This window comes from Aeromicrobium flavum (assembly GCF_007992115.1).
In the GTDB taxonomy this organism is placed as follows: domain Bacteria; phylum Actinomycetota; class Actinomycetes; order Propionibacteriales; family Nocardioidaceae; genus Aeromicrobium; species Aeromicrobium flavum.
Window position 1 is genome coordinate 502074 of record NZ_BJZQ01000001.1, and the last position, 55848, is coordinate 557921.

Consider the following 55848-nt stretch of genomic DNA (forward strand, 5'->3'; position numbering starts at 1 on the left):
GGGCTCCCTCCGCAGAGCATGCTCACGAGACCGCCGTCCTGCGTCGCCGGATCGGTGACCTCGAGAACGAGGTGCTGCGACTCAAGGCCGAGAACGACGGCCTCCTCGCGCGCCTCGCCGAGACCGCTCACGACGGCGACTTCGCCGAGCTCCTCGAGTCCGCATCTCGCTGACCCGCGGCGTTTCCCCTGCGATGGCCGCCATCGCAGGCACTAGGCTGACGTCGTGTATCTGAAGACCCTCACGCTGCGGGGTTTCAAGTCCTTCGCCTCGTCGACGACCCTGGCGCTCGAACCGGGCATCACCGCAGTCGTCGGCCCCAACGGCTCCGGCAAGTCCAATGTCGTCGACGCCTTGTCCTGGGTCATGGGCGAGCAGGGTGCCAAGACCCTGCGCGGCGGCAAGATGGAGGACGTCATCTTCGCCGGCACCGCCGGCCGCGCGCCGCTGGGCCGCGCCGAGGTCGTGCTGACGATCGACAACACCGACGGCGCCCTGCCGATCGAGTACTCCGAGGTCACGATCAGCCGCACGATGTTCCGCAGCGGCGGCTCCGAGTACGCCATCAACGGCAACACCTGCCGGCTGCTCGACGTCCAGGAGCTGCTGAGCGACTCCGGCATCGGCCGCGAGATGCACGTCATCGTCGGCCAGGGCCAGCTCGACTCGGTCCTGCGCGCCACCCCCGAGGAACGGCGCGGCTTCGTCGAGGAGGCGGCCGGCGTCCTCAAGCACCGCAAGCGCAAGGAGAAGGCGCTCCGCAAGCTCGACGCGACGCAGGACAACCTGACCCGCCTCAACGACGTGCTCACCGAGCTGCGCCGCCAGCTCAAGCCGCTGGGCCGCCAGGCCGAGGTCGCCCGCCGCGCCGCCGGCATCCAGTCCACGGTCCGCGACGCCCGCGCCCGGCTGCTGGCCGACGACATCGTCGCCGCCCGCACCACGATCGAGACCGAGCTGGCCGACGAGACCGCGCTGCGCACCCGGCGCGAGGAGGTCGAGAAGGCCCTCGCCGACGCCCGCGAGGTCGAGGCCGAGCTCGAGCAGGCGCTGGCCGCCGACGCCCCGCTGCTCAGCCGCGCCCAGGAGACCGTCTACGCGCTCGGCAGCCTGCGCGAGCGCTTCAACGGCACCGCCAACCTGGCGCGCGACCGCATCCGGCTGGCCGCCGACGCCACCGACGACCGCGTCGACGGGCGCGATCCCGAGGAGCTCGAGGCCGACGCGCGACGTGCGCAGGAGCGGCTCGTCGAGCTCGAGGCCGACGTCACGACGTCCGCCGAGGCCCTGCAGACCACGATCGACGACCGCGCCAAGGCCGAGGCGGCCTACTCGGTCGAGGAACGTCGGATCGCCGGCCTGCTGCGGGCCGCCGCCGACCGCCGCGAGGGGCTCGCGCGCCTGCACGGCCAGGTCAACGGCCTCAAGAGCCGGGCCGCCGCCGCCGGAGAGGAGATCGGCCGGCTGACCGCCGCCCAGGCCGAGGCCCGCCAGCGCGCCGACGAGTCCCAGCACGAGTTCAGTGCCCTCGAGAGCACGATCGCCGGGCTCAGCGCCGGCGAGTCCGGCCTCGACGAGGAGCTGGAGGAGGCCGAGGAGGCGCTCGGCACCGCCGAGGCCGCCGTCGCCGAGCTCGCCACCCGCCGCGACGAGCTGGAGAAGCGCCTCGCCACGGCCACCGCGCGCAAGGAGGCCCTCGAGCTGGGCCTCAACCGCAAGGACGGCTCGGGTGCGCTGCTCGCGGCGTCCGACCGGCTCAACGGGGTGCTCGGCTCGCTCGCCGCGCTGATCACCGTCCGGGGTGGCCACGAGGCCGCCGTCGGCGCCGCCCTCGGCTCGGCCGCCGACGCCGTGGCCGTGGACCGCGTCGACTCCGCCATCGACGCCCTGCACCTGCTGCGTGACGAGGACCTCGGCCGCGCCGGCCTGCTGCTGGGATCCGGCGACGTCTCCACCGACGGATGGCCCGCCCTGCCGGCCGGAGCCGTCTACGCGGAGTCGCTGGTCGAGGCGCCCGCCGAGCTGCGCGGCTCCATGCGCCGCCTGCTGCACAAGGTGGCCGTCGTCGAGAGCCTCGCCGACGCCCGCCGCCTCGTGTCCGACCTGCCCGACGTCACCGCCGTCACGGCCGACGGCGACCGCATCGGCGCGCACTTCGCCGAGGGCGGGTCCACGTCGACCCCCAGCCTGATCGAGGTGACGGCCGCGGTCGACGAGGCCGCCGACACGATCGAGCGCACGGGCCGCGAGCTCGAGTCGCTCCGCTTCGAGGCCGAGAAGGCCAAGGCCGCCACCGAGACCGCCCAGGACCGGGTCGACGCGGCGCTCGCCCGCCTGCACGAGTCCGACGCGTCGATGTCGGCCGTGGCCGAGAAGCTGGCCCAGCTGGGCACCACCAGCCGGTCGGCCGCCGCCGAGGCCGAGCGCCTCCAGGCCGCCATCGTCGCCGCCGAGGAGGCCCGCGACCGCGACGTCGCCGGACTCACCGAGCTCGAGGAGCGTCTCGCCGCCGCCGAGGAGGCGCCCGACGTCGAGCCCGACACCACCGAGATGGAGCAGCTCGCCGAGCAGGCCTCGGCCGCCCGTCGCGCCGAGACCGACGCACGACTGGCGCTGCGCACCGCCGAGGAGCGGGCCAAGGCGCTCACGGCCCAGGTCACCTCGTTGCTGCAGGCCGCCGAGGCCGAGCGCGAGGCCCGCGAACGCGCCCGGATCCGCGCCGAGCGCCGCCGCCGCGAGGCCGAGGTCGCCACCGCAGTCCTGCGCGCCGCCGAGACCGCGATGTCGGCCCTCGAGCAGTCGTACGCCGACGCCACCCGCGCCCGGGTCGAGATCGAGCACTCCCGCGCCGACCGCGAGCAGCGCCTCAAGGAGGCCCGCTCCACCGTCCGCGGCCTGTCGTCCGACCTCGCCGGCTTGACCGACTCGGTCCACAAGGACGAGATGGCCCGCGCCCAGCTGCGGCTGCGCCTCGAGGGCCTGCAGGAGCGCGCGCTCGAGGAGCTCGGCGTCGAGCCCGACACCCTCGTGGCCGAGTACGGTCCCGACCAGCTCGTCCCCGTGATCGAGGGCGAGGGGGAGGGCGAGCCGATCCGGTACGACCGCGCCGAGCAGGCCAAGCGGCTCAAGACGGCCGAGCGCGAGCTGGCCATGCTGGGCAAGGTCAACCCGCTGGCGCTGGAGGAGTTCTCCGCGCTGGAGGAGCGCCACCAGTTCCTGTCCGAGCAGCTCGACGACCTGCGCAAGACCCGCGAGGACCTGCTGGGGATCGTCGCCGACGTCGACGAGCAGGTCGAGCGCGTCTTCACCGAGGCCTGGACCGACGTCGAGCGCGAGTTCAACGACGTCTTCTCGCGGCTGTTCCCCGGTGGCGAGGGTCGCCTGATCCTCACCGACCCGTCCGACATGCTCACCACCGGCATCGACGTCGAGGCGCGGCCCCCGGGCAAGAAGGTCAAGCGGCTGTCGCTGCTGTCCGGCGGCGAGCGCTCGCTGGTCGCGGTCGCGTTCCTCGTGGCGCTGTTCAAGGCCCGTCCCAGCCCGTTCTACATCCTCGACGAGGTCGAGGCGGCACTCGACGACACCAACCTCGGCCGCCTGCTGGAGATCTACGAGGAGCTGCGGGCCAACTCCCAGCTCATCGTCATCACGCACCAGAAGCGCACGATGGAGGTCTGCGACGCGCTCTACGGCGTCACGATGCGCGGCGACGGCGTCTCGGCCGTCATCAGCCAGCGCCTGCGCGAGGAGGCGTCGGCGTGACCTCACCCGATCGCCCCGGGACGTACACGATCTCGACCCGGTGGGAGGACGAGGACGTCTACGGCCACGTCAACAACGTGAAGTACTACTCGTACTAACGGGGCGAAAGTCAACCAGACGTGACGACGGTCGACATGGGCGAATACGGTCTATATTGCAAGGCGAACTGCAGATAGTCAGGGTGAGTCGTATCAGCCGGGAACGACACCAGTAGCGCTTCGTGTGGGCAGTAGGTGGGCAGTGAGGAGCCCCCGTCGCGGATTTCGCGGGCGGGCGCTCTCGTGCGTTTACTTGCCCTGAGCCCTCAGGAGATCTCGGATCTCGGAGAGAACCTGAGATTGGTAGGCGAGGTGTTCGAGCACCTGAGCATCGCGGGCGGCGGCGTCATTCGCCACCTGCTTCTGCTGCTTCGTGTACTTCTTCGATAACTGGTTGCTGCGCGTTGTGGCGAACAGGTTGCCGCTGTCTGCGATTCCCACGATCGTCCTTTGCTCTTCTGGTCGGCTTGCCACTACCGTACGAGCCGATCGTTGCACTGTCAGCGGAACAGGCGGGCCACGTGAGTCCCCTCAGCTCTACTCAGCGACGAGGGAGTCCGAGGTGTGCCAGATGACGAACCGTTCTCGGGGTGCGGAGTCAGGATCGAGACCGTAGAAGACGGTCGCTGCGAGAATCGAGAAGCGCGACCCATCCGGGGTAGGGAACAGGTCGCCCTCTTCCATGAACTCGACCGCCTCCGACCTGTGAAGCAATACCGGGAGCGTCGCGCCCGTTGCCCTGAACGTGTGAGTGTGGTCGTACCGCACGATCGGGAGGTCCTGAGCGACCGCGATATTCGCTTCCTGCCCCGTTACGCCTTGCCCCTGCAGGCCATATTGTCGCGCCCACGTCTCTGGGTCCAGAGATGACACGTAGCCGTATGAGTCGATGCGCATTCGATGGACGTAGACATTCGAGGCGGTGCTTGTCAGGAGTACACCGGTCAGATTTCGACTGGAAGGTGCTTCGCCTTGCTGGTCCTCATCGCTCCTTCGCGGCTGAATGGTGAAGTTCACCTCCAGCGTCGCGAGCGCTACTTGCGCTGACCGGGCCGCGAATTGAGCGGCCGCGACCGACGCCCTTGCCGAGTCACGCGCCGACCTGCCCATCCCAAATGTCACATATACGTAGATGGCGGTAACGCCGACGAGTGCAAGGTTGGCAATTATGGCGACCGTGGCTTGAGACATGGCCGTACGTTCTCACGTCGCGGCCATCTTCGGCATTAGATCTCGGGAAACCCTCTGGCTCTTCGATTCTGGGCACGCCTTCGCATCGTGTGATGCGCCACTTCTGTGAATGCGACCTGTTCAGCGCCGGACGACTCGCGACGTCGTAGCGAAGGTTCTCGCCGTCCCTGTCGAAACGATTCGATACTGGAATCGCTTTCTTGCCTTCAACTTGATGGCGAGCGTCGTGCCCTTTGGAGGGACCACGCGTTTGACGGTTCTCCACGTGCCCCTGCCATTTGCAGTTCGACGCTGGAGGGCGAACTGCTTCTTTAGGCGGTTTGACTTTGAATTGTTAGCCCAATTCGCCGAGGACCAATTCCCGACTTCGCCGTAGGCTCCGATCGACCAGTACTGGGGACGCGCCGAGACCGTGACCGTTTTTCCCTTGCGCTTCGCCTTGACGCCTACAAACCTTGCTGACTGCTTGATCGTGACGTACCCGCGGGAAGTGTCGATGAATTCGCCAAGGTCATTACCGTCGGCGTCGTAGTACAAGACTTCTGATTCGCCTAGGTGATACTTGCCGACCGTCCCGTCGGTGTACCGAGGGCAGTAGTCAAAGGTGCCTGTCAGTCGCCCACGGGACGATTCTTCGAGGAACACTTCCGTTGAGGAGCCGGGATCGGGCCTCAGATCCGTAGAAACCTGGACCGAATGGACCCATGAGGGGGCATTGTGGCGCGCGTACACGCGAATCCTCCGACAAGAATCGGACCGGACTGCGAGATCCTTCGCGGTAAAGCCCCAAACATCAAATGGCCCGTCATCTGCGGCGGTGGCTGTCGCGGGTGAAACGGTAAGAAAGAGTCCAGCAATTAGTGCGACGACAGCGGTCGACCCCGAGAGACGTTTCAGCATGTGCTGAGAGTAGCTTCCGTAGGCCTCGGAATCTGTGAAACGGGAGGCGCTAGCGACATGAATGGGCCCTCAGAAAATCACCACGCTCGACTCGTCGGCTGCCCAGGTCTCGTCGGACAAGATTGTGATCCTGAATGGGTAGTAGGCCTTGCAGTTGGACTTGCGCGTCCTGACGCCGAGTTGGCCGGTCAGCCGCTCCCTTCCGGCCGGATGGGCGAGGAAACCCAGCAACAGATCTCGCAACGCGAGTTGGCGCAGGTACGCGAATTGGGTTGCTTTTGCGCCGACGGGGTCGCCAGCGACGAGATCGAGGGCAGCGGTTAGCACCTCGACCGCGCGGCCGTGCTCATCGCCTCTGGGGAGGCGACCGTGAGTCTGCCGGTGTCGATTTGGGTCCAGCCGCTCAGTTCGGCCAAAGCGCCCGCCTCGTGCATCCTTGCGAATGCGCGGTCGACGGTGTGGGGGCTCATGACATCACCGCATTCGACTCGTCGGGCGCCCAGATCTCATCGGACTGGACGGTGATCCTGAAGGGGTAGAACGCCTTGCCGTTGGACTTGCGCGTCTTGACGCCGAGCTGACCGGCCAACCACCGCACGTCGTTTCGAGAAGTGCCGTAGTTGTAGCCGTTCGAGGCAGCCCACCCGCGGAACTGTGCGAGGGCCGTCCGGTTGAGTGTCATCTCCGAGACCGGTGCTGTCGCAGGGAGGTCAGCGGTGCATTGGTCTCGCCACATCTGGACCGGCGAGGCCTCGCCCAGCCATTCGTCGCGGGCCTCAACCATCGAGGGCACGACCGGAAGCGCGTAGGCGTCTCGGGCCACCAGGCCATCCTCGACATCAGGTCCCGCCAGCTCGCGATAGGTGCGGGCGAGCAGGGCGAGGATGCCCGGCGCCTCGGCCGACAGTTTGCGCGTCAGCGCAGGGTCACGGTGGCGCGCGGGGACCGCCCACTCGATCAAGTGCAGCCGGTCCCTGGTCGCCTGGTCGACCTTGACGCCAATGCCGTGGATCGAGTTCGTCGTCATATGCATCTTGGGCTGGAACTGGTAGTCGATGGGCTCGCCGCCGAGGGGACGGCCGGACAGCCATTCCTCGGAAGTGAGGGCTTTGATCTTCGTCTCGTCGAGCGCGGAGCCGTCAGGCGCTTCCGTGAGCGCAAGAAAGTGGCGACTCGCGTTGCTGATCTCGACCGAGGCGTGTTCGTTGGCCTCGCGGCGGTACCGGCTGCGCAGGATGAAGTCGGCCTTGACCGTCCGGCCATAACCGAGTGCGTCAGCTCCCATGACGTGATGCATGGTGTTCAGAGCCACCGATTTACCTGACCCAGTCTCGTGCCCGTGGTGGATGTAGAGCGCGCGCTGCGGGTTGCCCTGCACGAGCGACGCAGCGAACGCGAACAGGACGAAGCGGCGCTGTGCCGGATCGGGCTGGGCGTAGCGCAGGAACTTCTCGAACTGAGGCGCGGTCGCGTCAGGATTCCAGACTTGCGGGATGCGACGAGTGATCCGGTCGTTGGCTTGCGTCGGCCGGGTCTGGCCCGTGAGCAGATTGACCAACAGGGCGTGGCCATCGGCATCGAGCATCGTCACCGTGTGCTCGGGAAGGACGTCGAAGTCCTGGCCGGTGAACAGCAGGCCGTAGTCGGAGGCGCGACGGCGGAGCATCTTCGCTACGGACCCATGCATGCTCGCACCGCCCGATCGCATCTCCTTGACGAACTTGTCGTGCTGCGACGATGCGGGCTTGGGGTTGCCCTTGTTGTCGAGTGCCGGTTCGTCGCTGTAGTGGCCGATCTCGAATTCGCATGCGGCGTCCATCGCGCGCGAAACCCACGCGGCGGCGGCGTCGTCGGAGCCGGATTTCCCCGCTGACCACAGGCCGCTGTGCTCATCGAAGGCGAACCAGATGCTGCGCGCTGCGTCGAACAGCAGCCGCCCGTCGAGGTGGTCGAGAGTGCGCTCAACGTTGCCGGACGCCGTCCAGTCCCTCTTCGGCCACAACGTGCTCAGATCGCTCGGCGTCGGCTCGGGGGTTGCCATGCCGCCGAGTGCGTCGATCAGGATTGCGGCACCGATGTCCCGGGGCAATGGGGCGACCTCGCCCTTGTCGACGGCACGGTCGAACATGCTCAAGCCGGTCGCTTGGGTGAACCCGCCGCCGTTCGGAAGGTGCTGAGCCAGAGCGCGTTCAACCTCGGAGACTGAGAGCGGGGACCAGTTCGCCAGTGCCAGAGCGGAGAGCCGCTGAGTGATCGCGAGACAGGAGTCCTGCCAGCCGCCGCGCGGCCCCGCGGCGCCCTCGGGCAGATCTGCGAGCGCGTCGAGCTCGGCGTAGAGCCTTCCGACCTCGCCAGCGACATAGTCGCGGACGTATGACTGGATCGAGGGCGTCAGGGCTTCGAACGCTTCGGTGTTGGCGGTCATGTCGGCCGTGGCGCGTTCTGGGGCTCGCAGGCCTTCGAGCCACGCGTTTGGTAGTTCGGGCAGGTCGGCCACTGACGGGAGCTTCGCAGCCGCGCCTTGCGTGTCCAGCCACTGGTAGATGAGCCCGCTCGGGTGGGTCGACCCCGGAGCGATGGAGTAGCGGTGGTGATGCTGCAGCACGTCGACCCCGTCGCCGAGCCCGACCTGGGACAGGTTCGACACGAGGCGCGTCCCGGTAGGCACGCGGAAGAACCGATGACCGCTGACCTTGTCGTCACGGCTGGTCAGGCGTCCGACCTTGGGCAGGGGGCCGAAGCGCTCTACCGCCGCGCGCATCGTGGCCGGGGCGTCGTGCTCGCCGTAGTTGTCGACATCGAGGGCGACCAGGCCATCGGGGAGGCGGAGGGCGATGTTGTGGTGCTGGAAGGCGCTGTCCATGGCCCACGTTGCGACCTGCTCGGCCGTCGGAGGCGCGACGTTGATTCCCGTGAAGCCAGTTGGCGGGTGGGCCTTCGATCGAGGCGGAAGCGGCATCGGGTGCCACCCGCGAGATTGGAAGGTGTTCATCCGCTCTTCAAAGGGCGGCGCGTTCGATGCCGCCTGACCGCGAGCCTCGATCGAGGCGGCGGGCTGATCCTGCTCCACCGCCCCGGCCAAGTTCGGCTTGTCGAGCTGGAACTCGATCTCGGGCGAATCTTCGCTCGCGGTGGTGTCGTCTGAAACACTGGACATATGTGAACTCCTTGTCTGCGGGATGCTTCCCCGCAGGTCGTGTGCGATTAAGCGCCGACCCTCGCCCCTTGTGGCGGGGGTCGGTTTTTTAGTGGACGGCGAGTGCCAACTCGTGTTGAAGGTCAGGCAGGGATCAGGTGGGCGCTGCGCGCGTCGGCCAGTTCGGCGGCGAACAGGTGGTCGGCCTCGATCAGCTCGGCCAACCGGGCGTCGCGGCGGGCCACGAAGTCAGACCGACGCTCGCGCCGAGGATCGATGAACCAAGCCAGCACGTCGTGCTTCTTCAGCACCTTGACGATGTGGCGGCCTACCGGGGCAACGGCCACGTACTGCAAAGTGCCGTCCGCGATAGCGCGATCGACAGTCAGGCGCGCGTGGCCGGTCAGCTCGGCTGCCTCAGGCACGGTGAGGAACTCGCGTCCTCGGTCTTCGATGTATTCCATGGACCCTCCTACGGGATCTCAGATGTTGGACGTCTGGTTGACGGTCGCCTCTAACTAGTGATACGACCACGCTATCTGGTCAGGGTGCCTCCGCGCGGAAAAGTGGCCGTACCCGAATTGGCGAGCTGCGCTGCTCGCGTCGTGGATCGAGGGCGCTGGGCGGCTGCCCTCGGCCAGTCGCGGAGCCTGAGCCCCTCTCGAGGAGGGCCAGGCGGGTGCCCCCCGAACCTCGCAGTGCTCACAGTGCGAGCCAGTGCTCAGTCTTCTCGAACAGAGCACTGCCGATTCGGCCTGCGATTCCAGGCTCTTTTACCCCTCAGTGCTTAGAGTGCTCTTAGATAGGGGTACTACCTAAGAGACAAAGCAAAGGGCCGGAACGGGACACGTAAGAACGGTGTGCGCAGAACGGTGACGACCCGGAGAAGTCGAGCACTGTGAGCACTGGGAGCGTTATTCCCCGCAATGGCAGCCAGAATCGCCCGTTCAGACCCCGAAATCCAAAGCACTGCGGCCGAGCACTGAAGGGCAGCGGCGCCTCTTCAGGGAGTGGCCGAGCATCTGAGCTCAGTCAGTAGGTGTGAGCGAGTGGCTTCCTCGGGGCCTTTCGGCCCCACTCGAATTCCATCGACACGACCAGGACTGGTCAACTCGCGGCGCTGGCAAACATGGCTGCAGTGACCGGCGGCGCCGTCGATGGAGCCCACAGGGGGGGGGCATGCAACAGGCTGGCCTACGCCGCCCCATAGGGGTTTTTCAGCCCAGGCTCGGGCTCTCCGCCATTGCAGACCGGGCCCGCGAGATCCCTCCGAGGTGGACCCCCGGGGGGGTGTTGTCCACATCCCGGGCACGATTTTGCACTGGAATCGCAGTAGTTATCGGAGTCGCCGATTCTGAGAGCTAGCGCGCCATAGGTGACAGGACGCGTGTGGGACATGAGCACTCGCTCATCACACCCCTGAACTCATGGAGGCTTTGCCATGTCCACGTACACCGGCGATCACGCCACGACCACGACCACGACTGCCCAGGTCGACACCGAAGCCGAGGACACGGCCCCGGCCTACTTGGTCGACACGACAGCCACGACTTACACGCTGGCCAACGACGCGGACGTGGCTTGCCCCGACAGCCTCACGAGCGAGGGCGCCGAGTTCCTGGCATCGGTGCGCGACGCACTGGCCGAGCGGATCGAGCACGACGCGGAGGACGTCGCGAAAAATGAGGGCGACGTGTGCGCCGAAATCGCCGACGGGGCCGTACCGGTGTGGAACACGCACCGCCTGATGACCGCCTACGTCGACTTGGCCGCGTACCGCGAGGACCTCAGCGACTACGGCGACACGGTCGACGGCGTCACGCTTGCCACCTGGTCGCTCCACCAAGTCGGTCAGCGGCTCGCGTCGACACTGCTTGATCAGTGGCGCACCGATCCCGAGATCTCCGCGGAGAGTGCAGCATGACCCCGCAGCGGTCGGCCGAGCTCGATAACGCCGGGACTGGGCAAACCTCCCATCAGGCGGCGGCGGTCCTCGGCGACGCGGCTAGGTCTCTGCTCATCGAGGCACTCGACGGCCGTCAGAGCCCCGAGCATGACGCGGCCCGGCAGATCCTCGCCCGCACGGCTCGCGCGCTCCTCCTGGCCGACCTGGGCGCGCCAGTGGCACCGGAGACCGCGCCAGCGTCCGCGAGGCGGCCAAGGAAGCCACGAGAGTCCACCCAGCCACCAGCGGCGCCCCCGCTCGACACCGAGGCCGAGCCGGAGACGATCGCTCGGGCCCTGGCGCAGCACGGCGTCTCGGTCGCCCATGTCGAGACCATCGACGCGCCCCAGGTTCACCGGCACGCGTTTACGCTCGCGGCCGGTGTACGAGTATCGCGGGTGGCCGCGCTCACGGCAGAGATCGAGTCGGCTCTCGATCGCGACGGCGTCGCAGTGACCAGACAGGGAAAGCACGTGCTCATCGACGTGCCGCGCTCGCGCCGAACGTTCGTGAAGTGGTCACGCGATCGTGATCGCGAGGGCTCTGGATCGACCAAAGCGCCGCTGAGTTTCGTCGCGGGCCACGGCCTGGACGACCAGCCGGTGACGGTCGACCTTGCGACGTGCCCGCACCTCCTGATCGCAGGGTCGACGGGGTCGGGAAAGAGTGTCGCGGTGCACGGGCTGATCGCGAGCCTGTTGGACCGGTCGACCCCGGACACGCTGCGCCTGACACTCGTGGACCCTAAGCGAGTCGAGCTGGGCCAGTGGGCCAGCGCACCACAGGTCGAGCAATTCGTCTCAGGCGGTGGCTGGGAAGCTGCCCACGCCCTCGCCGTTGTCGAGACGGTCATGGACAACCGGTTCTCAAGGTTCGCCGATGCCGGTGTCCGAGACATCGAGGAATACCGCGTGGCGCACCCCGACCGGCCGATGCCCGCTCAGGTCGTCGTCATCGACGAACTGGCCGACCTGATGCTCGACAAGAGCCAGCGCGCCGAGATCGAGATCTCCGTGGTCCGCATCGCCCAACTCGGGCGCGCGGCCGGAGTGCATCTGGTGCTCGCCACCCAGCGCCCGACGGTCAAGGTCGTGACCGGCCTCATCGGGGCGAACGTGCCCGCGCGCTGGGTGTTCCGCGTGAACTCGGGCGTCGACAGTCGCGTGGCGCTGGGCCGTAACGGCGCGGAGTTGCTGTTGGGCAAGGGTGACGGCCTGCTCTCGATGCCTGGGCGCGGGATCGTACGCGTGCAGGCGCCCGCCATTGGCGACAGTGACGTCGCCGGGGTCCTCGATCGATCGCGGGCGACGTTCCCACCGAGAGAGGTCGACGGGGTCCAGATCACGAAGCCGCCAACCTCACTCGATGAGTGACGTCAGGGGCGCTTGCTCCGATGCGCACCCGCGCACCCGCGCGCTTGGGCACAGTGGCCCGATGAGACGAACTGCCCTGATCGCCGTGCTCTTCGCGGCTGGCTGCGGCGGGCCCTCGGATGAGGAGCTAGTCGAGGCGTGCCCGGACCTAACGCGCGACATGATCGAGCAGCGTCTCGGCGAGCCATCAGCGTTTGAAGTGACGGAATTCGGCGTGGACACTGCACACACCGAGGGATCTGCGACCGTGGACGGCGATTCCTGTTGGTGGGGCTGCGGGCAAGGAATCACAAAGGCCGGCATGGTCGACATCGACGTTCGCGACGCCGACCGGTCGTCGGTGATCAAGGAGATCGTCGACCTGCCCTAACGGGCGTTTCTGCTCCAGTCGGGCGCGACGTTTCCGACCGAGACGCCGCGCGCCCAGCACGTGATCCTGTGCTCGTCGGTGTCTTCGATCTCGCCGACGTCGCCGCGAACCCGGGCGACGTCTTCTTGTGTGTCGGCCGGGGGCATCATCGCGGCCAGCGCAGTGTTCCAGTCGGAGTACCAGAGGCCCACGTCCGATGCCCAGCGGTGGACGGCTTTCGACGCGACCTGATCTCGCGGCAAGCTCGACTCCTCGGGGGTGATCCAGTCTTCGAAGCGCGGATGTGTCAGGTGCTCGCCGGGCGGTTCGGGATCGAGGCGCGAGTGCGCGCGCCGACGGAACTTCATCGGGCGCCCCCGTAGAAGCCACGCGAGCCCCCGCGACGCTGCGGGCGAGAGCCGGTGGCGTCGGACTCGTCGTCCTCGGGCAGCCTCAGGCTCGCCACGAGGCGGGCCTGGGCAAGTGCGGTCTGTCGGGCCTCCACGATCGCCGGGTGCGCCGACTCGCGGCCGACTTGATCTATCACGGTCGTGGCGGAGGCGGCGGCAGCTTCGGTGTGCAGTTGGTCGAGCCGGTCAGCCATGCGGGCGATCTGCAGAACAACGCTCAACTCGTGTGGATGCATGACAAACCTCTGAGTTAAGTCATCCCAAATCTCGCGACCGGACTTGCGCAGGCCGCGGGGGCGTCGAGGCTTCTGCTGCTCTGGTTCATACGTACTGGTGCTCATGATGTTCGTCTTCCGATTGAGGAGCGGCTAGGGCCGCGAGGTCCCGTCCGGCGCAAGGAGAGACGCCGAACGGGGCCACGCGGCCCCCGCCGCGCCCGCGTCAGTCGGTGGACTCGTTCCCTTCGCTGCTCGCGGTGATCCGCTCAGACCCCGAGGCGCCCAGCTGGGTCGTGCGGAGGTCGTGCACGGTCCCCCTGGTTGCAGCGGAGATGCGGCGCCCGATGGCCTCGTGCGCTGCTCGGACGCTGCCGCGCGACTCCACAAACGCTGCAACGGCTCCGCGGTCCGGCAGTCCGTCCGGCAGTTGCGCGAGGAGCAGGTCCTGGTGCGCGACACTGAGGTAGCCGCCGTTGCGAGAGTGGCGCCCCGCCAGCCGCTCGATACACGCGAGCACGAACTGCGCAGTCTGGTTGCCGTCCGCAAGATTGCGAAGGACGACGTCCGGGATCGTGTCATCCGCCCAATAGCTATCGCCGAGGTCGACCGCTTCGGCTTCTTGGCGAGCTTCAGACAGCGCCCGCGTCAACGCGGATGCGAACGTTCCACCGGCGCCGGACCACTGGCGCAAGCCAGCACCGATTGCCAGCGCAGCAAGGTCGGACTGCGCCGCCTCGACGGCGGATGCGGCCGCTTGGGCCCTGCTCAACGCAGTGACGGCCGTCTTATGCTGCTTGGCCAGCTCCTTGCGCGCCTCTTCGGCCAGCGGCAACAGATCGCTGGGGGTGATGCTGTGAACCGCGGTCTCGAACGCGTCGACCGCCCGCTTGGCCTCACCGTGCGAGCGAGCCAGGCGCACCATGCGGCGCTGGGTCTCAGCAGCCCAATCGGACGCCTCGGGGATCTCGACGTCGGGATCATCGACGCTCGACTCGATCGCGTGACGGATGGCGCTGTCCTCCGCCGCCTCCTCCGATGCCACCGCGTCGTAATGGGCCCGGGCCTCGTAGACCAGCTCGATCAGGTCGACGGCGTGCTGACGGGCATCGGCCACCGGCTTGAACGACCGAACGACAACAGCGGGGGCAGCCTCCTCGACGCGGGTAGCCAGCTCGCTGATCTGAGACCCGCTGATGGGCTTCGCCTTGCGTCGCTCCTCTCGGCGCCGTGCAACCGGATGGACCCAGCCCCGGGTGGGAGCGGCCTCCCCCGATGCACCTGAGTCTCCGCCGTCGAAGATCGACGCCCGCTTGTTCTGACGCGCCGTGATTGCCTCGGCGATCTGTTCGGCGCTCGGGCTCGAGTCTGTGATCTGTGGGTCGGCCGGGTTGATGAAAGTGGTACTCATCGGGTCACCTCCGACGAGGCGAGGAAGTCCACGAGGGCGGCGCGCCTGTAGTAGACGCGACGCCCCAGCTTCACGTAACTGGGACCTTGCTCGGTCTGGCGGAAGTGCTTCAAGGTCGACGGGGGCAGGCGCAGCATGCGCGCGGCCTCGTCGGTGTCCAGCAGGACATCTGTGTCTGTCATATGAGTGTTCCTGTCGTTAGGTAGGTGGAGCTACATCGCCCCCCTTGGGATTGACATTCGCTGGGCCCCCTCTGGGCGTGGGCTCATGTACGGAATAACCATAGCACGATCACGGGTAGACAGTAACGGACTGACCGTATATGGTTCGGGTTAAGCCAACCGATGAGGAGTGGGACATGACAACAGCCGCGGAGCTGGAGGAATTTTTCGCCACGAACCAGCGAAAGCTGGAGGCGGACAGGGAAGCCGCTGCCGAGAAGTACCGGCAGCTCGATGTCGAAATCGGAGCCCGCGTACGGAAGCTGCGCGAGGATCGCAGAGTCTCCCGAAAGGAACTGGCGGCAGGACTCGCCCTAAGCGGCCATGACCTCTCAGAGAGCAGCATCGCTGATATCGAGCGGGGAGCTCGGGGCCTTCGTGTTTCCGAGGCGGTCCTCCTCGGCAACATCTTCGGAGTCCCCATTTCGTACTTTGTTGAGCAGACGGACGACATTGACCGAGCCAAAGCCGCCGAACTGCTGGCAGTGGCTGAGCACCTGCGAGAGCGGGCGGCGCGCCTGCTTGGAGAGGACTAAGCCATGGCGTCAATCAAGAAACGCGAGATCCCCAAGAGCGACGGATCAACAACGATCCGGTGGCGCGCTCGGTACCGCGACCGTCGCGGGGAGATGCACGAAAAGTTGTTTGCCCGTGAGCGCGAGGCGAAGGACTGGATCGCCACCCAGACCGCCAGCGTGGTGACCGGGAAGCACGTCGCGCCAAGGGATGGCTCGGTGACCCTGTCGAACTACGCAGAGCACTGGCTGACACGTTACCGACCCGAGGCCCCTTCCTCGGTCGCGTCGGCGCGCGTCCACGTTCACAAGATCCAGGGAGCACCTTTCGCATCGAAGGGCATCGTGGATGTCGAGCCGGTCGACGTCGAGGATTGGTTGGCTGACCTTGCCGACGAAGGGCGAGCGCCGTCGTACATCGCAGCCGTGCATGCGCGCCTGCGGTCGATCTACAAGTACGCAATCGATCGAGAGCGGATCATCCACCACAATCCGGCCGCCGCAGTGAAGGGCCGTGGGGGCCGACGGCGGGAGTACACGCTTTGCTCACCCGAACAGATGTGGGCCATTCATGAGCATGCAGAGACCGACTCAGTAAAGATCGGCATTCTCCTCGGCGCTTTCGCGGGCCTGCGGGTTGGCGAGATCGTCGGCTTAAGGCCAGAGGATTGCTTCGTGCTCGATCCGTCGAGCGCCTATGTCTACCCACGCCAGCAGTTCGGGGGAGCGCCGCTCAAGACTCCGGGGTCAGCGGCACGCGTTGAGATACCGTCCGAGTTTGCGACCACCCTGCGCCGTCACATCGAGTCACGTCCGTCCGACTCACTTCTCGTTAACCAGTGGGGCAAGCCACTGCAACAGGTGGTGTTCTCCAAGTCGTTCCAGCGAGCACGAGACAAGGCCATCGCGGTCGAGGTCGAGGCAGGAGTCCCGGTGGGCCAGCGCATCCCGACGAACCTCCGAGCGCACGACCTTCGACACTTGTGTGCGTCGATGCTCTTCGCAGCGGGACGGCCAGTCCCCGAGGTCGCCGAGCATCTGCGCCACGCATCAAGCGCCGTGACGCTTGCTGTGTACTCTCACATGATCCCCGGTCGCGGGCGCGCTGGGGCCGATGCGTTGTCGTCGTCTTGGAGGTCAGCATGAACGAGCGTGGGCAGACTGTGGGCAGTGACCTGAATCCCAAGTCTCCGGTTCGCGAAGGGAATGTCGGTTATTACCGTATTTCCAGTCGGTGGGAGGACGAGGACGTCTACGGCCACGTCAACAACGTGAAGTACTACTCGTACTTCGACACCGCCGTGAACGGCTACCTCATGCGCGAGACCGGCGTCGACATCCGCCGGCTCGACGCCTACGGCATCGTCGCGGAGTCGTCGTGCCGCTTCCAGCGCGAGCTTCGTTTCCCGCTCGACGTCGTGGCCGGCCTGAAGGTCACGAAGCTGGGCAACTCCAGCGTGGTCTACGAGATCAGCCTCTTCCAGGGCGACGACCCCGAGCCGGCTGCCGTCGGGCGGTTCGTTCACGTCTACGTGACGGGCGAGGACCGCAACGTCACGCCGATCCCCGCGCAGATCCGCGCGGTGCTCGAGCCCCTCGTCGGCTGATTCAGCCCACCGTCGTGCGGTAGTGCACCCAGCTGCGGCGCAGTCGCCGGGCCACCTCGTCGATCGCGTCGGGGTCGGTGGGCAGCTGGCGTGACAGGTCGAGGCGGACCGCGTCGACGGCCTCGGGCCCCCGGCCGAAGCGCTCGGCCGTCTCGACGATCTCGTCGTCGTCGCGGTGGGGCGTGTTCAACGCGACCTCGTCGTGGCTGCGCACGCCGAAGCCCGTGCGGTGCGAGTCGGCCAGCAGGCGCAGGCGCTCGGGGTCCATCGTGACGAGAGGATCCTTCGGCCGCGGGTTGCCGGCGAGGTCGCCGCGGTTCGCCAGCGAGAGAACGGCGGGCTGGCCGGCGGGCATCGTGACGTCGCGCAGGGTCAGGGACGTCAGCGGGCGGTGCGGCGACGACGAGCGGGTCAGGACGAGCCGCTGGATCAGCTGCAGCCGGGTCGCCCGGTAGACGCCGGCGCCGCGGGACGCGACCTCGGCCAGGACGTCCGGGTCGACGGCGCCGAGCAGCTCGGGGTCGGGGCGGGACACCGCCGGCGGGTGCGGGTTCTCGACGTAGACGACGGTGGGGTCGACGGCGGCCCAGCGCCGGGCCACGAGCCGCGACAGGGCGGTGGCCGACGCCTCCTGGTCCTCGCGCGTGAGGATCGGCGAGACCCACGGCTCGAGCTCGGCGGGGAAGGCCGCCGTGGCGTCCGGACAGGACACCAGGACGTCGGCCCCGGCGAGGGCCTCGTCGAGCGATCGGTGCCGCGCGTCGGCCCAGAAGGTGATGTCCGGCACATCGAAGGCCGTCCCGGCGGTGATGTACGCCACGGCGGCCTCGTTCACTGCTCCACCGTAGTGCCGCGGACCCCTTTCGTGACCCTTTGGCGACCTACGATCGCCTCGTGGCCACACCGAAGTGACCACTGAGTAAGAAGGGACCAGAGTGGACACCGCACTCGACCTCGCACGCTGGCAGTTCGGCATCACGACCGTTTACCACTTCCTCTTCGTCCCGATGACGATCAGCCTGGCGTTCCTCGTCGCGATCATGCAGACCGTCTGGTGGCGGACCCAGGACGAGCAGTGGCTGCGGCTCACCCGGCTCTTCGGCAAGCTCTTCCTGATCAACTTCGCGATGGGCATCGTGACCGGCATCGTGCAGGAGTTCCAGTTCGGCATGAATTGGAGCAGCTACTCACGCTTCGTCGGTGACATCTTCGGCGCGCCGTTGGCGATCGAGGGCCTGCTGGCCTTCTTCCTCGAGTCCACGTTCCTCGGCCTGTGGATCTTCGGCTGGGACCGGCTCAAGCCCGGCCTGCACCTCATGACCATCTGGATCGCCGCGATCGGCACGGCCCTGTCGGCCTACTTCATCCTCGCCGCGAACTCCTTCATGCAGAACCCGGTCGGCTACCGGATGAACGAGGAGCGCGGCCGGGCCGAGCTGATCGACTTCATGGCCGTGCTGACCAACAAGGTCGCGCTCATCACGGTGCCGCACACGCTGTTCGCCGCGTTCATGGTCGGTGGCGCGTTCGTGGCGGCGGTGGCGGTCTGGCACCTGATCCGCCGGCCCGACCAGGACGTGCAGGCCTTCCGCGGTGCGGCCCGGCTCGGCGCGGTCACCCTCCTGATCGCCGGGCTCGGCGTCGTCATCACCGGCGACATCCAGGGCAAGGTCATGACCGAGGTCCAGCCGATGAAGATGGCGGCCGCCGAGGGGCTCTACGAGGACGCCGACCAGTGCGCGCCCTTCTCGGTGCTCACCGTCGGCACGCTCGACGGCTCGAAGCCACTGTTCAGCGTCGAGATCCCGTGCCTGCTCTCCCAGCTGGCGACCGGCGGTCTCGACGGCGGAGTGCGCGGCATCGACTCCCTCAACGCCGAGTACGCCAAGACGTACGCCGACTCCGGCATCACCGACTTCGCACCGAACATCCCGATCACGTACTGGAGCTTCCGGCTGATGATGGGCCTGGGCTTCGCGGGCATGGCCGCGGCCGCCTGGATCCTCTGGGCGCTGCGCCGGGGCCGCGTCCCGACGCCTGGCGCGCGCACCACGCGGTGGCTGCTGTGGACCTCGCTCGTGCTGCCGCTGCTGCCGCTGTTCGCCAACTCCTTCGGCTGGATCTTCACCGAGATGGGACGCCAGCCGTGGGTGGTCTTCGGCCTCATGCCCACCGAGGCCGGCGTCTCGCCCTCGGTGTCGGCCGCCCAGGTCTGGACCTCGATGATCGGCTTCACGCTGCTCTACGGGGCGCTGGCCGTGGTGGAGGTCAAGCTGCTGCTGACCTACATCCGCAAGGGCCTGCCCGACGCGAACCCGCCCCGGCCCGACGACGACCAGGACGCCCCGCTGGCGTTCGCCTACTGAGGACATCGCCATGGAACTCACCACCGTCTGGTTCATCCTGATCGCCTTCCTCTTCGTCGGGTACTTCGTGCTCGAGGGGTTCGACTTCGGCGTCGGCATGCTCGTCGGCCTGCTCGCCAGGGACGAGCGCGAGCGTCGCGTGCTCATCAACACGATCGGCCCGGTCTGGGACGGCAACGAGGTGTGGCTCATCGTCGGGGGCGGAGCGCTCTTCGCGGCCTTCCCCGAGTGGTACGCCACGCTGTTCAGCGGCTTCTACCTGCCGCTGCTGCTGATCCTCGTCGCGCTGATCATCCGCGGCGTCGCCTTCGAGTACCGCGGGCTGCGCGACGACCAGGCCTGGCGCGACCGCTGGGACTGGGCGATCATCGTCGGCTCGTTCCTGCCGGCGCTGCTGTGGGGCGTCGCGTTCGCCAACATCATCCGCGGCGTGCCGATCAACGAGTCGCACGAGTACGTGGGCGGGTTCTTCAACCTGCTCAACCCCTACGCCCTGCTGGGCGGCCTGCTCACGACGACGGTCTTCCTCGTGCACGGCGCGATCTTCGTGGGACTGAAGACCGTGGGCGACATCCGTGAGCGCGCGCACGCGTTCGCGCAGCGCCTCGGCGGGCTCGCGGCCGTCCTCGCGGTGGCGTTCATCGGCTGGACCGCGGCGCGTGACGGCGAACTGGCCGTGTGGCTGATCGGCGGACTGGGCGCCGTCGCGTTCCTCGGCGGGCTGGCCGCGAGCCGGGCCGGCCGGGACGGCTGGGCGTTCGTCGGCACCGCGGGCGCGATCGCCTCGGTCGTCGCGATGCTCTTCGTGGCGCTGTTCCCCGAGGTCATGCCCTCGAGCCTCGACCCGGCGTTCGCCCTCACCACCGAGAACGCGTCCTCGACGCCGTACACGCTCAAGATCATGACGTGGGTGGCCGTGGCGTTCACCCCGATCGTGCTGCTGTACCAGTCGTGGTCGTACTGGGTGTTCCGCAAGCGCATCGGCGTGCACCACATCCCGGCGTGAAGCCCCTCGACCCGCGCCTGGTGCGCCGCTCCGGCACCGTCCGCACCCACCTGGTGTGGTCGGTGCTGCTCGGCGCGCTCACGGCGCTGCTGGTCATCGTCGTCTCGTGGTGCGTCGCCGAGGTCGTGGCACGGCGGTTCGACGGCTCCGAGGTGCTGCTGTTCCCGGCGGCGATCGTGGCGGCCTTCGCGCTGCGTGCGGGCATCGCGTGGGCGCACGGCGTCGTCAGCGAGCGCGCGGCCATCAGGGTCAAGGCCGAGCTGCGCGCCGAGGTCGTCGACGACCTGCTCGACCCGCGTCGCGTCGGACCGCGCCCGGAGAGCGGGCGTCTCGTGGCCCTGCTGGGGCCGGGCATGGACGCGTTCGACGGGTACGTGGGCCGGTTCCTGCCGCAGCTCGCGCTCGCGGCGATCGTGCCCGCCGCGGTCATCGGCGTGGTCGCGTGGGTCGACCTGCTCTCGGCGGTCATCATCGTCGTGACGCTGCCGCTGATCGGCGTGTTCATGGCACTCGTCGGCCTGCTCACCCGTGACCGTGTCGAGCGCCGCTGGGCCGCGATGGAGCGCCTGTCGCGGCACTTCGCCGACGTCCTGGACGGCCTCGTCGTGCTCAAGGTGTTCGGCCGCCGGCAGGAGCGGGGGATCCGCGAGGTCGGCGAGCGGCACCGGGCCGAGACGATGCGGGCCCTGCGGCTGGCGTTCCTGTCCTCGCTGGTGCTCGAGCTGATCTCGACGATCTCGGTCGCGCTCGTGGCCGTCAGCGTCGGCCTGCGGGTGGTCGAGGGCGACCTGGGCCTGCGCGACGCGATGGTCGTCCTGCTGCTCGCGCCCGAGGCGTACCTGCCGGTGCGCCGGGTCGGGATGATGTTCCACGACAGCACCGAGGGGGCCACGGCCACGGCCGAGCTGCTCGACCTGCTGGACCACGACCGCCACACCGGAACCGTCGTCCCGCCCGCTGCGCCGGCGCCCATCGTCGTGCGCGGAGCCCGGTTGACGCACCGCGGCCGCACGGCGGTCTCGCTCAGCCTCGACGACCTGCACGTGGAGCCCGGTGAGTTCGTCGCGGTCGTCGGGCCGTCCGGCGGCGGCAAGTCGACGCTGCTCGACGTCCTGCTGGGCTTCGAGCGGCTGGACGCCGGCGACGTCACGATCGGTGGCACCTCGGTCACCGACCTCGACATCGCGGCCTGGCGCGACTCGGTGGCCTGGGTGCCGCAGACCCCGCACCTGGTGGCCGGCACGATCGCCGAGAACATCGCGCTGGGCCAGCCCGCGGCGCCGCGCGACGAGATCGCGGCGGCCGCGGCGGACGCCGGGCTCGACCTCGATCTGGACCGCGCCGTCCGCGAGGGCACGACCGACCTGTCGGCGGGGGAGCGGCGCCGGCTGGCGGTGGCGCGCGCCCTGCTGCGGGTGCGCCGGACCGGAGCGTGGCTGGTGCTGCTGGACGAGCCGACCGCCGGGCTCGACGCGCTCCACGAGGCGCTGGTGCTGGACGCGCTGCGTGCCTCCCGCGCGACCGTGCTCGTCGTGACGCACCGCCCCGAGTCGGTGGCCGCGGCCGACCGTGTCGTCGAGGTGGTGGCATGACTCGCACGTACCCGCGCCGGGCGCGGCTGGCGTTCGGCCTCGCGACCGGCGTTGCCGCACAGCTCGCGGCCGTCGGTCTGCTGCTCGCGTCCGCCTGGCTCATCGTGCGGGCCGCCGAGCAGCCGCCGGTGCTCTACCTCATGGTGGCGATCGTCTCGGTGCGGTTCTTCGGGATCTCGCGCTCGGTGCTCCGGTACGTCGAGCGACTGGCGACCCACGACGTCGCCCTGGCCGACGCGGTCGAGCGCCGTGTCGAGACGTACGTCGACCTCGACCGGGCCGCTCCCGGCGGGCTCGGCGACCTGCGCCGCGGCGACCTGGTCAGCCGGGTGGTCGCCGACGTCGCGCGCCTGCAGGACCGGCTGCTGCGGCTGCGGTTGCCGTGGTGGGTCGGGCTCGCCGCGACGCTCGTCGTGGTCGCCGTCGTGGCCGCGATCGACCTGCGCTCGGGATTCGTGATCGCCGCCGGCGTCCTGGTCTGTGGCACCGCCCTGCGCCGCGTCGTGTCGAGCGTCGGCGCCCGGCGCAGCGGCCGCGCCGAGGCCCAGGGCCGGCTGTCGGCCGAGGTGGCGGCGTCGGCCGTCGCCTCCCGCGAGCTGGTGGCCTTCGGCGCCGCCGGGCAGGCCGGCGCGAAGGCTCGCACGGCCACCGATGACGCGGAGTCGGCCCAGTCGGGCGGAGCGAGCGTCGCCGGGCTCGGATCGGCGATCGTGTTGACCATCGCGGGCGCGACCGTCGCCGTGCTGGCGGCCTGGTCGTCCGGTCCCGATCCCGTCCTCATCGGAGTCGTCCTGCTGGCCCCCATCGCCCTCATCGAGCCGTGGGACGGGTGGTCCGAGGCCGAGCGCCTGCGGCCCGAGGTGACGGCCGCGGGGGAGCGGCTGGCCGCCTTGGCCGCCCTGCCGAACCCCGTCTCGGATCCCGCGGACCCGCGACCGCTGCCCGAGTCGTACGACCTGGTCGTCGATGCGGCCGTCGTCGGATGGGACGGTCCGGTCACCGCGCCGGTCTCCTTCAAGGTGGCCGAGGGCGACGCCGTCGCCGTCACCGGGCCGAGCGGTGTGGGCAAGTCGACGCTGGCGTACGCGCTGCTGCGGTTGCTGCCGACGTGGACGGGCACCGTCCTGCTCGGGGGCACGCCGACCACCGAGCTCGCCGCCTCGGACGTGCGCCGGCGGATCGGCTACCTCGGCCAGGACGACGTCGTCTTCGACACCTCCGTGCGCGAGAACCTGCGGATCGCCGACCCGCAGGCCGACGACGACCGCCTCCGGGACGCGTTGGCCTCCGCGGGCCTGCTCGCGGCCGTCGACGCGATGCCCCGGGGCCTCGACACGCCGGTGGGCGAACACGGCGGCCGGCTGTCCGGCGGCGAGCGCCAGCGCCTGTGCCTGGCTCGCCTGCTGCTGGCCGACCACCGGGTCCTCGTCCTCGACGAGCCCACCGAGCACCTCGACGCCCCGACGGCCGAGGCGCTGATGGACGACGTGCTCGCGCTGGCCGGTCCGGGCGGGCGCAGCCTCGTGGTCGTCACGCACAGCCCGAGCGTGCTGGCCCGGTTCGACACGGTCGTGGCCCTGTCTAGGGTGGACCCGTGAACACCGAGCTCCTCGTCGCCCTGATCGCCGTCGCGATCGTCGTCCTCGGCGCCGGCATCTCCTTCCTCGTCGCGAACCGCAAGCGGGAGCTCCCGCCGCCGGACGTGATGGACGAGCTGACCGAGCGCGAGATCGAGCATCCCGAGCTGGCACCCGTCGACCTCGAGGAGGTCGAGGAGCTCGAGGCGGGCGTCGCCGAGGACCACCTCACGCCCACCATCGAGCGTCCCGAGACCCCGAAGGGGCGGCTCGGCCGGCTGCGCTCGCGGCTGTCGCGGTCGCAGTCCAGCCTCGGCCGGGGCCTGTTGACCCTGCTCGGCGGCGGCGACCTCACCGAGGACCAGTGGGAGGAGATCGAGGACACCCTGCTGGCGGCCGACGTCGGCGTCGGTCCCACCACCGAGCTGGTCACCAACCTGCGGGCGCGCCTCGCCGCCGAGGGCGTCAAGGATCCTGCTCGTGCCCGGGAGGTGCTGCGCGAGGAGCTGATCGGCCTCGTCGGGCCGTCGCTCGACCGCCAGCTGCACACCACCGGCGACGAGGCCCTGCCCGGCGTCGTCCTGGTCGTCGGCGTCAACGGCACCGGCAAGACCACCACCGTGGGCCGCCTCGCCCGCGTGCTGGTCGCCGAGGAGCGCTCCGTCCTGCTCGGCGCGGCCGACACGTTCCGCGCCGCCGCGGCCGACCAGCTCGAGACGTGGGGCTCGCGCGTCGGCGTCCCGGTCGTGCGCAGCCACGAGGGGGCCGACCCCGCCAGCGTCGGCTTCGAGACCGTGAAGCAGGGCATCACCGACGCGGTCGACGTCGTCCTCATCGACACCGCCGGCCGCCTGCACACGAAGTCGGGCCTGATGGACGAGCTCGGCAAGGTCAAGCGCGTCGTCGAGAAGCAGGCGCCGGTCACCGAGGTGCTGCTCGTCATCGACGCCACCACGGGACAGAACGGCCTCACGCAGGCCCGCGTGTTCGGCGAGGTCGTCGACGTCACCGGCATCGTCCTGACCAAGCTCGACGGCACCGCCAAGGGCGGCATCGTGATCGCCGTCCAGCGCGAGCTGGGCGTCCCGGTCAAGTACGTCGGCCTGGGGGAGGGCCCCGACGACCTCGCTCCGTTCGACGCGGAGGAGTTCGTCGACGCCCTCCTCGACTAGGACCTCAGACGATCCGGCAGTGGATGCCGGTCTTGTAGGGGTTGTAGGTGTACTTCCAGCCGCTCAGCGTCGTCTCCGACCTGGACGGCCACCACGAGATCTTCTTGATCCGGTACTTGTGCCGCGAGCCCAGCGGGTAGGCCTCGAGCTTCTGGCCCTTCTTCAGCGTCACCGTGTTGCATCCGACGGACACCGACTGCGAACTCGAGGAGCTGATGTTCAGCTCGCCGGCCACCCAGTCGTTCGAGAGGCCGAAACTGGTCGCGATCGTGCGTGTCGCGGTCCGGCCGCTCGTGATGCTGCACTTCACGCCGTCGCTGCCCGCACTGCACACACCGAGACGGTGGTCCCAGTCGACGACGTCGGTCTTCTTGGTCCAGTCGACCAGGAAGTACTTCGTGCAGATCTTGCACCCGGAGGGCCGGGGCTCCGCCGAGGCGGTCGTCGGTGCGGCCAGCAGGGCCACCATGCTGAGCAACGCCACGAGGGCGAGGCGGATGTACGTGAACGACTTCATGGGATCCCCCGGTAGGTGAGTTTGGTCCGCGAAACGTACTGAGCGACGACCGCCCGGGTCGAGGACGAAACGCAGACTTAACACGGGGCGCGTCCAGGACACCTGCACGAAACACCAAAGCGCGATCCCGCGAAATCCGCGCCCGACACAGTGGCGGCCATGGATGGTTACTACGCCTGGATGCTCATGGCCACGGCCATGGTGCTCCTGATGACCGTGCCCGCACTCGCGCTGTTCTACGGCGGCATGAGCCGCTCGAAGTCGGTGCTCAACATGATGATGATGTCCTACTCGGCCATGGCCGTCGTGGGCATCATCTACGTCATGTGGGGGTGGTCGACCTCGTTCGGCGGCGACGACGTCGCCGGACTGTTCGGCAACCCGTTCACGACCTTCGGCCTCAAGGACGTGCCGTGGGAGTCCTACATCTCCGTCGCGTTCCAGCTGACCTTCGCCGCGATCACCGTGGCGCTGATCTCGGGCGCGATCGCCGACCGGGTCAAGTTCTCGGCGTGGCTGCTGTTCATCCCGTTCTTCGTGACGATCGTCTACTTCCCGCTGGCGCACATGGTGTGGAACGCCGACGGCCTCATCTACGGCTGGGGCGCGTTCGACTACGCCGGCGGCACCGTCGTGCACATCAACGCCGGCCTGGCCGGCGGCATCCTCGCCCTGGTCGTCGGCAAGCGGATCGGCTGGCCGCGTGAGCAGATGCGGCCCCACAACCTGACCCTCACGATGCTGGGCGCCGGCCTGCTGTGGTTCGGCTGGTACGGCTTCAACGTCGGCTCGATCGTGTTCGCCGAGGGCGACGGTGGCCCGAAGGACACCGCGCAGTTCATGAGCGAGACCGGCTTCACCTTCATGACCACGACACTCGCCACCATGGCCGCCCTGCTCGGCTGGCTCGTGGTGGAGAAGATCCTGCATGGCAAGGCCACGTCGCTCGGCGCGGCGTCGGGCATCGTCGCCGGTCTCGTCGCGATCACCCCGGCGGCCGGATCGGTCAGCCCGATGGGTGCCATCGTCCTGGGCGCGATCTCCGGCGGCGTGTGCGCCTGGGCCGTGGGGCTGAAGTTCCGGTTCGGCCTCGACGACTCCTTCGACGTGGTGGGCGTCCACCTGGTCGCCGGCCTGCTGGGCACGATCCTGATCGGCTTCCTCGCCGCTCCCGACGCGCCCAACCCGGCCGCTGCCGACACGTCCGGCCTGCTCTACGGCGGCGGATTCGACCAGCTGCTCATCCAGCTCGCGGCGGCCGGCTTCGCGCTGCTGTGGGTGGGCGCGCTCACCACGATCATCGCGCTCGCCATCAAGCACACGATCGGCTGGCGCGTGGAGGACGAGGACGAGGTCACCACCGGCATCGACTTCGCGCAGCACGGCGAATCCGCCTACGACATCGCCGGGTCCACCGGATCCAGCTTCTGAGAACGGAGAATGACCACATGAAGCTCGTGACCGCGGTGATCAAGCCGCACAAGTGGGAAGAAGTCCGCGAAGCGCTCGCCGCCTCCGGCGTGGCCGGCATGACCGTCACCGAGGCCAGCGGCTACGGCCAGCAGAAGGGCCACACCGAGGTCTACCGGGGCGCCGAGTACGACGTCTCGCTGGTGCCGAAGATCCGGCTCGAGGTCGTCGTCGACGACGCCGACGTCGAGGGGGTCGTCGCCACGATCACCTCGGCCGCCCAGACCGGCAAGATCGGCGACGGCAAGGTGTGGGTCATGCCCGTCGACTCCGTCGTGCGGGTCCGCACCGGCGAGACGGACGAAGCGGCGCTCTGAAGCACGACCTCCAGGTGGATCTGGCCCGCGCCCGCGTCGCGCGGGCCGGATCCACCGACGACGTGGTGCGTGAGGCCTTCGAGGCCGCCACCACGCAGTACGGCAGCGGCGTCGCGCTGGTCGCCGTCGGCGGGTACGGCCGGGGCGAGCTCTCACCGCACAGCGACGTCGACGTGGTGCTCCTGCACGCGGACCACGTCGACCCGCAGGCGATGGACGGCGTCGCCTCCCGGCTCTGGGCCTGCCTCTGGGACCGCCAGGTGCCGATCGACCAGTCGGTGCGATCGGTCTCCGAGATGACGCGGCTGGCCGCCGACGACTTCCGGGTGGCGCTCGGCGCGCTCGACGCCCGCTGCGTCGCCGGCGACGGGGGAGTCGTGCTCGCGCTCCGCGCGACCATCCTGGCCGCCTGGCGCCGCGACGCGAAGGCTCACCTGCGTGCCGTGCGGGCCGATCGCGACGCCCGGCTGCGGCGTTCGGGACAACTGGCCTACGAGGCCGTGCCCGACCTCAAGAACGCCGGCGGGGGACTGCGCGACATCGTGCTGCTGCGGGCGATCGCGGCCACGTGGCTGGTCGACGTCCCGGCCGCGGAGGTCGCCGAACTCGGCGACGAGCTGCTCGCCGTCCGCGACGCCCTGCACGCGGCCGCCGGACGACGCACCGACAAGCTCCTGCCGGACCTGCTGCCCGAGGTGGCCGATCGGCTCGACACGAGCCCGGCCGACCTGGACGTCGAGGTCCGCGACGTGGGCCGGCGCATCGACCACCTCGTCGCGCGAGCCTGGCGCCGGATCGACGTGCTCGAGCGCGACCCGCACCGGCGGGTCAACCGCCGGGGACCCGTCATCGAGCAGGTCTCGCCGGGCGTCGGCGTCCTGGACGGCGAGGTCGTCCTGACCGCCGACGCGGAGCCCGGCGACATCGAGCTGCTGTTCCGGCTGGCCTCGACCGCAGCCCACCGGCCGCTGCCGATCAACGAGGCGTCGCTGGCCCGCCTCGCGCGGGAGACGCCGTCCGTCGAGGCCCCGCTGGGCCTGTCGGCGCACCGCGCCCTCGTCGACCTGCTGATCACGGGGGAGCGACTCGTGCCGGTGTGGCTCCAGCTGGACTTCGCCGGGCTGGTCGATCGCTTCCTGCCGGAGTGGTCGGCGATCCGGCTGAGGGGGTCGTCCTCCCCGATCCATCGCTTCACCATCGACCGGCACAGCGTCGAGACCTGCCTGAACGCCGACGAGCTGAACCGCGACGTCACGCGCCCGGACCTGCTGGCCGCCGCCGCTCTCCTGCACGACATCGGCAAGGGCCGACCCGGCGACCACAGTGAGGTCGGCGGCCCGCTGGCCCGCGACATCGCCCGGCGCTGGGGCTTCGACGAGACCGACGCCGACGTGATCGGTCGGCTCGTGCGGTGGCACCTGCTGCTGCCCACCGTCGCGACGCGCCGCGACATCGAGGATCCCGTCACCGCCGCGAACGTCGCCGAGATCGTCGGCACCGAGTCCTTCCTCGACCTGCTGGCCGCCCTGACGGCCTGCGACGCGACAGCGACCAGCGCCTCGGCGTGGAGCAGCTGGCGCCGCGGCCTGGTCGAAGGGCTCGTCGCCAAGACCCGCCTGCACCTGCGCGGCCTGGTGGACGAGGAGCCCGAGCAGTACGCGGGCTGGCCCGCCCACCTCCCGCTGCCCGACGCCGCCGACCTCGGTCCGCGCGAGATCCGGCTCGCTGCCGAGCCGCATCACGACGGGTCGCTGGTCCGCGTCGTGTCCCGGGATCGCAAGGGCCTGCTGGCCGACCTCGCCGGGGCGTTCACCGTGGCGGGCCTCAACATCCGGTCGTGCCGCACGGTCGCGGTGGGCGAGACCGCCGCCTCGCTGTGGGAGGTGACCCGGCCCGACGTGGACGCCGTGGCGCTGGCCGAGCGGATCCGGCCGATCCTCGACGGTCACGTCGACCTCGCCGCGCGCCTGGCCTACTCGCTCGGACCGGACTACCTGGTGCCCCGCGTCACGGTGCTCGACGCCCTGCGCCAGACCGCCACGCTGCTCGAGGTGCGCGCCCTCGATCGCCGCGGACTCGTCTGGACCGTGTGCCACACCATCACGGGGCTGGGGCACCAGATCCGCTCGTCGCACCTGTCGACGTACGGCGACGAGGCGCGTGACGTCTTCTACGTCACGGATGACTGCGACCGTGCGCTCGACGAGGAGGCGGCGCGGGTGTTGCGCCAGGCGGTGAGCGACGCCCTGACCTGACGGGCGCTCGGCTACTCTGGGGACCTATGTTCGATTCGCTGCAGGACCGGCTCCAGTCGGCATTCAAGGGACTCCGCGGCAAGGGCAAGCTGTCCGACGCCGACATCGACGCGGTCGCCCGCGAGATCCGCGTCGCGCTGCTCGACGCCGATGTCGCCGTACCGGTCGTGCGCGAGTTCATCTCCAACGTCAAGGAGCGCGCCCGCGGCGCCGAGGTGAGCCAGGCGCTCAACCCGGCGCAGCAGGTCATCAAGATCGTCAACGACGAGCTGGTGCGCATCCTCGGTGGCGAGACGCGCCGCATCCGGTTCGCGAAGAACCCGCCGACCGTCATCATGCTGGCCGGCCTGCAGGGCGCGGGCAAGACGACCCTCGCGGGCAAGCTCGGTCGCTGGCTCAAGGAGCAGGGCCACTCGCCGATGCTCGTCGCGGCCGACCTCCAGCGCCCCAACGCCGTCACCCAACTGAAGGTCGTGGGCGACCAGGCCGGCGTCACCGTCTTCGCCCCGGAGGCGGGCAACGTCGGCGCCGTCCAGCAGTCGTCCGGCACCCAGAGCATCGGCGACCCCGTCCGTGTCGCACGCGACGCCATCGCCGAGGCCAAGCGCACGCTGCACGACGTCGTCGTCATCGACACCGCCGGCCGCCTCGCGATCGACGCCGAGCTGATGAAGCAGGCCGCCGACATCCGCGAGGCCACGCAGCCCGACGAGGTGCTGTTCGTCATCGACGCGATGATCGGCCAGGACGCCGTCGGCACCGCCGAGGCGTTCCTCGAGGGCGTCGACTTCACCGGCGTCGTCCTGTCCAAGCTCGACGGCGACGCCCGCGGCGGTGCCGCGCTGTCGGTGCGCTCGGTCACCGGGCGCCCGATCATGTTCGCGTCGACGGGCGAGAAGCTCGACGAGTTCGACGTCTTCCACCCCGACCGCATGGCCTCGCGCATCCTCGACATGGGCGACGTCATGACGCTCATCGAGCAGGCCGAGAAGGTCTTCGACGCCGACCAGGCCGCCCAGGCGGCCGAGAAGGTCGCCGGCGGCTCGTTCACCCTCGGCGACTTCCTCCAGCAGATGGAGGCCCTGTCGAAGATGGGGTCGATGACCAAGATGCTCGGGATGCTGCCGGGCATGGGTCAGTTCAAGGACCAGCTGGCGAACTTCGACGAGAAGGACATCGACAAGATCAAGGCGATCATCCGCTCGATGACGCCCGCCGAGCGCGACAACCCGAAGATCATCGACGGGTCGCGGCGCGCGCGCATCGCCCGTGGCTCGGGCACGCAGGTCAGCGACGTCAACCAGCTCGTCACGCGGTTCTTCGAGGCCGCCAAGATGATGCAGCGGATGGCCAAGGGCGGCGGCATGCCCGGCATGCCGGGGATGGGTGGCATGCCCGGAATGCCCGGCATGGGTGCCGGCAAGCGCGCCGGGGCCAAGCAGCCCAAGCAGAACAACAAGAAGAAGGGCAAGCGCGTGTCGGGCAACCCGGCCAAGCGCGCGGCCGCGGCGCAGGCCGAGCCCGCCAAGCCCGCCGGTGCCGGCGCCTTCGGCTTCGACCAGAACGCCGCCGGCGAGGACTTCGAGCTCCCGAAGGAGCTGCGCGACCTGCTCTGACGCGCCACGGACCGCCTCCGGGCGTAACGTGCTGCGCATGAGCCCAGCCCTGGTCGTGGTCATGGGGATCTCGGGTGTCGGGAAGTCGGCGGTCGGTCACGCCGTCGCCGACCGGGCCGAGGTCCCGTACGCCGACGGAGACGACTACCACCCGCAGGCCAACATCGAGAAGATGTCGTCGGGGCAGGCGCTCACCGACGAGGACCGCTGGCCCTGGCTCGAGCTGATCGGCCAGTGGCTCGCCGAGCACGACGAGGCCGGCGGGGTGATCAGCTGCTCGGCGCTGCGCCGCGTCTACCGCGACGTCCTCACCAAGCACGCGCCTCGCGTCGTCTTCCTGCACCTCGTCGGCGACCACGAGCTGATCCTGTCCAGGATGAGCGGCCGCGACCACTTCATGCCGGTCTCGCTGCTGGATTCGCAGGAGGCCACCCTCGAGCCGCTCGAGGCGGACGAGCAGGGCGTCGTCTTCGACGTCACCGAGACACCGGACCGGATCGCCGCGTCCTTCCTGGTCTGGCTGCGGAGCCAGGAGGACAACTCGTGAGCGAATCCACCCAGCTGCTGCTGGCCGCCCTCGTCGGCATCGCGGTGATCGTCGCACTCATCACCGTCGCGAAGCTGCATCCCTTCCTGAGCCTGACCCTGGGCTCGCTCACCGTCGGAGCGGTGGCCGGCCAGCCGATGGCGGACACCGTCGAGAGCTTCAGCGCCGGCGTCGGCTCGACCGTCGCGGGCGTCGGCATGCTGATCGCCCTCGGTGCGATGTTCGGCAAGCTGCTGGCCGACTCCGGGGGCGCCGACCAGATCGTCGACACGATCATCGGGAAGTCCTCCGACCGGATGCTGCCGTGGGCGATGGCCGCGATCGGCGCGATCATCGGCCTGCCGATGTTCTTCGAGATCGGCCTCGTGCTGCTGATGCCGGTGATCTTCCTGGTCGCGCGGCGCTCGGGGAAGTCGCTCGTGGCGCTGGGCATCCCGGCGCTGGCGGGACTCTCGGCGATGCACGGCTTCGTGCCGCCGCACCCCGGGCCGCTGGCGGCCGTCGGGCAGCTGGAGGCGGACCTGGGCCTCACGCTCGGGCTCGGCGTCCTCGTGGCGATCCCGACCATCATCGTGGCGGGCCCGCTGTTCGCGCGGTTCGCCACGGCATGGGTCGACGTCCCGGCCCCGGACCTCTTCACCGCCGACGAGACCGAGCGCAGCGCCGAGCGTCCCTCGTTCCCGCTCACCCTGGCCACCGTGCTGTTGCCGGTGGTGCTCATGCTCGCCAAGACGGTCGCGGACATCCTCGAGGCGGAGGGCGCCCTGCGGTCCACGCTGGACTTCATCGGCACGCCGCTGATCGCGCTGCTGATCTCGGTGCTCGTGGCCCTGTTCACGTTCGGCAGCGCCGGCGGGATGTCGTGGGAGAAGATCACCGACAGCATCGGCGCCTCGCTCGGGCCCATCGCCGGCATCGTCTTCATCGTCGCCGCAGGCGGCGGCTTCAAGCAGACCCTGGTCGACACCGGCATCGCCGACGTCGTGGCCGAGTGGGTGGAGGATTCCAACCTCTCGGTGCTGGTCGTCGCGTGGCTCGTGGCGGTGCTCATCCGGCTGGCCACGGGCTCGGCCACGGTGGCCACGGTCACCGCCGCGGGCATCATGGTGCCGCTCGCCGAGGGTCTGCCCAGCGCCGAGGTGTCGCTGCTCGTGCTGGCGATCGGCGCGGGCTCGGTCTTCTTCAGCCACGTCAACGACGCCGGCTTCTGGCTGGTCAAGGAGTACTTCGGCATGACCGTGGGCCAGACGATCAAGACGTGGTCGCTGATGGAGACGGTGCTGTCAGTGTCCGGACTGGCCTTCGTGCTCTTGCTGGGCCTCGTAGTGTGATCAGGTGCTGATCGCGCTCCTGCGCCACCACCTGCGTCCCTACCGGGTCCCCGTGCTGGTCGTCTGCCTCTTCCAACTGGTCCAGACGCTCGCCACCCTGTACCTGCCCGGCCTGAACGCCGACATCATCGACGAGGGCGTCGCCCAGGGCGACGTCGGGCACATCTGGCAGGTCGGCGGGCTCATGCTCGGCGTCACCGTGCTGCAGGTCGTGTGCAACGTCGTGGCCGTCTACATCGGCTCGCGGGTGGCGATGGCGGTCGGGCGCGACCTGCGTGCGGCGGTCTTCGGCAAGGTGCAGTCGTTCGGCAGCCGCGAGATGGCCTCGTTCGGCCCGCCCACCCTGATCACGCGCAACACCAACGACGTCCAGCAGGTGCAGCTTCTGCTGTTCATGGGCCTGACGATGATGGTCGCCGCCCCGATCACCGGCATCGGCGGCCTCATCATGGCGCTGCGCGAGGACGTGCCGCTGTCGGGCGTCTTCCTCATCGTGCTGCCGGTGCTGGCGATCTCACTCGGCCTGATCATCCGGCGGATGCGACCGCTCTTCCGGCTCATGCAGACGCGCATCGACACCCTGAACCAGATCATGCGCGAGCAGATCACCGGCGTGCGCGTCGTCCGCGCGTTCGTCCGAGAGGAGCAGGAGGCGGCTCGGTTCGCCGAGGCGAACGAGCTCAACCGACAGGTCGCCGTCGGCGCGGGTCGCCTGATGAGCACCTTCTTCCCGCTGCTGATGGGGATCATGAACCTCTCGGTCGTCCTGGTGCTGTGGTGGGGTGCCTCGCGGATCGGTGACGGCGAGCTGCAGATCGGCCAGCTGACGGCGTTCCAGCAGTACCTGATCCAGACGCTCATGGCCGTCATGATGGCCACCTTCATGTTCATGCTGTGGCCTCGGTCGGAGGTCTCGGCCGAGCGGATCACCGAGGTGCTGGGCACCGAGCCCGCGATCGACCTCGACCCCGAGACGCCGAGCGTCGATCTCGCCGGGGGCCGGGTCGACGTCGAGGGTGCCGCGTTCGCGTACCCGGGCGCGGAGAGCTCGGTCGTCCACGACGTCTCGTTCATCGCCAGGCCGGGGGAGACCACCGCGATCGTCGGCTCGACCGGCAGCGGCAAGACCACCGTGCTCGGCCTCGTCGCGCGGCTGTTCGACGTCACCGAGGGCCGGGTGCTGATCGACGGGTTCGACGTCCGCGACGTGCGACCCGCGGACGTGTGGCGGGCGGTGGGCCTCGTGCCGCAGAAGGCGCTGCTGTTCTCCGGCACGATCGCCGACAACCTGCGCTTCGGTCGTCCGGACGCGAGCGACGACGAGCTGTGGGACGCGCTGAGGATCGCGCAGGCCGACGACTTCGTGCAGGCGATGCCGGACGGCCTCGCGTCGGCGGTCTCGCAGGGCGGCTCGAACTTCTCCGGTGGCCAGCGGCAGCGCCTCGCGATCGCCCGCGCCATCGTGAAGCGCCCCCGGATCTACCTGTTCGACGACTCGTTCTCGGCCCTGGACTACGCCACCGACGCGGCGCTGCGGGCGGCCCTCAAGCCGGTCACCGCGGATGCCGCCGTGATGATCGTCGCCCAGCGGATCAGCACGATCCGCCACGCCGACCGGATCGTGGTGCTCGACGAGGGCCGCGCCGTCGGCACGGGCACTCACGAGGAGCTCATGGAGGACTGCGAGGTCTACCGCGAGATCGTGCTCTCGCAGCTGTCGCCGGAGGAGGCCCGATGAGCTGGCACGGCGCGCCGCAGAAGCCGGCGAAGGCCAACCACTTCAAGGCGACGTTCGGTCGCGTGTTCCGCCGGCTCCTGCTGGACCGCACGATGGTGCTCGCCCTCGCGCTGTTCGGCCTGATCGGCGTGACGCTGTCGGTGATCGGCCCGCGGATCCTGGGCCACGCCACCGACGTGATCTTCGACGGGTTCATCTCCAGCCGGTTCCCCGAGGGGATGACGAAGGCCGAGGCCGTCGCGTCGCTGCGCGCCGACGGCCAGGACCAGCTGGCCGAGCTGGTGGGCGCACTCGACCTGCGGCCCGGCGAGGGCATCGACATGGGCGAGCTCGGCACGATCCTGCTGATCGTCACGGCGATCTACGTCGTGTCGTCGCTGTTCATGTGGCTGCAGGGCGTGCTGGCCACCACCGTGGTGCAGCGCATGGTCGCCGACCTGCGCAATGACGTGGAGGAGCAGCTCAACCACCTGCCGCTGGCGCACCTGGACCGCCAGGAGCGCGGCGAGATCATGTCGCGCACGACGAACGACCTCGACAACCTGGCGCAGTCGCTGCAGCAGACGCTGAGCCAGATGATCACCAGCATCCTCATGGTGGTCGGCACGCTCGCGATGATGTTCTGGATCTCGCCGCTGCTGACGATCATCGCGCTCGTGACGATCCCGGTGGCCATCATCATCACCGGCGGCGTGATGAAGCGGTCGCAGCCGCAGTTCGTGGCGCAGTGGACGCAGACCGGACGCCTCAACGCGCTCATCGAGGAGTCGTTCACCGGCCACGAGGTCGTCAAGGTCTTCGGTCGCCAGCAGGCCGCCGAGGACGAGTTCGCCACCACCAACGACGCCCTCTTCGGTGCCTCGTTCCGGGCGCAGTTCATCTCCGGCGTCATCCAGCCGCTGATGATGTGCGTCTCGAACCTCAACTACGTGCTGGTGGCGGTCGTCGGCGGGATCCGGGTGGCCAACGGGTCCCTGTCGCTCGGATCGGTGCAGGCGTTCATCCAGTACTCGCGCCAGTTCACGCAGCCGCTGACGCAGGTGGCCGCGATGATCAACCTGCTGCAGTCGGGCATGGCGTCGGCCGAGCGCGTCTTCGCGTTCCTCGACGAGGAGCGCGAGCGGCCCGACCGGGCGGACGCCCCGGCTCCCGACCCGCTGCGCGGACGCGTCGTGTTCGACCACGTCGACTTCTCGTACACCGACGAGCCGCTCATCGAGGACCTGTCGCTCGTGGCCGAGCCGGGCCAGACGATCGCGATCGTGGGCCCGACCGGTGCCGGCAAGACCACGCTGACGAACCTCGTGCTGCGGTTCTACGAGGTCGACGCCGGCCGCATCACCCTCGACGGCGTCGACATCGCCGACATGAGCCGCGGCGAGCTGCGCGACGACTTCGGCGTGGTCCTGCAGGACACATGGCTCTTCTCCGGGACGATCCGCGAGAACATCGCCTACGGCGCGAACGACCCGACCGAGGAGCAGATCCTGGCCGCCGCGAAGGCCGCCTCGGTCGACCACTTCGTGCGCACGCTGCCCGACGGCTACGACACCGTGATCACCGACGACGGCGGGGGAGTGAGCGCCGGTCAGCGCCAGCTGCTGACGATCGCGCGCGCCTTCCTGGCCGACCCCGCCATCCTCGTGCTCGACGAGGCGACCAGCTCGGTGGACACCCGCACCGAGGCGCTGGTGCAGACGGCGATGAACGATCTTCGCTCCGGTCGCACCAGCTTCGTGGTGGCGCACCGGCTCTCCACGATCCGCGACGCGGACCTCATCGTGGTCATGGAGAGCGGCCGGATCGTCGAGCAGGGGAGCCATGACCAGCTCATCGCGGCGCGGGGTGCGTACCACCGGCTGTACTCGGCCCAGTTCGCCTCCACGAACCGCTAGGCGATGCGGGTCACGCGGCGAGTGGCGTGGACCTTCGTGGAGGCCCGATAGGCTGTGGGGGTGTCCACGCAGCCCGTCCTCGCCGTCATCGGCCGTCCCAATGTCGGCAAGTCGACTCTCGTCAACCGCATCATCGGGCGCCGCGAAGCCGTCGTGGAGGATGTTCCGGGCGTGACGCGCGACCGCGTCCCCTACGACGCGATCTGGAACGGCCGCTCGTTCACGGTCGTCGACACCGGCGGTTGGGACCCTGACGCCAAGGGCATGGCCGAGCGCATCGCCGCCCAGGCCGAGGTCGCCATCGCCGTCGCCGACGCGATCCTCTTCGTCGTGGACGCCACCGTCGGCGCCACCGACATCGACGACAAGGTCGTCAAGCTGCTGCGCGCCTCGGGCAAGCCCGTCGTGCTGGCCGCCAACAAGGTCGACGACCAGAAGGGCGAGCTGGAGGCCGCGTCGCTGTGGAACCTCGGCCTCGGTGAGCCGTACGCCGTCTCGGCCCTGCACGGCCGTGGCAGCGGCGACATGCTCGACGCGATCCTCGAGGCCCTGCCCGAGGCGCCCGAGGAGGACTTCGACGCGCCTCGCGGCCCGCGCCGCGTCGCGATCGTCGGCAAGCCCAACGTCGGCAAGTCCAGCCTGCTGAACAAGTTCGCCGGCGAGGACCGCGTCGTCGTCGACAACGTCTCGGGCACCACCGTCGACCCGGTCGACGAGCTGGTCGAGCTCGGTGGCCGCGTGTGGACGTTCATCGACACCGCCGGCATCCGCAAGCGCGTGAAGACCGCCACCGGCCACGAGTACTACGCCAGCCTGCGCACGTCGGCCGCGATCGAGCGTGCCGAGGTCTGCGTGATGGTCATCGACTCCAGCGAGTCGATCAGCGAGCAGGACCTCCGCATCATCAACTCCATCGAGGAGACCGGCCGCGCCGTCGTGCTGGCCTTCAACAAGTGGGACCTCGTCGACGACGAGCGCCGTTTCTACCTCGAGCGCGAGATCGAGCGCGACCTCGTGCAGATCCCGTGGGCGCCGCGGATCAACGTGGCCGCCCGGACCGGCTGGCACATCGACCGCTTGGTGAAGGCGCTGGACCTGGCGCTCGAGGGCTGGGAGACCCGTGTCTCGACCGGTGCGCTCAACGCGTTCCTCGGCCGGCTCGTGGCCGAGCACCCGCACCCGGTGCGCGGCGGCAAGCAGCCGAAGATCCTCTTCGGCACGCAGGCCTCGACCGCGCCGCCGACCTTCGTGCTCTTCACCTCGGGCAAGCTCGAGGCGGGCTACCTGCGCTTCATCGAGCGCCGCCTGCGCGAGGAGTTCGGCTTCGTCGGCAGCCCGATCCACCTGACGCAGCGCCCGCGGAAGAAGCGCGAGCGCCGCTGATGCGGTCGCCGGTCCCGGAGTACCTCGACGAGGTCCTGAGCGCTTGCGCGAAGGACGACTCCGAACCGGCGGCCATCGCGCTGACCACGGTCGACGACGCGCACCACGGTGCGGGCGACGTGGAGCACCGCTTCGCGATCCAGTCGATGTCGAAGGCGTTCGCCTACGCGCTGGCCATCGAGCGGCTGGGCTGGGACGCCGTGCACGAGAAGATCGACGTCGAGCCCTCGGGGGAGGCGTTCAACGAGATCTCGCTGGACTCGCAGACGGGCCGTCCGCACAACCCGATGATCAACGCCGGCGCGATCGCGACCGCGGGGCTGATCGGCTCCTTCGACACGTTCGCCGAGTTCGCGTCGCAGCTGGCCGGGCGCGAGCTGGAGATGGACGACGAGGTGTACGCCTCCGAGAGCAAGGAGGCGCACCGCAACCTCGCCCTGGCCCACCTGCTGGCCCACTACGGGATCATCGACGACCCGGTGGAGGCGGTCGACCATTACCTGCGGCAGTGCGCGCTGTCGGTGGACGTGCGCGACCTGGCGACGATGGCGTCGGTACTCGCGAACGGGGGAGTGCACCCCGACTCGGGCGAGCGGCTCATGGCCGAGCGCACGGCCATCCAGGTGCTGAGCGTGATGGCGACGTGCGGGATGTACGACGATGCGGGGGACTGGCTCGCGTCGGTGGGCATCCCCGCCAAGAGCGGCGTCTCGGGCGGCATCATCGGCGTGCTGCCGGGGCAGGTCGGCATCGCGGTGTTCTCGCCCGGGCTGGACGACCACGGCACCAGCATCATGGGAGTCGAGATGATGCGGCGGATGTCGGCGGAGATGGGCATGCACCTGATGAACCCCGGGCGCCCGTCGCGCTCGGCCCTGGCCGACGTGCTGGAGGACGGCGACGAGACGGTCTACGTCCTCAGCGGCGACCTGATGTTCTCCAGCGCCGAGTCGCTGCTGGCGCGCCTGATCGCACACCCGCCCGAGACCGAGCGGGTGGTCTTCGACATCACCCGCGTCACCGAGGTGTCGGACGTGGGTCGTCGCATGGTGGCCGAGGCCCGCGATCGACTCGAGCAGGACGGGGCGTCGGTCGAGATCCGGGACAACGACGGCGACGACCGCCTCGGTCAGTAGCCGGCGCACCCGAGATGTGTAGCGGTCTCCACCCGAATCCGGCCTTGAGGGCCGATTCCGGGTGGACAGCGCTACACATCTGGCCCGGGGACCCGGGTTCAGATGCCGAGGTCCTGCTGCACCTTCCTCAGCGCTTCGGCGGACGCGTGCAACTGCCGCTCCTCGTGGGCGGACATGCGCACGTCGAGCACCCGGGCGACGCCACGTGAGTTCACGATGCTGGGCAGCGACAGCGCCACGCCGTCGACGCCGTGGTGGCCGCGGTGCACGATGCTGACCGGCAGGACGGCGTTCTCGTCGGTCAGGACCGCCTCGACGATCCGGGTGGCCGAGACGCCGATCGCGTAGTTCGTGGCTCCTTTGCCCGCGATCACGGTGTAGGCAGCGTTGCGGACACGATCGGTGATCTCGTCCAGCTCGCGGTGGGCGAACGGTCGCTGGTCGGCAGCGGTGGACGAGGGCACCCAGTCCAGGATCGGCACCGGACCGATGCGCGCCTGCGACCACAGCGCGAACTCGGTGTCGCCGTGCTCCCCGATGATGTCCGCGTGCACGCTGTGCGGGGCCACCCCGGCCCGCGTGGCGAGCAACTGCCGCAGGCGCGAGGTGTCGAGCACCGTACCCGACGCCATGACGCGTTCCTCAGGAAGGCCGGTGATCTGCTGCGCCGCCACGGTCAGGACGTCACACGGGTTGGTGACGAGCATGTAGACGGCATCGGGTGCGTGCTGCATGAGGACGGGCAGCATCTGCTCGAGGATCTTGACGTTGGTGCCCGCCAGGTCGATGCGGGTCTGGCCCGGATCCTGCTTCGCGCCGGCCGTGATGATCACCAGGTGCGCGCCGGCGACGACCGACGGGTCAGCGCCGCCGATGATCTGACTCGAGCCGGTGTAGAGCGCACCGTGCTGCAGATCGAGCACCTCGGCGTCGACCTTGGCCCGGTTGACGTCGTACAGCGCGATGGTGCGCGCCGAGCGCCGGATCAGGGACGCGTAGGCGATCGCCGTGCCGACGCTGCCGGCTCCGACGATGGCGACCTTGGAGTTCTCGATGACGGACATGGACCCATCCTCGCGTGTGGATGGGCCGATGACGACTTCCGGAGGACCTGCGCTAGACTCTTGCAGGTTGTCACGGGCTGTAGCGCAGCTTGGTAGCGCACCTGACTGGGGGTCAGGGGGTCGCAGGTTCAAATCCTGTCAGCCCGACCGTGAGGTACCGGGAATTCCAGCGGAATTCCCGGTACCGAAAGAGACGACAGATGGCCAAGTGTCCACTTTGTGTCCACATTGGACGCCAGGACCGCCCTCCCCGCTGCTTCCACATCCCGTTCGGTTCTTCGCCGTGCGTGACCGAGTGGCGCGGTCGAGTGCGCACACCTACTCGGCATGAACGACACCCACACCCCTTCCGCACTGGAACCGATGATGAGCGTCGAGGAGCTCTCGGCCTACCTCGACGTACCGATCCGCACCCTCTACGACTGGCGTCGCGTCGGACGCGGACCCTGTCCCATCCACGTCGGCCGTCAACTGCGCTACTTCGTCAGCGACGTGCTTGCCGACCAGCGCGAGTTGAGCGGCGGCGCCAACCCCACCCCGGGCTGAGGGGGGCGCAGCGGTGAGCAAGCCACGCCTGGCGATCGGCACCTATGGATCGATCGCCTTTACCGCCACGGACTCCGGTCGGGTCCGCGCGGAGACGCGCTTCCGTGACGAGGACGGCTCCGTTCGGCGCATCACGGCCACCGGAGACTCGCGCAGCGCCGCCGCCCGTGCGCTGAAAGCCAGGATCGCAACCCGCCGGATGCACGGCGAGTTCGACGACATCACCGGTGACACCAGCTTCGCCCGGCTCGCCGCCATGTGGCTCGCCGACATCAGGGACGAAGGGCGCCTGTCTCTGAACACCCAGTCCCTCTACGAGCGGGACATGCGCACTCTGGTGCTTCCGGCGTTCGAGCAGACCTTGAGAGCGAGCTGCCACGACTCATCCCGCGGCGGACACTCGCCGACGCCGACGACATCGGGGCCGTGCTCATCAGCCGGATCCACCGGGCCGAGGCTCAGTCCAGCAGGCACCGCCGAAAGGACTCCAGACGGCTCATCGCCGGTCTGATACCCCAGGCAAGTGGTGCGATGGCACCCGACATGGCCAACGCCCTGATCCAACGGCAACACCTCATCGAGTCACGCGTATCGGCACTCGCCGAAGCGGCGCTCGCGCAACAGGAAGCCTGGCTCAAGCGCCTCGGTACACCCCCGGCCGGGGGCCGGCGGCTCGAACGATGGCTCCAGGAACTTCGCACCGTGGTCGCCTATCGAGACCGATATGCCGTCGACTCGAGTGCCGTTCTGGGCGACGCTCGCTCCGACGCCCAGCGACTTGACCACGCCCGAGCCGCGCAGGCGATCAGGCGCGCACGCACCATCTCCGACGAAGCCTGCGACCTTTCGCCAGTCGTAGATCCACGAATCGCAGTCCGCGAGAGGTCCCGCTAAGAGCCGCAGGGTCGGCCCTCCCGACTTATCCGCAGATCGACGTCCTGCAGACGCGCATCGTCGGTGGGGGCCGGAAAGTTGAGTCACCCACACCGAACGAGTTGACTCATGATCACTTTGTCGCTCCGGACAAGCGCCGCCATTCACCGGTACCTGCGGCACGTCGCGCCCATCAACATCGCCGTTGCCTGGCTTCGCTCGCCGCACGGCAGCACTTGGGCCATTCCCATCGGGCTCATGCTCGCAATCGGGTACTTCCACGCGTCGAGTTTTTGTGCCGTGATCGTTGAGTCCAGCGGACCTGGCTGGGTGAACCTGTTGGTCATCCTCTTCTTCTGGAACTCGCAGAAGTTCGTCTGGGTCGCGATATTCGGAATGCGGCGAGTGCCCCTGATCGTCTCGCGTGCCGACCATCGGAAATGTCGGAGAGGTCCTCGTCGCAATGCCGATCCTCCTGGGAATGTCGGGCCGTCATTTCCTGCACCGGAGCGGTCCAGACGCTCGGCTTCGAGCCCGCCACGCCTGAGTTCGGTCCCCGCCAGCCCTCGTCGGATTCCTGGCGGTCTGGCGTCTTAGCCCCTGGGCCGACGGTCCCCCAGAAGTGGTGCGTAGATCGCCTGAGCGCGGTCGCGATTGGTGGGGATAGATCTACTGCGGCGATGGAGTCGCAGCAAGGCGGGCCTGTGGCAACGAAGTCGGCGCGATTCGGGCCGTGGTCGTGCGGCCCCGTTCAGGAGGTGGTGAGGGCTTCCGTGTCGCGTGCGGTGGGGTCGTGCAGCACCTCGGCGAGGAGCCCGGAGAAACGGGGGGCGTTGGAGTAGAAGGCCCAGGGTGCCCCGCTGTTCGCGGGCGAGGAGTCCGGCCTCGACGAGGATCTTGAGGTGGTGCGAGACCGTGGGCTGGCTCAGTCCGACGGGCTCGGTGATGTCGCAGAGCGTGAGCAGCCGGACTCGCGGGATCGGCGAGCGCCTTGAACTTGCGCGCGAACTCGCCGCGTCCTCGTGAGCTATTGGTGCCGCTGTGAGCGGGATGCAGCAGTCCGCGTCTTGCCCGGCGAGGGTAGCCAAATCCAAGTATGGACGGGGAGCCGCGTTGGCCTACGCCCGGCAGTGGTGACCGGTCCCGAGGTTGTGCTGCGGCTCAGCTCGGCTGACGTCCCTCACGTGCGGTCTGGAGGTCCGTGTCACCTGTGGTCGTGCCCCCCGGGCATGGCGAACATCATGGCCGCCATCATCGCGGTGCACAGGAGCGCGGCAACGACCAGGTTGGTACCCGCAACACCGGTCAGGAACAGCAGGCCGGCGATGAGCAACATAGGAACGCAGCAGATGATCATCATCAAACCGTGACCGCGATGTGTCCCGTGGCCGACGCTGTCGGACTCGTGCCCGCCATGGTGGTTTTCGGAACTCGGCGAGGACTCCCCCGGATGGTGCCCCGCGTGCCCATCGCTGTGCGCACCGTGATCCATGCCGTGTGGCGTACTCATGATGTCTTTCCTTTCAAGGAGGCGGGCATGTGCCCGAGTTTGGCGTACAGCGGGCAGTGTCCGAGCGCTCCGGTGACGATGAGGTCGAGGCCTGCCGCCAGCAACAGCAGTTCGAGGACGACAGCCCAGGTGGATGAGGCGCCAGCCAGCAGCACGATTCCGGTAACGGTGCCGAGCGCTCCGACGACCACTCGAGCGACGCGTTCGGCAGGGGTGATGTTGATGCTCCACCGCTTACTCATGATCTCCTCCAACTCTTGGTCGACCGCCGATATCCGGTCCAATTCGATGTTCTCGCCGCGCGGTGAAGGTGACCGGCGTTGTCTCGTGAAGGTTCGTTGAAGAAGCGCTCGGTGGGGGGTGCCATGTCGACCGTTGGGTTTCCGGGACACGCAGCAGCCGGCGTCATGGCGCGGGTCGTCAGCCGTGGTGACCCTCGTGCTCGTCCGGATCAACGGTCCGCACAGGAACCCGTTCCTGGTCGCCGTTGCTGATGGCGGGACCGATGACGAAGGCCGAGAGGGAGAACATCAGCGCGAACACACCCAACGCGAGGGCGGGCGCCTTCCACGAGTCGAATCGTCGATGAAGACGTCGCAGTAGCGGTATGGAGAAGACCAGTCCGACGACGGCGAACAGCACGTTGCCGGTCGCGCCGGTCACCAGTACTGCTCCGCCGAGAAGGCCGACGTGGTGCAGCAGGTGGGGGAGCAGGCCCATGATGGCGCCGACAAGCGCGGTCAGTGCGTCCCATGCAGTCCCGAAGACGCCCACGTGCTTGTCAGATTCAGGACGAGCGAGTTCCGCCAAGTTGAGCTCACGATCCGGGACGTGGTGTGCGGGCATCGTCAGCCGCCCGTCCGGTGGGACAGCGTGGTCATCATGCCGGTCTCGGCGTGGTGAATGTCGTGGCATGGTGGGTCGTCCCCTGGCTCGGGTTGTGGCTTCGAAGTTCACTTCCAAGGCCCGCCATCGGGCACGATGACCACGATCGGACCTGGGTCCTCATGGCACGCCGTCGATCTCGTTGCGGCGACAAGACGGTGGTTGGTTCTCCTGCCGCTGTGAGGTGCGCAGCACGGTGCTGCGGGCGTGGTACTCGTCCTCGTTGATCTCGCCGCGGGCGAACCGCTCGTTAAGGATCTGCATCGGGTCCCTGCGATCAGAAGGGGATGCATCAGTGCTCTGAGTGCCGCGGAAGATCGCGATCACTGCAACGACCACCAACGCCCAGAACGCGACCATGGCCAGGGTCATGAGGATCCAACCGACCCATCCCGTGCCGTCGTGATACCAACCCATCATCGTGCTCAGCTCCTCCGTCGGGCCTCGTACTTTCAATGATCGACCCGGCACCAGGGCGACATAGTGGTCTTCGTGTGAAGGTTCGCTGAAGGATGGGCCGCCCGCGGTGCTGATCTGGGCTGGTAGGGCAGATGGACTGCCATCATGTCGGGTATGGGCGAGGACGTGATCAACGGAACGGCCGGCTCACCGGCGGGAGGTGCCGCGGGTGTTCGTCCCCCGACGGGCCTGCGGGCGATGGTCGTCGAGGACGAGACGCACCTTGCGGGGGTCATCGGCAGCTACCTCGAACGCGAAGGCCTGGAGGTGGCTGTGGTCCACGACGGTATGGAGGCATTGGAAGTCGCTCGAACCGTCGATCCGGATGTGGTGGTGCTGGACTTGGGTCTGCCGAGTCTGGACGGTGTGGAGGTCTGTCGGCAATTGCGCACATTCTCCGATGCCTATGTGGTGATGCTGACAGCGCGCAGCGAGGAGGTCGACACCTTGATCGGCCTCTCGGTGGGGGCAGACGACTACATGACCAAGCCTTTCAGCCCTCGGATCCTGATGGCCCGGATCCAGGCACTGCTGCGCCGACCTCGGAAGCCGGATGGGGCAGACGACCAGGTGGAGGGGGCCCGGACCTTCGGTGCGTTGGTCGTCGATCCGCTGGGGCGGGACGTCTGGCTCGAGGGGGAACCGGTGTCGTTGACGCGCACCGAGTTCGACCTTCTGGCCGCTCTCTCCGACCACCCGCAGATGGCATTCAGCCGCCGGCAGCTCATCGACACCGTCTGGGGTCCCACCTGGGTCGGCGATGAACATCTGGTCGACGTCCACGTCGGGCACTTGCGGCGCAAACTCAACGACGACGCCAGCCAGGCCCGATTCATCCGCACCGTCCGTGGAGTCGGCTACCGGATGGGCACCGGCCAGTGACCGACCGCCGAGCTCGCGCGGACACGACCCGTGTCCGCTCTCGGTTCGCCGCTCGGCTCCTGGTGGCCCAAGCCCTGGTCCTCGTGGCCGGGGCCCTGACCACGTGGCTCGTGGCTTCCGTCGTGGGCCCCGGCATCTTCAGCGACCACCTGCAACAGGCCGGTGACGAACACACCGCCGAACAGATTCGCCATGTGGAGGAGGCCTTCGCCTCCGCGCTGGTTCTGTCCATCTCTCTCGCGCTGATCGCCTCGGTGCTCGCAGCGCTGGCCGTCTCCTGGTACTTCAGCCGCCGGGTTCAGCGTTCGATCAGCGACGTCGCGGCGGCGGCGGCACAGGTCGCTGCCGGCCGGTACGGCGCCCGGGTGCCCGACCCGGGACTGGGTGAAGAGTTCGCCTCGCTCGCACTGACCTACAACCGCCTCGCCGAGAGACTCGAAGCGACGGAGTCGACCCGCCGGAGCATGCTGGCCGACCTGGCACACGAGATGCGGACCCCCCTGGCCACGATCGACGCCCATCTCGAGGCCGTCGAGGACGGCATCCGGTACCTCGATGACGACACCCTGGGCGTCATCCGGGGCTCGACAGGCCGACTGCGGCGCTTGGCCGAGGACATGACCGCCGTGTCGCGAGCGGAGGAAGGGCTCGACGTCACGCTGCGACCCGTGCCGGCAGCGGATGCTGCTGCGGCGGCCATCGAGGCCGCACGTGACCGGTACGCCACCAAGGGGGTTCGCCTGCTCAGCGAACTCGCCGACGCCGGCCAGGTCCGCCTTGACTCCGACAGATTCGGACAGGTGCTCGGCAACCTGCTCGACAACGCTCTGCGCCACACTCCGACGGGCGGGACCGTCACCTTGGACTGTCGCCGCATCGATGACTGGGTCCAGTACCGCGTCAGCGACACGGGCCAGGGGGTGGCGGCAGAGCACCTGCCGCACCTGTTCGACCGGTTCTACCGCGCCGACAGCGCCCGCGACCGCGGCCACGGTGGCTCTGGCATCGGTCTGGCGATCGCCAAGGCGCTCGTGGAGGCACAAGGCGGTGGCATCTCGGTGACCAGTGCCGGGCCCGGGAGCGGCACGACGTTCACGTTGCGCTTTCCCTGCTTCAAGTAACTCGTCCGCCCGGACTGAACGGCCCGGATCTTCAGCGAAACATCACAGAACCTCGCGGCCTTTCACCTACTGCCCTGGCCATCATGGCCGTGTTCAACACCGACTCGGTGAACGACATCAGCGTCTGACAGGGCAGGAAGCGGCGAACATGAAGGTTCGACGAAGTTCTCTTCGCGGCCGTGCTTTTCATTGCCCGGTGGGGGTATGGTCAGTCACGAAGACCGATACCCCCAAGGGGTATCTTCCGAAGGAGTTTCGCGATGGCCGTTGAACCGGGATACATCACCGAGAAGCAGGCTGTCCTCGCCAGGCTCCGTCGCGTTGAGGGTCAGGTGCGTGGCCTGCAGCGGCTGGTGGACGAGGAGCAGTACTGCATCGACATCCTCACCCAGTTGTCGGCGGCCACGAAGGCTCTCGAAGGGGTCGCGCTGCTGTTACTCGACCAGCATCTCGAACACTGCCTGACGCACCCCACCGACCCTGCCGAGGCCCAGCAGAAGCTCAACGAGGCCTCCGCAGCGATCCGGCGACTCGTCCGCTCATGATCGATCCATCAAACGAAGGAGCACCCATGTCCGTGTCAGACGACAGCCGCAATCTTCAACTGCTCGACTCCTCCGCCGGCGACGGCGGGTGCGGCTGCGGGGGATGCGGCTGCGGATCCAACACCCAGTCCGAAAGTTCGACCGACACCACCACTGAGGCGATCACCATCGCCGCGACGAAGGAGAGCGACATGACCACCAACACCTACGCCGTCACCGGAATGACCTGCGGCCACTGCGCCAGCGCCGTCACCGGCGAACTCAAGAGCCTCGACGGGGTCTCCGACGTCAGCGTCGACCTCGTCGCCGGCGGTACCTCGACAGTCACCGTCGCGAGCGCCGAGCCACTCGACCAGACCCAGGTCGCCGCCGCCCTCGACGAGGCCGGCGACTACCAACTCGCCTGAGGACCGAAACCCTCACGCGCATCCCGATTCAATCCAGGCAGGAGACACAGTCATGGCACAACCAACCCCTACGGTCGACGCGCTGCACGACGTCGAGCTCGCCATCGGCGGGATGACCTGTGCCTCCTGCGCCGCGCGGATCGAAAAGAAGCTGAACAAGGTCGAGGGTGTGTCGGCCACGGTCAACTACGCCACCGAAAAGGCCAAGGTCAGTTATCCGACGACGCTCACCCCTGCCGATCTTGTCAGCGTGGTGGAGGCCACCGGGTACACCGCGACCGTGCCCACTCAGGCGGCCAGCGGTGACGACCCTTCGACCGACGCGCAGACGGACCACCGGGATCTGGAGGCCGCGAGCTGGCGACAGCGCCTGATCGTCTCAACCGTGCTCTCCGTCCCGGTCCTGGCGATGTCGATGATTCCGGCGTTGCAGTTCGACAACTGGCAGTGGATCTCACTGACGCTGGCCTCACCCGTGGTCGTCTGGGGGGCGGCCCCGTTCCACCGTGCCGCGGTGACCAACGCGCGCCACGGCGCGGCGACCATGGACACCCTCATTTCCGTCGGAGTCACCGCCGCGTGGCTCTGGTCGTTGTGGGCGCTGCTGTTCACCCACGCCGGGATGACTGGCATGCGGATGCCGTTCGACCTCTTCCCGGATGGTGAAGCTGACGTCCACATCTACCTGGAGGTCGCGGCGGCGGTGACCACCTTCATCATTGCGGGCCGCTACTTCGAGGCTCGAGCCAAGCGCCAGTCTGGAGCGGCTTTACGCGCCCTGCTCGACATGGGCGCCAAGGACGTTGCCGTCCTGCGCGGCGGCACGGAGGTGCGCGTGCCGGTGGGCCAACTTGAGGTCGGCGACCGGTTCCTGGTGCGCCCGGGCGAGAAGGTCGCCACCGATGGCGTCGTCGAGGACGGTACATCGGCAATCGACGCGTCCATGCTCACGGGCGAGTCGGTCCCCGTCGAGGTCGGGCCCGGTGATGTCGTCGTGGGCGCCACGGTGAACGCCGGCGGACGTCTGGTGGTCCGGGCCGCCCGCGTCGGAGCCGACACCCAACTCGCCCAGATGGCACGGCTGGTCGAGGACGCCCAGAACGGCAAGGCGCAGGTCCAGCGACTCGCCGACCGTGTCTCAGCCGTATTCGTGCCCATCGTGCTCGTGCTCTCCTTGGTCACGCTCACCGCTTGGCTGCTGACTGGTCACAGCGTCACCGCCGCATTCACCGCCGCGGTGGCGGTGCTGATCATCGCCTGCCCCTGCGCCCTCGGTCTCGCGACCCCCACCGCACTGCTCGTCGGGACCGGCCGCGGTGCCCAACTCGGCGTGCTCATCAAGGGCCCGGAGGTGCTCGAGTCCACTCGGGTGGTCGACACGATCGTCCTGGACAAGACCGGCACCGTGACCACCGGAAGGATGGAACTGGTCGATGTGGTCCCCGCCGATGGTGTGAACAGTGCCGATCTGCTCCGGCTGGTCGGTGCCCTCGAGAACGCCTCGGAACACCCCATCGGTCAGGCCATTGCCACCGGGGCCAGCCAACGACTCGAGTCGCAGCTGCCCGATGTCGAGGGATTCTCCTCGACCCAAGGCCTCGGCGTCGCCGGGGTGGTCGACGGCCACGCGGTCGTGGCCGGCCGCCCCGGCTGGCTGGCCCGAGAGTGGAACCAACCCCTCGACGCGAGCCTGGCGGGAGTGGTCGAGGCCGCGGAACAGCAAGGCCGGACCGTGATCGCCGCTGGCTGGGACGGAGCGGCCCGCGGGGTCGTCGTGGTCTCCGACGCGATCAAGCCCACGAGTGCGCAGGCCGTGGCCGAGCTCAAGGAGCTGGGACTCGAGCCGATTCTGCTCACCGGTGACAACGAACGCGCTGCCCGTGCCGTCGCCGCCGAGGTGGGCATCGAGCAGGTGATCGCCGAGGTCCTCCCCGCTGAGAAGGTCGCCACTGTCGAGCGTTTGCAGCGCGAGGGCCGCACGGTCGCCATGGTGGGAGACGGCGTCAACGACGCCGCGGCACTGGCCACCTCCAACCTGGGCATCGCCATGGGCACCGGCACCGACGCCGCCATCGAGGCTTCCGACCTCACTCTCGTTCGCGGCGACCTGCGCGCCGCCGTGGACGCGATCCGGCTCTCTCGGCGCACGCTGCGGACCATCAAGAGCAACCTGTTCTGGGCCTTCGCCTACAACGTTGCGGCGCTGCCCCTGGCCGCGCTCGGTCTGCTCAACCCGCTGATCGCCGGCGCTGCCATGGCGTTCTCCTCGGTGTTCGTCGTGTCGAACAGTTTGCGACTGCGGCGCTTCCAGCCCGTCTCGACGCAGACAGCCGAGACGTCGCACGCTCGCCTTGACTCAAGCAAGACCAACCTTTCCCATGTGGAGGCAGGACGATGACGACGCACCAGCACACGAGCGGCCACCGCGACCATCACGCGCAGCGTGACGGGGGTACCACCGCCATCATCGAGGTCTCTGGGGTCCAGTGGGCGTCCAGCAAGAACGTCGCCGAAGCGATGCTGTCGCGCCGGCCCGGGGTGCTCTCCGTCGATGCCAACCCGGTCGCCCAGACGGCCACCGTCACCTATGACCCGAAGCGCACCAGCGTGAGCGATCTGCGGGACTGGGTGCGCGAATGCGGCTTCCACTGCGCGGGACAGTCGGTTCCCAATCATGTGTGCGATCCGATGCTCGAACCTGGCCGTGACGAGCACGAGCTCCAGCACGACGGTCACGACGCGGGCACCAGCCACGCAGGCGCGGCTTCGCCGATCTCGTCACCGCATGATGCGATGGGCCACGGCGGTCACGCGACGATGTCGATGGCTGACATGGTTCGCGACATGCGCAACCGATTCCTGGTCGCCCTGCTGCTCGCGGTACCCATCACGCTGTATTCGCCGATGGGGCGGGACATGCTCGGCTTCGACGCGGCCGCTCCATTCGGGATGCGCGATGACATCTTCGCCTTGATCCTGTCCCTGCCGGTGATCTTCTACTCGGCCTGGATCTTCTTCGACGGTGCCTGGCGAGCGCTCCGGGCCAAGACCCTGGACATGATGGTGCTGGTGGCCGTGGCCGTCGGAGCCGGCTGGCTGTACTCCCTCGGAGTCACCGTCACCGGGGGCGGTGAGGTCTTCTACGAGGCCGTTGTCATGCTCACCGTGTTCGTGTTGCTCGGCCACTGGTTCGAGATGCGGGCACGAGGCGGCGCCAACGACGCGATCCGTACGTTGCTTGATCTGGCTCCGCCGTTGGCGGTCGTTCTCCGCGAAGGCGAACCGGTCGAAGTTCCCACCTCCGAGGTCGAGGTCGATGACCTTCTCCTGATCCGGCCGGGGGCGAAGATCGCCACTGACGGCACCGTCGAAGAGGGCGAGTCGGAGGTCGACGAGTCCATGGTCACCGGCGAGAGCCTCCCGGTGCACAAGGGGCCCGGCGATCGGGTCATCGGCGCCACCATCAACGCCAGCGGCACCATCCGGGTGCGCGCCACCAAGGTGGGCGCTGACACCGCTCTGGCACAGATCGTCGCGCTGGTGCAACAGGCGCAGAACTCCAAAGCGCCGGGACAGCGACTCGCGGACAGGGCCGCATTCTGGCTCGTTCTGGTCGCACTGGTCGGTGGAGTCGGCACCTTCCTGGTTTGGCTCGCTGCCGGCGCAAGCGTGCAGACTGCGCTGCTGTTCGCCATCACCGTGGTCGTGATCACCTGCCCCGACGCCCTTGGACTCGCCACGCCGACAGCAATCATGGTCGGCTCCGGCCTCGGCGCGAAACGCGGGATTCTGTTCAAGAACGCCACCGCCATCGAGAGCTCCGCGCGCGTCGACACCGTCGTCTTCGACAAGACCGGCACCCTCACCAAGGGGGAGCCCGAGGTCACGGACGTCATTGTCGGCGACTTCGATCGCGATCGGGTCCTGGCGCTCGCGGGCGCACTCGAACGAGAGTCCGAACATCCTCTCGCTCAGGCCGTCGTGCGCCACGTCGATGCAACCGATGTGCCGCGCTTGCGCGCCACCGCGTTCCGCAACGTCACGGGCATCGGCGCCCTCGCCGAGGTCGACGGCCACCAGATCGCCATCGGCAACCGTCGCCTCATGGAATCCGAAGCGATCACCATCGGTGACCTGGGTGCGCAGCGCGACGAGATCGCCGCCGGCGGTCGCACGGCGGTGTTCGTTGCCGTCGATGATCGGGTCGTCGCGGTGATCGGGATCGCCGACGCGGTCCGCGAGACGTCCGCCGCCGCGATCTCCGCACTTCACGAGGCGGGCATCAGGGTCGCCATGCTCACCGGCGACAACCGTGCGACCGCCGAGCGGATCGCCGAGGAGTTGGGAATCGACGACGTCATCGCGGACGTCCTGCCCGAGGACAAGGCACACCAGGTCAAGCAACTGCAGGCGCAGGGGCGCACCGTGGCGATGGTCGGTGACGGAGTCAACGACTCGCCTTCTCTCGTGCAGGCAGACGTCGGCATCGCGGTTGGCGCGGGTACCGACGTCGCGATCGACGCCGCAGACGTCGTTCTCATGAGGTCGGACCCGCTGGACGTCCCCGTGGCGCTGACGATTGGCCGAGGCACACTGCGCAAGATGCGTCAGAATCTCGGTTGGGCGGTGGGATACAACGCGATCGCGCTACCCATCGCGGCAGGTGTCTTCCAACCGTCCTTCGGCCTGGTCCTGAGGCCCGAGGTCGCCGCCTTGTCGATGTCCGGCTCCAGCTTGCTGGTGGCAGTCAACGCGCTGCTGCTCAAGCGACTGCGGTTGCCCGGGCAGCAGCCCGAGAACGATCCCACCCAGCGTTCGGAGATGCAGCGGGCGTCCTGAGAGAACTTGTGCCTCAGCCCAGACTGGCGAGGAGGTCGCGACAGGCTTCCTCGCACCGGCGGCAGGCCTCGGCGCAGATGCGGCAGTGCGCGTGCATGCTGCCGTGACTCTCACACTCGTCGCCACAGGCCTCGCACGCGGCGGCACAGGCTTCCAAGAACGCTCGGGTCACATCGGCGTCGTATCCAGTGCGCCTCGATAGCATGTTGCCTGTCGCAACGCAGATGTCGGAGCAGTCCAGATTGGTGCGGATGCATGTCGTCAATTCGGCGACCATGTCCTCGGCCAGGCACGCGTCAGCACAAGCCGTGCAGGCTTGGGCGCATTCGAAGCAGGCTGCGATGCACTCGGCCAACTTCTGCTTGTCGATCTGACCCAGATCCTTCGGGTAAGCATCCAGCATCTTCGTGTGAACCATGGTTCTCCTCCTCGAAATGGTGGTGGCGGGTGACCTGCATCTGACGACCGGTGGGAACCGCCCTCCCGTGATCAGTACCCGTCCGGTAGGCGGACCATTCGCTCACGAGCTTCTTGCCCAGGGGATGTAGGTGTCCTGGACCGCCAGCCGCGATCGGAGGGGCCATGACTGCTAAGTGAGGCGACTCCACGTGGCACCTGAGGTCGTCGATTCGAAGACGGCATCACCCGCGGCTGCGTACCAGCGATCCGGCGTCACTTCGAGTGCCTCCGGGGAGTCCGGGAGCGCACCTCCTGCTCTCCAGCTCTCACCGCCGTCCCGACTCACATGAACACGTCCAGTGGCTGCAATGCCCACGACGAGACCGTCCTGGCCCCCATCGATGTACGCCAAGGACGGTGCGACGACGGTCCGCGCGCGAGCTCCATCGCTCGCGGGATAACGAATCAATCCGCCGGACGGGGTCGTCACGAAGAGGTCGGTCGAGTCGAGATCGGTGGCGACGTCAATCACCGGACGTTCATCGATCGTGATCCAGTTCGTACGGTCGCTCGTGAGAAGCAGCTGTCCGGAAACGCTGTTGTAGCCCGCCAGCCGAGAGTCAGTGCCATCGAGTGCGTGGAAGTCTGCCTTTCCCGCTAGGGACACCTGCCGCCACGTCTTCCCCGCGTCGATGGACTCCATCAGACCGAGATGCGTGGGCAGGTCGCTTGCCAGGTCCGGGTGACCACTCGCGACGAAATGCCCGGGACCGATCACCGAGAATCCCATGAGATCGTGCCAAGCTTCCCCGACCCGCCGCGGTGGCGACCCTTCCTCCACGGTGAACAGGCCCAGATGAGATGCCACGAAGAGAGTCCCGTCGGCGGGGTCGATTCCCATGCCGTGAACGTGCCCCATGGCATCGCCCGACGTTGACTCGATCTTTGGTGCTGCCGTGCCGCAGGCCGCGAGCGAGGACACGATTACGGCGGATACAACAACTGCCGCACAGGCGCGGCGGGTGTTACTCACGTGACAGCCCTTCTGTCGAGGACGGTAACGGTGAACTCTCCGGCGTGGCCGGCTCGTGGCGTCATACAGGTCATCTCCGGCTAGCTTGCTGAAATCCCTATAGAGCCAACACGAAACATGTGTCGGAATGTTCACCGCGCAATGAAGCTTCCCTGAAGATTTCAGCGTGACCGGCTCGGCCTTTCACTCCCGGGCAATGGGACGTCGTACAACGAACGTGGCACCGTGGCCGCACTTGTGCGTGTTGTCGAGCAAGGACCCAGCAGCACCCGGCTGATTCACGAAGCGGGATCTTCAGCGAACCTTCACGGAATCAGCGCCCCAGTCGGGAGTGGGGAGCGGATGCTGGGGTGGTTCGTCCCAGGGAGTGGAGTTCGACATGAACCGGTTCAATGGCAAGTTGGTGTGGTTCGTCGCCGTAAGTGCGGCCGTGCTGGTCGGTGCGTTCGCCATGGGTGCGCCACCGTCGGGATTCGTGCTCATCCTCCTGCTCGCTTGCCCGTTGATGATGCTTCTTTTCATGCCTGAAACGCATGGCGAGGCTGACGAGGACGACGACTCGCGGCCCGTCGAGAAGGACCTTCAGCGGTGCGGGCCCCGCAGCGGACACTGAGGCCACGTGGAGTGTCGTTTCTGACCGCTTAAGGCCATCAATCTCACCCGGGCGCACAACGCGAGCGTCCAAAAGGGTGCCTCAGGGTCGATCGACCCCGCCCGGCCACGCATTGGCCCGACACCCATCGAGGGTTTTGGTCTGTTGGAGCATGACCGGAGCTGGCGCGCCGTTGCCTGGGCAAGCGGCGTGGGGGAGCCCGAGCGCATGGCCGAACTCGTGGTTGATCAGGTACCGACGATATGCACCGATGTCCTTCCCGTAAGACGGGGCGCCATTCACCCAGCGCCAGGCGTTGATCACGACCCGATCCCCATTGCGGCACGAGAGGCGGCCGGCGGTGTCAAGGGGAGCGCACAGGTCATCCGCCGTCTGTGGCGACGCGAGAATGATCCTCACTGAGGCATCGTTCGCCACACGAGTGAATTCGTGGCCAGGGGACGCCCACCCCCGGGGATCGCTGAGGGTGGCGTCCACGGCTCGCGCGAAGCCCGCTGGCGCGAACGAAAGGCCCTCCTCGACTTCGACTTGGTAGGTCATGGTCGTGGGCGTGGATTTCCGCGGGGCAGAAGGGGTAGGTGCGATCTGGAACCTGCCTGACGCTGCCTCCGGGACACTGACCGGCTTGTCCGTGTCCGTGGATCGCCGCGCGGGTGGCCGGGCGGAACGGCTGCCCCGGCTTTCGACGTGGTCCTTCGGCGGCGACGGTCTGGCACGTGGCAACTCTGACCGAGCATCCGAACCGTTGGAAGCTGGGTCATCGGGGAGTTGCTTCTGTCCGTTGCCGACATAAGGGACGAGGAAAGCAGTTGCAACCACGGCTGCGGCCGACGCGGGTAGTCCTATCCACGCGGTCCTGGGTCTTCGCGCGCGCTGGGGCTGACGGCGCCGGTGTCCTCGCGGAGCCACCGGGCTGGCGGCTCCACTGCGACTCCTTCTTCGGGAACCTGTCACGACCTCGCTCGATCTGGAAGGGCGGCGTGCCGCCGGGCTGGGGGGGGAAGTGACCCAGCGGCACGCCAGTCGGCTGCAGCATCCATTCCGACGGCAGGTCGGAATCATGGTGGAGATGCTGCGAAAACGCTGCGTCAGGACCCGAGGAGACTGTTCATCAGGTCGATTTCAGCCTGCTGGTCGCTGATCACCTTCTGTGCCATCGCGATCGCGTCGGCATTCTCGCCGTCCTGGACTTCCGTCTCGGCCATGGCGACCGCACCCTCGTGGTGCTCGATCATCATCTGCAGGAACATGCGGTCGAACTCAGCGCCAGATGCATCCTCGAGGGACTTCATGTCCTCCTCGTCCATCATCCCGGCCATGCCGCCTTCGTCACTGGACCCGTGGTTCATGTCCCCGTGGTCCATCTCCCCGGACGGCACGTCTTCACCCCAGCTCTCGAGCCAGCCCTCAAGGGTCTCGATCTCGGGACCCTGCGCGGCTTCGATGTCGGCAGCCAAGGACTTGACTTCGTCGCTGCCGGCACGTGTCTCGGCGACCTTGGCCATCTCGATCGCCTGCTCGTGGTGAGGGATCATCTGTTGGGCGAACGTGACATCCGCGTCATTGAACGGGGCGCTCTGGCTGGAGGAGGAGCCCGTGTCGCTCGACTTTCCGCCATCGGAATCGTCGCTGCATGCGGCCAGGGTGAGACCGATCGTCGCGAACAGCGTGAGAGCCGCCA

Annotated in this window: 55 protein-coding genes and 1 tRNA gene (2 of these 56 running past the window's edge); 34 read left to right on the forward strand and 22 right to left on the reverse strand. The window is 68.4% G+C overall.

Annotation, left to right across the window (positions count from 1 at the left end; all coding sequences use genetic code 11):
* The 3 genes in view from AFL01nite_RS02490 to AFL01nite_RS15550 are tightly spaced (at most 52 nt apart) and all read left to right on the forward strand, a layout consistent with a single transcriptional unit that may run on beyond the window.
* Window positions 1-173, forward strand: partial view of a hypothetical protein gene (locus tag AFL01nite_RS02490; RefSeq protein WP_146825501.1) — the 3' portion only. 28 nt of this gene lie to the left of the window's left edge; the window shows 173 of its 201 coding nt (coding positions 29-201); the start codon falls outside the window, past its left edge; the stop codon is at window positions 171-173.
* Between the two features lie 52 nt (window positions 174-225).
* On the forward strand, window positions 226-3762 hold the full coding sequence (smc, locus tag AFL01nite_RS02495) for a chromosome segregation protein SMC (protein ID WP_146825502.1): 3537 nt from the start codon (window positions 226-228) through the stop codon (window positions 3760-3762).
* Window positions 3759-3860 carry an acyl-ACP thioesterase domain-containing protein gene (locus AFL01nite_RS15550; RefSeq protein WP_246119551.1) on the forward strand — a complete coding sequence of 34 codons (102 nt, stop codon included), beginning with the start codon at window positions 3759-3761 and terminating at the stop codon, window positions 3858-3860. Before smc ends, AFL01nite_RS15550 begins: the two co-directional genes overlap by 4 nt.
* 189 nt (window positions 3861-4049) lie before the next feature.
* Here the strand turns inward: AFL01nite_RS15550 and AFL01nite_RS02500 are convergent, their stop codons facing one another.
* From AFL01nite_RS02500 to AFL01nite_RS02525, 6 genes are all read right to left on the reverse strand, one after another.
* Window positions 4050-4241, reverse strand: a complete 192-nt coding sequence (locus tag AFL01nite_RS02500; RefSeq protein ID WP_146825503.1) for a hypothetical protein — start codon at window positions 4239-4241, stop codon at window positions 4050-4052.
* A gap of 96 nt (window positions 4242-4337) precedes the next feature.
* Entirely contained in the window at window positions 4338-4991 is a 654-nt protein-coding gene (locus tag AFL01nite_RS02505) for a hypothetical protein (RefSeq protein WP_146825504.1), read from the reverse strand.
* A gap of 120 nt (window positions 4992-5111) precedes the next feature.
* Complete coding sequence (locus AFL01nite_RS02510; protein WP_146825505.1) at window positions 5112-5891, reverse strand: hypothetical protein; 780 nt, start codon at window positions 5889-5891, stop codon at window positions 5112-5114.
* 69 nt (window positions 5892-5960) lie between these two features.
* A complete protein-coding gene (locus AFL01nite_RS02515) occupies window positions 5961-6218 on the reverse strand; it encodes a hypothetical protein (RefSeq protein WP_146825506.1) in 258 nt (85 codons plus the stop codon).
* A gap of 139 nt (window positions 6219-6357) precedes the next feature.
* Window positions 6358-9048, reverse strand: coding sequence for a bifunctional DNA primase/polymerase (locus tag AFL01nite_RS02520; protein ID WP_146825507.1), 2691 nt, complete (start codon window positions 9046-9048; stop codon window positions 6358-6360).
* 122 nt (window positions 9049-9170) lie between these two features.
* Window positions 9171-9491, reverse strand: coding sequence for a MerR family transcriptional regulator (locus AFL01nite_RS02525; RefSeq protein WP_146825508.1), 321 nt, complete (start codon window positions 9489-9491; stop codon window positions 9171-9173).
* Between the two features lie 977 nt (window positions 9492-10468).
* On the opposite strand from AFL01nite_RS02525, the gene AFL01nite_RS02530 reads away from it, so the two are divergent.
* The 3 genes from AFL01nite_RS02530 (at window position 10469) to AFL01nite_RS02540 (ending at window position 12715) form a co-directional block, all read left to right on the forward strand.
* Window positions 10469-10951 (forward strand): hypothetical protein, encoded by a 483-nt coding sequence (locus tag AFL01nite_RS02530; RefSeq protein WP_146825509.1) that lies wholly within the window; start codon window positions 10469-10471, stop codon window positions 10949-10951.
* Complete coding sequence (locus tag AFL01nite_RS02535; RefSeq protein WP_146825510.1) at window positions 10948-12345, forward strand: DNA translocase FtsK; 1398 nt, start codon at window positions 10948-10950, stop codon at window positions 12343-12345. Before AFL01nite_RS02530 ends, AFL01nite_RS02535 begins: the two co-directional genes overlap by 4 nt.
* Before the next feature lie 61 nt (window positions 12346-12406).
* Window positions 12407-12715 carry a hypothetical protein gene (locus AFL01nite_RS02540; RefSeq protein ID WP_146825511.1) on the forward strand — a complete coding sequence of 103 codons (309 nt, stop codon included), beginning with the start codon at window positions 12407-12409 and terminating at the stop codon, window positions 12713-12715.
* On the opposite strand, the gene AFL01nite_RS02545 is transcribed toward AFL01nite_RS02540, so the two are convergent.
* The 4 genes from AFL01nite_RS02545 to AFL01nite_RS02560 all read right to left on the reverse strand — a co-directional run bounded on the left by AFL01nite_RS02545 (window position 12712) and on the right by AFL01nite_RS02560 (window position 14912).
* Window positions 12712-13062, reverse strand: a complete 351-nt coding sequence (locus AFL01nite_RS02545; RefSeq protein WP_146825512.1) for a hypothetical protein — start codon at window positions 13060-13062, stop codon at window positions 12712-12714. The two genes, AFL01nite_RS02540 and AFL01nite_RS02545, sit on opposite strands and share 4 nt — an antisense overlap.
* Entirely contained in the window at window positions 13059-13298 is a 240-nt protein-coding gene (locus AFL01nite_RS15430; protein ID WP_222593352.1) for a hypothetical protein, read from the reverse strand. Before AFL01nite_RS15430 ends, AFL01nite_RS02545 begins: the two co-directional genes overlap by 4 nt.
* A 247-nt stretch (window positions 13299-13545) precedes the next feature.
* The gene (locus AFL01nite_RS02555) at window positions 13546-14730 is read right to left on the reverse strand and encodes a hypothetical protein (protein ID WP_146825514.1); all 1185 of its coding nucleotides are present in this window, start codon (window positions 14728-14730) and stop codon (window positions 13546-13548) included.
* A complete protein-coding gene (locus tag AFL01nite_RS02560) occupies window positions 14727-14912 on the reverse strand; it encodes a helix-turn-helix transcriptional regulator (protein WP_146825515.1) in 186 nt (61 codons plus the stop codon). Before AFL01nite_RS02560 ends, AFL01nite_RS02555 begins: the two co-directional genes overlap by 4 nt.
* A gap of 176 nt (window positions 14913-15088) precedes the next feature.
* On the opposite strand from AFL01nite_RS02560, the gene AFL01nite_RS02565 reads away from it, so the two are divergent.
* From AFL01nite_RS02565 to AFL01nite_RS02575, 3 genes are read left to right on the forward strand one after another with little or no spacing between them, the layout of a single operon-like run.
* Window positions 15089-15487: a helix-turn-helix domain-containing protein gene (locus AFL01nite_RS02565; RefSeq protein ID WP_186813781.1), complete on the forward strand. Its 399-nt coding sequence runs from the start codon at window positions 15089-15091 to the stop codon at window positions 15485-15487.
* A 3-nt stretch (window positions 15488-15490) separates the two neighbouring features.
* The gene (locus AFL01nite_RS02570; RefSeq protein ID WP_146825517.1) at window positions 15491-16612 is read left to right on the forward strand and encodes a tyrosine-type recombinase/integrase; all 1122 of its coding nucleotides are present in this window, start codon (window positions 15491-15493) and stop codon (window positions 16610-16612) included.
* Window positions 16613-16629: 17 nt separating this feature from the next.
* Window positions 16630-17073 carry an acyl-CoA thioesterase gene (locus AFL01nite_RS02575; RefSeq protein ID WP_307724445.1) on the forward strand — a complete coding sequence of 148 codons (444 nt, stop codon included), beginning with the start codon at window positions 16630-16632 and terminating at the stop codon, window positions 17071-17073.
* A 1-nt stretch (window position 17074) separates the two neighbouring features.
* Here the strand turns inward: AFL01nite_RS02575 and AFL01nite_RS02580 are convergent, their stop codons facing one another.
* Window positions 17075-17908, reverse strand: a complete 834-nt coding sequence (locus AFL01nite_RS02580) for a hypothetical protein (RefSeq protein ID WP_146825519.1) — start codon at window positions 17906-17908, stop codon at window positions 17075-17077.
* A gap of 100 nt (window positions 17909-18008) precedes the next feature.
* Here AFL01nite_RS02580 and AFL01nite_RS02585 point away from each other — a divergent pair, with 100 nt between their 5' ends.
* From AFL01nite_RS02585 to ftsY, 5 genes are read left to right on the forward strand one after another with little or no spacing between them, the layout of a single operon-like run.
* Window positions 18009-19439, forward strand: a complete 1431-nt coding sequence (locus AFL01nite_RS02585) for a cytochrome ubiquinol oxidase subunit I (RefSeq protein WP_146825520.1) — start codon at window positions 18009-18011, stop codon at window positions 19437-19439.
* 10 nt (window positions 19440-19449) lie between these two features.
* Window positions 19450-20445 (forward strand): cytochrome d ubiquinol oxidase subunit II, encoded by a 996-nt coding sequence (gene cydB / locus AFL01nite_RS02590; protein ID WP_146825521.1) that lies wholly within the window; start codon window positions 19450-19452, stop codon window positions 20443-20445.
* A complete protein-coding gene (gene cydD / locus AFL01nite_RS02595) occupies window positions 20442-22037 on the forward strand; it encodes a thiol reductant ABC exporter subunit CydD (RefSeq protein WP_186813782.1) in 1596 nt (531 codons plus the stop codon). The genes cydB and cydD overlap by 4 nt, the downstream gene beginning before the upstream one ends.
* The gene (cydC, locus tag AFL01nite_RS02600; RefSeq protein WP_146825523.1) at window positions 22034-23635 is read left to right on the forward strand and encodes a thiol reductant ABC exporter subunit CydC; all 1602 of its coding nucleotides are present in this window, start codon (window positions 22034-22036) and stop codon (window positions 23633-23635) included. The genes cydD and cydC overlap by 4 nt, the downstream gene beginning before the upstream one ends.
* Window positions 23632-24786 carry a signal recognition particle-docking protein FtsY gene (ftsY, locus tag AFL01nite_RS02605; protein ID WP_186813783.1) on the forward strand — a complete coding sequence of 385 codons (1155 nt, stop codon included), beginning with the start codon at window positions 23632-23634 and terminating at the stop codon, window positions 24784-24786. The genes cydC and ftsY overlap by 4 nt, the downstream gene beginning before the upstream one ends.
* A 4-nt stretch (window positions 24787-24790) precedes the next feature.
* Here ftsY and AFL01nite_RS02610 read toward each other — a convergent pair whose 3' ends face one another.
* Complete coding sequence (locus tag AFL01nite_RS02610) at window positions 24791-25303, reverse strand: hypothetical protein (RefSeq protein WP_146825524.1); 513 nt, start codon at window positions 25301-25303, stop codon at window positions 24791-24793.
* Between the two features lie 159 nt (window positions 25304-25462).
* Between AFL01nite_RS02610 and AFL01nite_RS02615 the strand changes: the two genes are divergently transcribed.
* Genes AFL01nite_RS02615 through glsA form a run of 10 tightly spaced genes read left to right on the forward strand, consistent with a single transcriptional unit; the run spans window position 25463 to window position 38991 of the window.
* The gene (locus AFL01nite_RS02615) at window positions 25463-26734 is read left to right on the forward strand and encodes an ammonium transporter (protein ID WP_146825525.1); all 1272 of its coding nucleotides are present in this window, start codon (window positions 25463-25465) and stop codon (window positions 26732-26734) included.
* 17 nt (window positions 26735-26751) lie between these two features.
* Window positions 26752-27090, forward strand: coding sequence for a P-II family nitrogen regulator (locus AFL01nite_RS02620; protein WP_146825526.1), 339 nt, complete (start codon window positions 26752-26754; stop codon window positions 27088-27090).
* A gap of 14 nt (window positions 27091-27104) precedes the next feature.
* Window positions 27105-29345, forward strand: coding sequence for a [protein-PII] uridylyltransferase (locus AFL01nite_RS02625; protein WP_186813784.1), 2241 nt, complete (start codon window positions 27105-27107; stop codon window positions 29343-29345).
* Window positions 29346-29371: 26 nt separating this feature from the next.
* Window positions 29372-30961 carry a signal recognition particle protein gene (ffh, locus tag AFL01nite_RS02630; RefSeq protein WP_146825531.1) on the forward strand — a complete coding sequence of 530 codons (1590 nt, stop codon included), beginning with the start codon at window positions 29372-29374 and terminating at the stop codon, window positions 30959-30961.
* A 37-nt stretch (window positions 30962-30998) separates the two neighbouring features.
* Complete coding sequence (locus AFL01nite_RS02635; RefSeq protein WP_146825533.1) at window positions 30999-31508, forward strand: gluconokinase; 510 nt, start codon at window positions 30999-31001, stop codon at window positions 31506-31508.
* On the forward strand, window positions 31505-32839 hold the full coding sequence (locus tag AFL01nite_RS02640) for a GntP family permease (RefSeq protein ID WP_246119552.1): 1335 nt from the start codon (window positions 31505-31507) through the stop codon (window positions 32837-32839). The genes AFL01nite_RS02635 and AFL01nite_RS02640 overlap by 4 nt, the downstream gene beginning before the upstream one ends.
* Before the next feature lie 4 nt (window positions 32840-32843).
* A complete protein-coding gene (locus AFL01nite_RS02645) occupies window positions 32844-34577 on the forward strand; it encodes an ABC transporter ATP-binding protein (RefSeq protein WP_146825535.1) in 1734 nt (577 codons plus the stop codon).
* Window positions 34574-36472 carry an ABC transporter ATP-binding protein gene (locus tag AFL01nite_RS02650; protein ID WP_146825536.1) on the forward strand — a complete coding sequence of 633 codons (1899 nt, stop codon included), beginning with the start codon at window positions 34574-34576 and terminating at the stop codon, window positions 36470-36472. Before AFL01nite_RS02645 ends, AFL01nite_RS02650 begins: the two co-directional genes overlap by 4 nt.
* Before the next feature lie 60 nt (window positions 36473-36532).
* Entirely contained in the window at window positions 36533-37855 is a 1323-nt protein-coding gene (gene der / locus AFL01nite_RS02655) for a ribosome biogenesis GTPase Der (protein WP_246119553.1), read from the forward strand.
* Complete coding sequence (gene glsA / locus AFL01nite_RS02660) at window positions 37855-38991, forward strand: glutaminase A (protein WP_146825540.1); 1137 nt, start codon at window positions 37855-37857, stop codon at window positions 38989-38991. Before der ends, glsA begins: the two co-directional genes overlap by 1 nt.
* Before the next feature lie 98 nt (window positions 38992-39089).
* Here glsA and AFL01nite_RS02665 read toward each other — a convergent pair whose 3' ends face one another.
* A complete protein-coding gene (locus tag AFL01nite_RS02665) occupies window positions 39090-40055 on the reverse strand; it encodes an L-lactate dehydrogenase (protein ID WP_146825542.1) in 966 nt (321 codons plus the stop codon).
* A gap of 73 nt (window positions 40056-40128) precedes the next feature.
* Here AFL01nite_RS02665 and AFL01nite_RS02670 point away from each other — a divergent pair.
* The 3 genes from AFL01nite_RS02670 (at window position 40129) to AFL01nite_RS02680 (ending at window position 41112) form a co-directional block, all read left to right on the forward strand.
* Window positions 40129-40202, forward strand: a tRNA-Pro gene (locus AFL01nite_RS02670).
* A gap of 216 nt (window positions 40203-40418) precedes the next feature.
* On the forward strand, window positions 40419-40601 hold the full coding sequence (locus AFL01nite_RS02675; RefSeq protein ID WP_222593353.1) for a helix-turn-helix domain-containing protein: 183 nt from the start codon (window positions 40419-40421) through the stop codon (window positions 40599-40601).
* A 13-nt stretch (window positions 40602-40614) separates the two neighbouring features.
* A complete protein-coding gene (locus AFL01nite_RS02680; protein ID WP_146825546.1) occupies window positions 40615-41112 on the forward strand; it encodes a hypothetical protein in 498 nt (165 codons plus the stop codon).
* Between the two features lie 955 nt (window positions 41113-42067).
* On the opposite strand, the gene AFL01nite_RS02685 is transcribed toward AFL01nite_RS02680, so the two are convergent.
* The 5 genes from AFL01nite_RS02685 to AFL01nite_RS02705 form a co-directional block, all read right to left on the reverse strand.
* Window positions 42068-42568 (reverse strand): ArsR family transcriptional regulator, encoded by a 501-nt coding sequence (locus AFL01nite_RS02685; RefSeq protein ID WP_146825548.1) that lies wholly within the window; start codon window positions 42566-42568, stop codon window positions 42068-42070.
* Window positions 42569-42678: 110 nt separating this feature from the next.
* Window positions 42679-42984, reverse strand: a complete 306-nt coding sequence (locus AFL01nite_RS02690) for a hypothetical protein (protein WP_146825550.1) — start codon at window positions 42982-42984, stop codon at window positions 42679-42681.
* On the reverse strand, window positions 42981-43226 hold the full coding sequence (locus AFL01nite_RS02695) for a YgaP family membrane protein (RefSeq protein WP_146825552.1): 246 nt from the start codon (window positions 43224-43226) through the stop codon (window positions 42981-42983). Before AFL01nite_RS02695 ends, AFL01nite_RS02690 begins: the two co-directional genes overlap by 4 nt.
* Window positions 43227-43404: 178 nt before the next feature.
* Complete coding sequence (locus AFL01nite_RS02700) at window positions 43405-43704, reverse strand: hypothetical protein (protein ID WP_222593354.1); 300 nt, start codon at window positions 43702-43704, stop codon at window positions 43405-43407.
* Between the two features lie 285 nt (window positions 43705-43989).
* Window positions 43990-44241 carry an SHOCT domain-containing protein gene (locus AFL01nite_RS02705; RefSeq protein WP_222593355.1) on the reverse strand — a complete coding sequence of 84 codons (252 nt, stop codon included), beginning with the start codon at window positions 44239-44241 and terminating at the stop codon, window positions 43990-43992.
* A gap of 201 nt (window positions 44242-44442) precedes the next feature.
* Between AFL01nite_RS02705 and AFL01nite_RS02710 the strand changes: the two genes are divergently transcribed.
* The 6 genes from AFL01nite_RS02710 to AFL01nite_RS02735 all read left to right on the forward strand — a co-directional run bounded on the left by AFL01nite_RS02710 (window position 44443) and on the right by AFL01nite_RS02735 (window position 52122).
* Complete coding sequence (locus AFL01nite_RS02710; RefSeq protein ID WP_425546780.1) at window positions 44443-45210, forward strand: response regulator; 768 nt, start codon at window positions 44443-44445, stop codon at window positions 45208-45210.
* Between the two features lie 122 nt (window positions 45211-45332).
* A complete protein-coding gene (locus AFL01nite_RS02715) occupies window positions 45333-46331 on the forward strand; it encodes a sensor histidine kinase (protein WP_246119554.1) in 999 nt (332 codons plus the stop codon).
* Window positions 46332-46591: 260 nt separating this feature from the next.
* The gene (locus AFL01nite_RS02720) at window positions 46592-46876 is read left to right on the forward strand and encodes a metal-sensitive transcriptional regulator (protein ID WP_087625510.1); all 285 of its coding nucleotides are present in this window, start codon (window positions 46592-46594) and stop codon (window positions 46874-46876) included.
* 26 nt (window positions 46877-46902) lie between these two features.
* A complete protein-coding gene (locus tag AFL01nite_RS15675) occupies window positions 46903-47283 on the forward strand; it encodes a heavy-metal-associated domain-containing protein (protein ID WP_281285718.1) in 381 nt (126 codons plus the stop codon).
* Window positions 47284-47335: 52 nt separating this feature from the next.
* Entirely contained in the window at window positions 47336-49681 is a 2346-nt protein-coding gene (locus AFL01nite_RS02730; protein ID WP_087625511.1) for a heavy metal translocating P-type ATPase, read from the forward strand.
* Window positions 49678-52122 carry a heavy metal translocating P-type ATPase gene (locus tag AFL01nite_RS02735; RefSeq protein ID WP_146825554.1) on the forward strand — a complete coding sequence of 815 codons (2445 nt, stop codon included), beginning with the start codon at window positions 49678-49680 and terminating at the stop codon, window positions 52120-52122. The genes AFL01nite_RS02730 and AFL01nite_RS02735 overlap by 4 nt, the downstream gene beginning before the upstream one ends.
* Window positions 52123-52135: 13 nt before the next feature.
* Here AFL01nite_RS02735 and AFL01nite_RS02740 read toward each other — a convergent pair whose 3' ends face one another.
* A complete protein-coding gene (locus tag AFL01nite_RS02740; RefSeq protein ID WP_146825556.1) occupies window positions 52136-52540 on the reverse strand; it encodes a four-helix bundle copper-binding protein in 405 nt (134 codons plus the stop codon).
* A gap of 171 nt (window positions 52541-52711) precedes the next feature.
* A complete protein-coding gene (locus AFL01nite_RS02745; RefSeq protein WP_146825557.1) occupies window positions 52712-53554 on the reverse strand; it encodes a F510_1955 family glycosylhydrolase in 843 nt (280 codons plus the stop codon).
* Window positions 53555-53933: 379 nt separating this feature from the next.
* Here AFL01nite_RS02745 and AFL01nite_RS02750 point away from each other — a divergent pair, with 379 nt between their 5' ends.
* A complete protein-coding gene (locus AFL01nite_RS02750) occupies window positions 53934-54167 on the forward strand; it encodes a DUF2933 domain-containing protein (protein WP_146825559.1) in 234 nt (77 codons plus the stop codon).
* Window positions 54168-54248: 81 nt separating this feature from the next.
* Here the strand turns inward: AFL01nite_RS02750 and AFL01nite_RS15765 are convergent, their stop codons facing one another.
* Together AFL01nite_RS15765 and AFL01nite_RS02760 are read right to left on the reverse strand one after the other, a co-directional pair.
* Window positions 54249-55229: a DUF3152 domain-containing protein gene (locus AFL01nite_RS15765; protein WP_146825561.1), complete on the reverse strand. Its 981-nt coding sequence runs from the start codon at window positions 55227-55229 to the stop codon at window positions 54249-54251.
* 26 nt (window positions 55230-55255) lie between these two features.
* A protein-coding gene (locus tag AFL01nite_RS02760) for a DUF305 domain-containing protein (protein WP_087625517.1) crosses the window boundary here: on the reverse strand, window positions 55256-55848 show its 3' portion. Its footprint extends 13 nt past the window's final position; the window shows 593 of its 606 coding nt (coding positions 14-606); its start codon lies off the right edge, out of view; its stop codon occupies window positions 55256-55258.

Coding starts and splice junctions, on each gene's coding strand:
- AFL01nite_RS02505 (WP_146825504.1), bottom strand. CDS start 4,991: ATGTCTCAAGCCACGGTCGCCATAATTGCCAACCTTGCACTCGTCGGC.
- AFL01nite_RS02510 (WP_146825505.1), bottom strand. CDS start 5,891: ATGCTGAAACGTCTCTCGGGGTCGACCGCTGTCGTCGCACTAATTGCT.
- AFL01nite_RS02520 (WP_146825507.1), bottom strand. CDS start 9,048: ATGTCCAGTGTTTCAGACGACACCACCGCGAGCGAAGATTCGCCCGAG.
- AFL01nite_RS02525 (WP_146825508.1), bottom strand. CDS start 9,491: ATGGAATACATCGAAGACCGAGGACGCGAGTTCCTCACCGTGCCTGAG.
- AFL01nite_RS02530 (WP_146825509.1), top strand. CDS start 10,469: ATGTCCACGTACACCGGCGATCACGCCACGACCACGACCACGACTGCC.
- AFL01nite_RS02535 (WP_146825510.1), top strand. CDS start 10,948: ATGACCCCGCAGCGGTCGGCCGAGCTCGATAACGCCGGGACTGGGCAA.
- AFL01nite_RS02540 (WP_146825511.1), top strand. CDS start 12,407: ATGAGACGAACTGCCCTGATCGCCGTGCTCTTCGCGGCTGGCTGCGGC.
- AFL01nite_RS02545 (WP_146825512.1), bottom strand. CDS start 13,062: ATGAAGTTCCGTCGGCGCGCGCACTCGCGCCTCGATCCCGAACCGCCC.
- AFL01nite_RS15430 (WP_222593352.1), bottom strand. CDS start 13,298: ATGGCTGACCGGCTCGACCAACTGCACACCGAAGCTGCCGCCGCCTCC.
- AFL01nite_RS02555 (WP_146825514.1), bottom strand. CDS start 14,730: ATGAGTACCACTTTCATCAACCCGGCCGACCCACAGATCACAGACTCG.
- AFL01nite_RS02560 (WP_146825515.1), bottom strand. CDS start 14,912: ATGACAGACACAGATGTCCTGCTGGACACCGACGAGGCCGCGCGCATG.
- AFL01nite_RS02565 (WP_186813781.1), top strand. CDS start 15,089: ATGACAACAGCCGCGGAGCTGGAGGAATTTTTCGCCACGAACCAGCGA.
- AFL01nite_RS02570 (WP_146825517.1), top strand. CDS start 15,491: ATGGCGTCAATCAAGAAACGCGAGATCCCCAAGAGCGACGGATCAACA.
- cydB (WP_146825521.1), top strand. CDS start 19,450: ATGGAACTCACCACCGTCTGGTTCATCCTGATCGCCTTCCTCTTCGTC.
- cydC (WP_146825523.1), top strand. CDS start 22,034: ATGACTCGCACGTACCCGCGCCGGGCGCGGCTGGCGTTCGGCCTCGCG.
- AFL01nite_RS02610 (WP_146825524.1), bottom strand. CDS start 25,303: ATGAAGTCGTTCACGTACATCCGCCTCGCCCTCGTGGCGTTGCTCAGC.
- AFL01nite_RS02615 (WP_146825525.1), top strand. CDS start 25,463: ATGGATGGTTACTACGCCTGGATGCTCATGGCCACGGCCATGGTGCTC.
- AFL01nite_RS02620 (WP_146825526.1), top strand. CDS start 26,752: ATGAAGCTCGTGACCGCGGTGATCAAGCCGCACAAGTGGGAAGAAGTC.
- ffh (WP_146825531.1), top strand. CDS start 29,372: ATGTTCGATTCGCTGCAGGACCGGCTCCAGTCGGCATTCAAGGGACTC.
- AFL01nite_RS02635 (WP_146825533.1), top strand. CDS start 30,999: ATGAGCCCAGCCCTGGTCGTGGTCATGGGGATCTCGGGTGTCGGGAAG.
- AFL01nite_RS02650 (WP_146825536.1), top strand. CDS start 34,574: ATGAGCTGGCACGGCGCGCCGCAGAAGCCGGCGAAGGCCAACCACTTC.
- glsA (WP_146825540.1), top strand. CDS start 37,855: ATGCGGTCGCCGGTCCCGGAGTACCTCGACGAGGTCCTGAGCGCTTGC.
- AFL01nite_RS02665 (WP_146825542.1), bottom strand. CDS start 40,055: ATGTCCGTCATCGAGAACTCCAAGGTCGCCATCGTCGGAGCCGGCAGC.
- AFL01nite_RS02675 (WP_222593353.1), top strand. CDS start 40,419: ATGATGAGCGTCGAGGAGCTCTCGGCCTACCTCGACGTACCGATCCGC.
- AFL01nite_RS02690 (WP_146825550.1), bottom strand. CDS start 42,984: ATGAGTACGCCACACGGCATGGATCACGGTGCGCACAGCGATGGGCAC.
- AFL01nite_RS02695 (WP_146825552.1), bottom strand. CDS start 43,226: ATGAGTAAGCGGTGGAGCATCAACATCACCCCTGCCGAACGCGTCGCT.
- AFL01nite_RS02700 (WP_222593354.1), bottom strand. CDS start 43,704: ATGGGCCTGCTCCCCCACCTGCTGCACCACGTCGGCCTTCTCGGCGGA.
- AFL01nite_RS02705 (WP_222593355.1), bottom strand. CDS start 44,241: ATGACCCTGGCCATGGTCGCGTTCTGGGCGTTGGTGGTCGTTGCAGTG.
- AFL01nite_RS02710 (WP_425546780.1), top strand. CDS start 44,443: ATGGGCGAGGACGTGATCAACGGAACGGCCGGCTCACCGGCGGGAGGT.
- AFL01nite_RS02720 (WP_087625510.1), top strand. CDS start 46,592: ATGGCCGTTGAACCGGGATACATCACCGAGAAGCAGGCTGTCCTCGCC.
- AFL01nite_RS15675 (WP_281285718.1), top strand. CDS start 46,903: ATGTCCGTGTCAGACGACAGCCGCAATCTTCAACTGCTCGACTCCTCC.
- AFL01nite_RS02730 (WP_087625511.1), top strand. CDS start 47,336: ATGGCACAACCAACCCCTACGGTCGACGCGCTGCACGACGTCGAGCTC.
- AFL01nite_RS02735 (WP_146825554.1), top strand. CDS start 49,678: ATGACGACGCACCAGCACACGAGCGGCCACCGCGACCATCACGCGCAG.
- AFL01nite_RS02740 (WP_146825556.1), bottom strand. CDS start 52,540: ATGGTTCACACGAAGATGCTGGATGCTTACCCGAAGGATCTGGGTCAG.
- AFL01nite_RS02750 (WP_146825559.1), top strand. CDS start 53,934: ATGAACCGGTTCAATGGCAAGTTGGTGTGGTTCGTCGCCGTAAGTGCG.
- AFL01nite_RS15765 (WP_146825561.1), bottom strand. CDS start 55,229: ATGATTCCGACCTGCCGTCGGAATGGATGCTGCAGCCGACTGGCGTGC.